Origin of the sequence: Labrenzia sp. OB1, assembly GCF_001624695.1 — a bacterium.
Classification (GTDB): domain Bacteria; phylum Pseudomonadota; class Alphaproteobacteria; order Rhizobiales; family Stappiaceae; genus Roseibium.
Window position 1 is genome coordinate 170,321 of sequence record NZ_JSEP01000009.1, and the last position, 45,667, is coordinate 215,987.

44 protein-coding genes and 1 pseudogene are annotated in these 45,667 nt (G+C 59.6%); 16 read left to right on the forward strand and 29 right to left on the reverse strand.

Features of this window, described 5'->3' with window-relative positions:
- The first annotated feature begins 229 nt into the window (after window positions 1-229).
- The 4 genes from OA90_RS14325 (at window position 230) to OA90_RS14340 (ending at window position 3,136) form a co-directional block, all read left to right on the forward strand.
- Complete coding sequence (locus tag OA90_RS14325; protein WP_068412856.1) at window positions 230-730, forward strand: YbjN domain-containing protein; 501 nt, start codon at window positions 230-232, stop codon at window positions 728-730.
- Window positions 727-1,545 carry a pyrroline-5-carboxylate reductase gene (gene proC / locus OA90_RS14330; protein WP_068412858.1) on the forward strand — a complete coding sequence of 273 codons (819 nt, stop codon included), beginning with the start codon at window positions 727-729 and terminating at the stop codon, window positions 1,543-1,545. The genes OA90_RS14325 and proC overlap by 4 nt, the downstream gene beginning before the upstream one ends.
- 338 nt (window positions 1,546-1,883) lie before the next feature.
- The gene (locus tag OA90_RS14335) at window positions 1,884-2,582 is read left to right on the forward strand and encodes a TetR/AcrR family transcriptional regulator (protein ID WP_068412867.1); all 699 of its coding nucleotides are present in this window, start codon (window positions 1,884-1,886) and stop codon (window positions 2,580-2,582) included.
- A gap of 194 nt (window positions 2,583-2,776) precedes the next feature.
- Entirely contained in the window at window positions 2,777-3,136 is a 360-nt protein-coding gene (locus OA90_RS14340) for a tRNA-binding protein (RefSeq protein ID WP_156510500.1), read from the forward strand.
- A 128-nt stretch (window positions 3,137-3,264) separates the two neighbouring features.
- Here the strand turns inward: OA90_RS14340 and OA90_RS14345 are convergent, their stop codons facing one another.
- The 3 genes from OA90_RS14345 to OA90_RS14355 form a co-directional block, all read right to left on the reverse strand.
- Window positions 3,265-4,680 carry an ATP-binding protein gene (locus OA90_RS14345; protein WP_068412870.1) on the reverse strand — a complete coding sequence of 472 codons (1,416 nt, stop codon included), beginning with the start codon at window positions 4,678-4,680 and terminating at the stop codon, window positions 3,265-3,267.
- Between the two features lie 4 nt (window positions 4,681-4,684).
- On the reverse strand, window positions 4,685-5,383 hold the full coding sequence (locus OA90_RS14350; protein WP_068412873.1) for a response regulator transcription factor: 699 nt from the start codon (window positions 5,381-5,383) through the stop codon (window positions 4,685-4,687).
- A 71-nt stretch (window positions 5,384-5,454) separates the two neighbouring features.
- Window positions 5,455-6,015, reverse strand: a complete 561-nt coding sequence (locus OA90_RS14355) for a MarR family winged helix-turn-helix transcriptional regulator (RefSeq protein WP_082837050.1) — start codon at window positions 6,013-6,015, stop codon at window positions 5,455-5,457.
- A 243-nt stretch (window positions 6,016-6,258) separates the two neighbouring features.
- Between OA90_RS14355 and OA90_RS14360 the strand changes: the two genes are divergently transcribed.
- Window positions 6,259-7,161: a branched-chain amino acid aminotransferase gene (locus OA90_RS14360; RefSeq protein WP_068412876.1), complete on the forward strand. Its 903-nt coding sequence runs from the start codon at window positions 6,259-6,261 to the stop codon at window positions 7,159-7,161.
- A gap of 67 nt (window positions 7,162-7,228) precedes the next feature.
- On the opposite strand, the gene OA90_RS14365 is transcribed toward OA90_RS14360, so the two are convergent.
- The 6 genes from OA90_RS14365 to mscL all read right to left on the reverse strand — a co-directional run bounded on the left by OA90_RS14365 (window position 7,229) and on the right by mscL (window position 11,108).
- Window positions 7,229-8,560 (reverse strand): multidrug effflux MFS transporter, encoded by a 1,332-nt coding sequence (locus tag OA90_RS14365; protein ID WP_082837051.1) that lies wholly within the window; start codon window positions 8,558-8,560, stop codon window positions 7,229-7,231.
- A gap of 98 nt (window positions 8,561-8,658) precedes the next feature.
- On the reverse strand, window positions 8,659-9,126 hold the full coding sequence (locus OA90_RS28545) for a molybdenum cofactor biosynthesis protein MoaE (RefSeq protein WP_068412881.1): 468 nt from the start codon (window positions 9,124-9,126) through the stop codon (window positions 8,659-8,661).
- Window positions 9,127-9,129: 3 nt separating this feature from the next.
- Window positions 9,130-9,381 carry a molybdopterin converting factor subunit 1 gene (gene moaD / locus OA90_RS28550; protein ID WP_068412884.1) on the reverse strand — a complete coding sequence of 84 codons (252 nt, stop codon included), beginning with the start codon at window positions 9,379-9,381 and terminating at the stop codon, window positions 9,130-9,132.
- 160 nt (window positions 9,382-9,541) lie between these two features.
- Window positions 9,542-10,114 (reverse strand): CDP-diacylglycerol--glycerol-3-phosphate 3-phosphatidyltransferase, encoded by a 573-nt coding sequence (pgsA, locus tag OA90_RS14380; RefSeq protein WP_068412886.1) that lies wholly within the window; start codon window positions 10,112-10,114, stop codon window positions 9,542-9,544.
- A gap of 113 nt (window positions 10,115-10,227) precedes the next feature.
- Window positions 10,228-10,530 carry an HlyU family transcriptional regulator gene (locus OA90_RS14385; RefSeq protein WP_208986136.1) on the reverse strand — a complete coding sequence of 101 codons (303 nt, stop codon included), beginning with the start codon at window positions 10,528-10,530 and terminating at the stop codon, window positions 10,228-10,230.
- A gap of 131 nt (window positions 10,531-10,661) precedes the next feature.
- On the reverse strand, window positions 10,662-11,108 hold the full coding sequence (gene mscL, locus OA90_RS14390; RefSeq protein WP_068412889.1) for a large conductance mechanosensitive channel protein MscL: 447 nt from the start codon (window positions 11,106-11,108) through the stop codon (window positions 10,662-10,664).
- Window positions 11,109-11,416: 308 nt separating this feature from the next.
- Between mscL and hisC the strand changes: the two genes are divergently transcribed.
- Entirely contained in the window at window positions 11,417-12,478 is a 1,062-nt protein-coding gene (gene hisC, locus OA90_RS14395) for a histidinol-phosphate transaminase (RefSeq protein WP_068413063.1), read from the forward strand.
- A 65-nt stretch (window positions 12,479-12,543) separates the two neighbouring features.
- Here the strand turns inward: hisC and OA90_RS14400 are convergent, their stop codons facing one another.
- The 4 genes from OA90_RS14400 to OA90_RS14415 all read right to left on the reverse strand — a co-directional run bounded on the left by OA90_RS14400 (window position 12,544) and on the right by OA90_RS14415 (window position 17,451).
- Entirely contained in the window at window positions 12,544-13,122 is a 579-nt protein-coding gene (locus OA90_RS14400) for a thymidine kinase (protein WP_068412892.1), read from the reverse strand.
- A gap of 93 nt (window positions 13,123-13,215) precedes the next feature.
- Window positions 13,216-14,322 (reverse strand): endonuclease/exonuclease/phosphatase family protein, encoded by a 1,107-nt coding sequence (locus OA90_RS14405; RefSeq protein ID WP_068412896.1) that lies wholly within the window; start codon window positions 14,320-14,322, stop codon window positions 13,216-13,218.
- Between the two features lie 82 nt (window positions 14,323-14,404).
- The gene (gene uvrC, locus OA90_RS14410; RefSeq protein ID WP_082837059.1) at window positions 14,405-16,378 is read right to left on the reverse strand and encodes an excinuclease ABC subunit UvrC; all 1,974 of its coding nucleotides are present in this window, start codon (window positions 16,376-16,378) and stop codon (window positions 14,405-14,407) included.
- Between the two features lie 59 nt (window positions 16,379-16,437).
- Window positions 16,438-17,451 carry a calcium/sodium antiporter gene (locus OA90_RS14415; protein WP_068412900.1) on the reverse strand — a complete coding sequence of 338 codons (1,014 nt, stop codon included), beginning with the start codon at window positions 17,449-17,451 and terminating at the stop codon, window positions 16,438-16,440.
- A 367-nt stretch (window positions 17,452-17,818) separates the two neighbouring features.
- Here OA90_RS14415 and OA90_RS14420 point away from each other — a divergent pair, with 367 nt between their 5' ends.
- The 3 genes from OA90_RS14420 (at window position 17,819) to OA90_RS14430 (ending at window position 23,387) form a co-directional block, all read left to right on the forward strand.
- A complete protein-coding gene (locus OA90_RS14420) occupies window positions 17,819-18,481 on the forward strand; it encodes an outer membrane protein (protein WP_068412902.1) in 663 nt (220 codons plus the stop codon).
- A gap of 174 nt (window positions 18,482-18,655) precedes the next feature.
- Window positions 18,656-20,167, forward strand: coding sequence for an HlyD family efflux transporter periplasmic adaptor subunit (locus OA90_RS14425; RefSeq protein WP_068412905.1), 1,512 nt, complete (start codon window positions 18,656-18,658; stop codon window positions 20,165-20,167).
- Between the two features lie 40 nt (window positions 20,168-20,207).
- Window positions 20,208-23,387, forward strand: coding sequence for an efflux RND transporter permease subunit (locus OA90_RS14430; protein ID WP_068412907.1), 3,180 nt, complete (start codon window positions 20,208-20,210; stop codon window positions 23,385-23,387).
- Window positions 23,388-23,488: 101 nt separating this feature from the next.
- On the opposite strand, the gene OA90_RS14435 is transcribed toward OA90_RS14430, so the two are convergent.
- From OA90_RS14435 to OA90_RS14445, 3 genes are all read right to left on the reverse strand, one after another.
- Window positions 23,489-25,081 (reverse strand): TRAP transporter large permease subunit, encoded by a 1,593-nt coding sequence (locus tag OA90_RS14435; protein ID WP_068412911.1) that lies wholly within the window; start codon window positions 25,079-25,081, stop codon window positions 23,489-23,491.
- A gap of 4 nt (window positions 25,082-25,085) precedes the next feature.
- Complete coding sequence (locus OA90_RS14440) at window positions 25,086-25,898, reverse strand: TRAP transporter small permease (RefSeq protein ID WP_244274626.1); 813 nt, start codon at window positions 25,896-25,898, stop codon at window positions 25,086-25,088.
- Between the two features lie 93 nt (window positions 25,899-25,991).
- Window positions 25,992-27,005, reverse strand: coding sequence for a TRAP transporter substrate-binding protein (locus tag OA90_RS14445; RefSeq protein ID WP_068412914.1), 1,014 nt, complete (start codon window positions 27,003-27,005; stop codon window positions 25,992-25,994).
- A gap of 263 nt (window positions 27,006-27,268) precedes the next feature.
- Between OA90_RS14445 and OA90_RS14450 the strand changes: the two genes are divergently transcribed.
- The 3 genes from OA90_RS14450 to OA90_RS14460 are packed head-to-tail and all read left to right on the forward strand — an operon-like array spanning window position 27,269 to window position 30,633.
- Window positions 27,269-27,967: a GntR family transcriptional regulator gene (locus OA90_RS14450; protein ID WP_068412917.1), complete on the forward strand. Its 699-nt coding sequence runs from the start codon at window positions 27,269-27,271 to the stop codon at window positions 27,965-27,967.
- A gap of 14 nt (window positions 27,968-27,981) precedes the next feature.
- Window positions 27,982-29,775, forward strand: a complete 1,794-nt coding sequence (locus OA90_RS14455; RefSeq protein WP_068412920.1) for an IlvD/Edd family dehydratase — start codon at window positions 27,982-27,984, stop codon at window positions 29,773-29,775.
- A gap of 48 nt (window positions 29,776-29,823) precedes the next feature.
- Window positions 29,824-30,633: a glucose 1-dehydrogenase gene (locus OA90_RS14460; RefSeq protein WP_068412924.1), complete on the forward strand. Its 810-nt coding sequence runs from the start codon at window positions 29,824-29,826 to the stop codon at window positions 30,631-30,633.
- 49 nt (window positions 30,634-30,682) lie between these two features.
- Here the strand turns inward: OA90_RS14460 and OA90_RS14465 are convergent, their stop codons facing one another.
- The 7 genes from OA90_RS14465 to OA90_RS14495 all read right to left on the reverse strand — a co-directional run bounded on the left by OA90_RS14465 (window position 30,683) and on the right by OA90_RS14495 (window position 36,446).
- Window positions 30,683-31,333, reverse strand: coding sequence for a glutathione S-transferase family protein (locus tag OA90_RS14465; RefSeq protein ID WP_068412927.1), 651 nt, complete (start codon window positions 31,331-31,333; stop codon window positions 30,683-30,685).
- Between the two features lie 49 nt (window positions 31,334-31,382).
- A complete protein-coding gene (locus OA90_RS14470) occupies window positions 31,383-32,042 on the reverse strand; it encodes a ribonuclease T (RefSeq protein WP_068412930.1) in 660 nt (219 codons plus the stop codon).
- A gap of 16 nt (window positions 32,043-32,058) precedes the next feature.
- Window positions 32,059-32,511: a hypothetical protein gene (locus tag OA90_RS14475; RefSeq protein ID WP_208986137.1), complete on the reverse strand. Its 453-nt coding sequence runs from the start codon at window positions 32,509-32,511 to the stop codon at window positions 32,059-32,061.
- Between the two features lie 98 nt (window positions 32,512-32,609).
- Window positions 32,610-33,458, reverse strand: coding sequence for a 23S rRNA (adenine(2030)-N(6))-methyltransferase RlmJ (rlmJ, locus tag OA90_RS14480; RefSeq protein WP_068412933.1), 849 nt, complete (start codon window positions 33,456-33,458; stop codon window positions 32,610-32,612).
- Complete coding sequence (locus tag OA90_RS14485; RefSeq protein WP_068413070.1) at window positions 33,455-33,982, reverse strand: GNAT family N-acetyltransferase; 528 nt, start codon at window positions 33,980-33,982, stop codon at window positions 33,455-33,457. Before OA90_RS14485 ends, rlmJ begins: the two co-directional genes overlap by 4 nt.
- 330 nt (window positions 33,983-34,312) lie before the next feature.
- On the reverse strand, window positions 34,313-35,134 hold the full coding sequence (locus tag OA90_RS29790) for a cold-shock protein (protein ID WP_068412936.1): 822 nt from the start codon (window positions 35,132-35,134) through the stop codon (window positions 34,313-34,315).
- Between the two features lie 214 nt (window positions 35,135-35,348).
- Complete coding sequence (locus OA90_RS14495) at window positions 35,349-36,446, reverse strand: DUF1176 domain-containing protein (RefSeq protein ID WP_068412939.1); 1,098 nt, start codon at window positions 36,444-36,446, stop codon at window positions 35,349-35,351.
- A 226-nt stretch (window positions 36,447-36,672) separates the two neighbouring features.
- Here OA90_RS14495 and OA90_RS14500 point away from each other — a divergent pair, with 226 nt between their 5' ends.
- Window positions 36,673-37,311 (forward strand): MBL fold metallo-hydrolase, encoded by a 639-nt coding sequence (locus tag OA90_RS14500; RefSeq protein ID WP_068412942.1) that lies wholly within the window; start codon window positions 36,673-36,675, stop codon window positions 37,309-37,311.
- A 28-nt stretch (window positions 37,312-37,339) separates the two neighbouring features.
- Here the strand turns inward: OA90_RS14500 and OA90_RS14505 are convergent, their stop codons facing one another.
- From OA90_RS14505 to OA90_RS14520, 4 genes are all read right to left on the reverse strand, one after another.
- Window positions 37,340-38,227, reverse strand: a complete 888-nt coding sequence (locus OA90_RS14505) for a DUF1402 family protein (protein WP_156510507.1) — start codon at window positions 38,225-38,227, stop codon at window positions 37,340-37,342.
- Between the two features lie 346 nt (window positions 38,228-38,573).
- Window positions 38,574-38,924, reverse strand: a complete 351-nt coding sequence (locus OA90_RS14510; protein ID WP_068412948.1) for a DUF6665 family protein — start codon at window positions 38,922-38,924, stop codon at window positions 38,574-38,576.
- A gap of 45 nt (window positions 38,925-38,969) precedes the next feature.
- Window positions 38,970-40,319 carry an MFS transporter gene (locus OA90_RS14515; RefSeq protein WP_208986138.1) on the reverse strand — a complete coding sequence of 450 codons (1,350 nt, stop codon included), beginning with the start codon at window positions 40,317-40,319 and terminating at the stop codon, window positions 38,970-38,972.
- A complete protein-coding gene (locus OA90_RS14520; protein ID WP_208986139.1) occupies window positions 40,316-40,879 on the reverse strand; it encodes a chalcone isomerase family protein in 564 nt (187 codons plus the stop codon). The genes OA90_RS14515 and OA90_RS14520 overlap by 4 nt, the downstream gene beginning before the upstream one ends.
- Before the next feature lie 527 nt (window positions 40,880-41,406).
- Between OA90_RS14520 and clpS the strand changes: the two genes are divergently transcribed.
- Window positions 41,407-41,709 (forward strand): ATP-dependent Clp protease adapter ClpS, encoded by a 303-nt coding sequence (clpS, locus tag OA90_RS14530; protein WP_068412956.1) that lies wholly within the window; start codon window positions 41,407-41,409, stop codon window positions 41,707-41,709.
- Window positions 41,710-41,911: 202 nt separating this feature from the next.
- Here clpS and OA90_RS14535 read toward each other — a convergent pair whose 3' ends face one another.
- Entirely contained in the window at window positions 41,912-43,396 is a 1,485-nt protein-coding gene (locus tag OA90_RS14535) for a hypothetical protein (protein ID WP_068412959.1), read from the reverse strand.
- Window positions 43,397-43,614: 218 nt separating this feature from the next.
- Window positions 43,615-44,814 (reverse strand): DUF1176 domain-containing protein, encoded by a 1,200-nt coding sequence (locus tag OA90_RS14540; RefSeq protein ID WP_068412962.1) that lies wholly within the window; start codon window positions 44,812-44,814, stop codon window positions 43,615-43,617.
- Between the two features lie 366 nt (window positions 44,815-45,180).
- Here OA90_RS14540 and OA90_RS28560 point away from each other — a divergent pair, with 366 nt between their 5' ends.
- Both OA90_RS28560 and OA90_RS28565 read left to right on the forward strand, forming a co-directional pair.
- On the forward strand, window positions 45,181-45,354 hold the full coding sequence (locus OA90_RS28560) for a hypothetical protein (RefSeq protein ID WP_156510501.1): 174 nt from the start codon (window positions 45,181-45,183) through the stop codon (window positions 45,352-45,354).
- Window positions 45,355-45,457: 103 nt separating this feature from the next.
- Window positions 45,458-45,667 (forward strand): annotated as a pseudogene (locus OA90_RS28565) (IS630 family transposase); the annotation flags it as partial.

Consider the following 45,667-nt stretch of genomic DNA (forward strand, 5'->3'; position numbering starts at 1 on the left):
TGGGTCGTCCACAAGATTCGGCTTTCGACGCAGAAATGGTATGTATCCCTTAAATCAATCTTGCTCCTATACTCATTGGTAACAGGGATTCGTCGGAGCAAGACGGAACCGGTTCGCTCCAAGGACCACAATGGGACGCGTTTTGCTCTTCCGGCATGGGACATTTCCCGGCGGTCCGCCCGGTTTTCCTGATCGGGTATTCGGCCCCGGCTCGAAAGGGAGTAGGCACATGAGCCTCATCGAAATCGACTTCGAGCGACCTGGCAATCCCGTTGACACAATAGAAACCTTCGCCGCTCTGAACGACTGGACATTCGAACGGTCGGACGACGACGAGATCACCATCTCCCTTGGCGGCAGCTGGTGCGACTATCATGTCTCTTTTTCGTGGATGGAAGATGTGGAGGCGCTGCATCTCGCCTGCGCTTTCGACCTCAAGGTCACGGAACCGCGCAAGACGGAAATCGTCCGTTTGCTGGCTCTTGTGAACGAACAGCTCTGGATGGGGCACTTCGATCTCTGGCACAAGGAGAACGTCGTCATGTTCCGCCAGTCGCTCATTCTGGCCGGAGGCGCGGAAGCCTCTTCGGCACAGATCGAGGCCATGCTGACGAATGCGCTTGAAAACTGCGAGCGTTTCTATCAGGCCTTCCAGTTCGTCGTCTGGGCCGGTCATTCAGCTTCCCAGGCGATGGATACGGCCTTGTTTGAAACCGCGGGAGAAGCATGAGTTTTTCAAAAGAAAGGCCCTTCCTTCTTGTCGGAGCCGGCAAGATGGGAGGGGCAATGCTGTCGGGCTGGGTGGCGGAAGGGATAGACACGTCCGCCCTCATTGTATGCGATCCGAATGTGTCCGGACAAATGTCAGAGCTGCTTAAACAGTACGGCATCCGGCATGTCAGCGTCATTCCCGATGACTTGCGCGCGGGCATTGTGCTTGTTGCCGTCAAACCGCAGATGATGGACGATGTCCTGCCTGCTCTTAAATCGGCGGTGACGCCGGATACACTCGTGCTTTCCATCGCCGCAGGGACCCCGGTCGCAAAATTCGAATCCGTGTTCGGGGCCGTACCGGTCTGCCGCTGCATGCCGAATACGCCGGCGATGGTCAAACGCGGTATTACCGCGGTTTTTCCGACGGCGTCTGTTTCCGAAGAGAGCAAGAAAGACGTTGACCGGCTTCTGGGGGCTATCGGGAAAGTGGTCTGGCTGGACAGCGAGAACCAGATCGACCTGGTCACCGGTGTCAGCGGTTCGGGCCCCGCCTATGTGTTTTATCTCGCGGAAACGCTGAGCGAAGCAGGCAGGCAGGCCGGGCTTCCCGGTGATCTCGCCGACGAGCTCGCCATTGCCACGGTCTACGGCGCGGGCGAATTGATGCGCCTGTCCGGTGAGCATCCTTCTGTTCTGCGCAAGAATGTCACCAGCCCAAACGGAACGACGGCTGCGGCGCTGGAAGTTCTGATGGGACCTGGCGGCCTGCAGCCGATCATGACCGAGGCTGTTTCGGAGGCGGTCCGACGGGCGGAAGAACTCGCAGGCTGATCCCGCTTGCGTGTCCGGTTTCCAACGGCAGCCGGTTCATGACTTGTGGCGCGGGGCCCGGCCGCATCTTGCAGGAAAGCAGTGCAGCGGCTGGCATTCTGGTTCCAGTCTTCTGCGAAGAATGATTGCGCCAGGAATTTACCGGACCCGTGGCATGGTGACGCCCTTTCCTCCGGTGAGCAGGTTTCCTATCTTAGAAGTCGTCGCGTCAAATTGACTTCAGGAAATTGCCCCAAGGCATATGCAATTTAACTGCTGCCTCGAGCGTCTTCCTGAACCCATGAATCCGCTTAAACGCGACAGGCTCCAGCGGGGGCAGACAAACCGGAGACCGCTTCATGGCAACCGCAAAGACCAGGCAGAAAATCCTTCAGACGTTTTTGGAACTGTTGTCCGAGCATCCTTACGAGGATGTCTCGCTGCCGATGATTGCCGAGACGGCAAAGGTGAAGCTGTCGGAGATGCGCAGCGCCTATGCCTCGAAACTGCAGCTTGTCGCCGCCTTCGCGGAAAAGATCGACACCACGGTTCTCGACGGGCTGGACGGGGACATGGGCGAACAGCCGCCGCGCGACCGGCTGTTCGATGTCCTGATGACACGAATTGACGCCCTTGCCTCGCACAGGGAAGCCGTGCGGGCCCTGCATGCGGCGGCGCGGCACGATCCAGGTCTTGCTCTCGATTTCAACCGGCTGGAAGTGCGTTCCCAGAAATGGATGCTGATTGCTGCCGGTATCGATGTTTCCGGTGTGAAAGCGACCATTGTCGGGCAGGCCCTGGCTGTCGCATTCGCCCGTGTGGTTGATGTCTGGCTTGATGAAGCCGATGAAGGCATGCCGCGCACGATGGCACGGCTCGACAAGGAGCTGGACAAGGGCTCCTCCTTCATGAAGCGTTTGAACGGTGTGGAGAGCCTCGCCCGGGGACTGCGTTCATTCCTCAGAAATGCGTCTTCGGGCAGGAAACGGCACGAGAGCCGGGATGACGAAGCGGATCCGGATTCAGGCGTTGAAGAAGAAGCTCCCGCGCGTGCCTGACAGCCGTTGAACCGGTCAAAGGCCTTTAAAAGGGAATGCCGCGCTTGCGCGGTCCACCCTGACCGGTCATGTTTCGCTTCGCAGCATGTCGCGCTGAATTGACTTCAGGAAATCGCCCGTATGCATTTGCCAGGCAAAGGCTGCATCGCGAGTCTGCCTGAACCGATGAATCCGCTTGAACGCGACACGCTCCAATGCAAAAGGATGTTTTCGTGAGCGACCAGATCAGTTTTGATGATTTTCTGAAAGTGGATGTACGCGTCGGGCGCATTGTCGAAGCCGAGGATTTTCCCGAGGCGCGCAAGCCCGCCTACAAGATGCGGATCGACTTTGGCCCGGATATCGGCGTCAAGAAAACCTCCGCGCAGATCACGAAGCACTACACGCCGGAAGAACTGGTCGGCAAGCTGGTGATGGCGGTGGTCAATTTTCCGCCGCGCCAGATCGGTCCCGTCATGTCCGAGGTTCTCACCCTCGGCGTTCCGGACGCGGACGGCGAAGTGGTCCTGCTGACCCCGGACAAGGACGTGCCGATCGGCGGTCGGCTTTATTAGCGCCTGTCGCGTTTAATTGAATTCAGGAAACCACCCGAACGCATTTGCAATGCAAACGCTGCCTCGGGCGTTTTCCAGAATAGGTGAATCCGTCTAAACGCGACACGCTTTAGGGCGCGGGAACGGCTCTACGCCGGCACCCTCAGTCTTGTCCTCAACCCTCCGAGCGGGCTGTCTTCCAGGTAGAGCTCGCCGCCGTGGCCGCGGGCGATGTCGCGGGCGATCGCAAGGCCGAGGCCACTGCCGGTCTGGTCCTGGTTGCGGGCCAGGTCCAGCCGGTGAAACGCCCGGAAGGCCATATCGCGCTGATCTTCGGGAATGCCGGGGCCGTCATCGTCAATGGTGATGACAAGCCAGTTTCCCTCGATCCCGGCAGAAATCTCGACCTGGCTGCCGTATTTACAGGCGTTGGTGACGAGGTTGGCGAGACAGCGTTTCATCGAAATGCGTTTCACTTCGACGTCCAGAGGCCCTTCGGTGCGGGTCGTCACGGAATATCCGGAGATTTCGGCTTCCTCTTCCAGTTCCTCAAGAAGAAGTGCGATGTCGGTCTTCTGGACCTCTTCGTCGCCGTCGCCGCTGGCAAAGGCGAGATAATCCTCCAGCATGTGGCTCATCTCGTCGACGTCCTTGCGCATGGCATCGCTTTCAGGGGTTTCGTCCAGAAAGGCAAGCTGCAATCGCAGGCGCGTCAGGATGGTCCTCAGATCATGGCTCACACCGGCCAGCATCGTCGTGCGCTGCTCGATCTGACGTTCGATGCGGCGGCGCATGTCGATGAAAGCCAGGCTGGCGCGGCGGACCTCGCGGGCGCCGCTGGCCCGGAAATCCGCAGCCGGGCGGCCCCTGCCGAAAGCCTCAGCGGCATTGGCCAGACGGATGATCGGGCGGATCTGGTTGCGCAGGAAGAGCAGGGCGATAATCACCAGAACAAGCGAGGTGGAGAACATCCAGACCAGGAAGATATGCGAATTGGAGGCATAGGTCTGGCTGCGCCGTGTGAAAATCCTCAGGATGGAATCGGAGAGCTGAATGCGGATTTCCACAAAACGGGAGCGGCCGACCGTATCGATCCAGAAGGGTTTGCCGATCCTTTGGCTGATGGCAAGGCTCAGTTCCTGGTCGATGACATCGAAGAACGGTTTGGGCGTGGGAGGCGGCAGCGGTTCCAGCGGCATGACGGTCATTGACATGCCGAGCGCACGTGAGGCGAGCTCCTCGACCTTGCGGTTGTCGTCATCCTGCGGATAATTTTCCAGCACGAAAACAACGGCTGCGATCTCCCGGACCACCGCTTCCGACATCCGGCGCGAAACCAGCTGATAGTGACGCTCCATGAAGACGAAAACCAGGACCGACTGGAGGATCACGATGGGGGCAAGGATGATCAGAAACGTCCGGGTGAAAAGACCCTTCGGCATGATCCGGTACATCAACCGGGAAAATACCCGGTAAGCGCCGACAAACGGCTTCAGGAGAAAGGTGAGGGACTTCAGGTGACGGCTTTCCTGAAAACGCCTGAGCAAGGTTTCTTTTTCCGCCATGGGGTCAGTCGCAGGCCAGCCGGTAGCCTATGCCCCGGACTGTCTGCAGATAAACCGGATTGCCCGGATCGGTTTCAATCTTGCGCCGCAGACGATTGATCTGCACGTCCACGGTGCGTTCGCCGAGACCGCTGTCGTCGCCGACAATCTTGTGCCGGGGCACCGTTGCGCCGGGCTGTTCGGCAAATATCGACAGAATCTGTTTTTCCCGATCCGTCAGACGCACTGGGTTGTCGCCGTTTTTCAGTTCCCCCCGGCCGGCATTGTAGGAAAACGGGCCGAAGTGGATTTCCTCCCTGGCGACAACCGGCTGCTGGTTTCCGCGCCGCAGGATGGCCGCGATCCGCAACATCAGTTCGCGAGGTTCGAAGGGCTTGGCGAGATAATCGTCCACGCCGGCCTCCAGACCGGCTATTCTGTCGGGAGCATCGGATCTGGCTGTCAGCATCAGGATCGGAACCTGGGAGTCCTTTCGCAGCGAACCTGCAAGCTCCAGCCCGCTTTCGCCCGGCATCATCACGTCCAGGATGATCAGGTCGAACTCCAGGCCTGACAGACACTTGCGCGCTTCGGCGGAATTGGCTGCTGTGGATACACGGAAGCCATTGTCCTTGAGCAGCCTGGAAAGCAGATCCCTGATCCGTTTGTCGTCGTCTACCAGGAGAATGTGGTTGGCGTTGTCGTCGGGCACCTGAACGTTCATTTCGGTCGTCTCGTCCCCATGGGTGGTGTCAGGATTGCGTTTGCCGGCTCAACGAACGGACATTGACCCTTTTATCTGTCTCTCAGATCGAAGGAACTGCGGATAAGCTTCAGGATGTCTGGCCGGGCATCGGGATCGATCATCTGCAAGAGAAACCTGCGGATGGTTTCCTCACTGCCATCAGGCAGGCCAATTAGGGCGCGTTCAAGGCGCTTTTGCTGCAAACGCGTGAGATCGACCGCAAGCCCATGACCTGTTTCAGTGGTGTAGAGAAGCCGCTGGCGACGGTCGTGGCTGCCCTCGCGCTGCTCGATGATTCCGGCATCCACCAGTTGTTTCAGCACTCTTCCGAGGCTTTGCTTGGTGATCCCCAGAATACCGAGAAGATCCGTGACCATGATGCCGGGGTTCCGCTCCACGAAATGGAGAACCCTGTGATGGGCCCGGCCGAATTCGAATTTGGCCAGCACTTCGTCCGGGTCGCCGGTGAAATCGCGATAGGCAAAGAACAAAAGTTCAACAAGGTCATAGGGCAATGCGTCATCGCCGGTTGCCTCGCCGCTGTCCGGCAGATCTGGGCCATTTTCCCGCAGAGGGGAGGAGGGCGTGTTTTTGAAATTTACGTCAGCCATATTGACTTAATTCTGATCGATTGTTACTTGTTAGCATCCGTGAACGAAATGATCGGTCTTTCTGATGCATTTTTGCGCACCAGATGATAAACGAATCCGATCACGAACCCTGCGGATATCAGGATACCGATAGTTGGCGTGCTGTGCAAAAGATACAGCGGTGAAGCAGGCGCAAGTGTTTGGCGCTATTTGCCTCTGCAGTGGAAAACAATAAACGCTCTCAGAGCGGGCGGGAGATGAAAGATGGCCGGAACGCCTTTTGATCAGCTCAGTGGAGACATCTGGTACGACGGCACCTTCGTGCCGTGGGCGGACGCGAAACTGCATGTGCTCAGCCACGGGCTGCATTATGGCAGCAGCGTGTTTGAAGGCGAGCGCGCCTACGGGGGGCGGATCTTCAAGTCTGAAGACCATACCGTGCGCCTGCTGGAATCCGGCCGCATGCTCGGCTTCGAGATCCCCTGGACCGCCGAGCAGATCAATGCGGCCAAGGAAGAGACCCTGGCGCGGATGAACCTCGCGGATGCCTATATCCGTCCGGTCGCCTGGCGCGGCAGCGAGATGATGGGCATTTCCGCGCAGAAGAACACCATTCACCTGGCTATCGCGGCATGGGAGTGGCCGAGCTATTTCGCACCGGAGGAACGGTTGAAGGGGATCCGGCTGGACATGGCCGACTACCGCCGTCCCGATCCGAAAACAGCTCCCTACAAGGCCAAGGCTGCCGGTCTTTACATGATCTGCACCATCTCCAAACATGCAGCCGAGGCCAAGGGCTATACGGATGCGCTGATGCTGGACTGGCGCGGACAGGTCGCGGAAGCGACCGGCGCCAATGTGTTCTTCATCAAGGACGGCAAGATCCACACGCCGACGCCCGATTGCTTCCTGAACGGGATCACCCGCCAGACGGTCATCGGTCTTGCCAAGGATCGCGGCATCGACGTGATCGAACGGGTGATCATGCCTGAGGAGCTTCCGGATTTCGAACAGTGCTTCGTCACCGGCACCGCCGCGGAGGTCACGCCGGTCTCGGAGATCGCCGGAAACCGCTACGAAGTCGGCGAGATCATCAAAACGCTCATGGAAGACTACGATACCGCCGTTCGGCCGCAAGCTCCGGCGCTGCAGGCCGTCGCCGGCTGAACGGAAATCCTTGAAAATCTCGGACGAAAGGCGGGCATGAGCCCGCCTTTTTTGTTGTTGCCGTTACTTAGTCTTCATGTGCCTGGGCTGCCCCGTGTTCCGTTGCCCCACGTTCCGTTGCATGGAACATGCGTCCGCGTTCGGCGTAAAGAATGCAGCCGATGGCGCACAGGCCGTAGACCATATAGGACAGCCCCAGGGGCTCGGTCGTCCCGTCGAAGAGCTGCCCCATGACGTACCCCAGAAGCGCGCCCCCCAGGGTGCTGATGAAACCGATCACGGAAGAGGCGGTTCCGGCAATGGCCCCGAGCGGCTCCATGGCCATGGTGTTGAAATTCGCACCGATGAAACCGAACGTCGTCATGATGACGGTCACCAGCACCAGAAAGACCCAGAAGTTCTCGTAGCCGAGCAGGGCAAGCACATAAATCGCCAGTCCCACCAAGGTATAGGCCACCGTGGCGGTGTGCGAGAGACGGCGCATGCCGATGGCTTCCACGAGCTGGGAGTTCATGAAAGAGGCCACGGCCATGGTTACGGCGATGACGGCAAAAACGATCGGGAACAGCGTTCCCAGGCCGAAGATGTCGACAAAGATCTGCTGGGACATGGCCAGAAAGGAAAACAGACCTCCGAAAATGAATGCCGTGCCGACGGTGTATCCGAGACTGACGCGCGTCGTCAGCGCCAGCAGGTAAGCGCTGGTGATCGTGGAAACCACCAGAGGGCGCCGGTTTTCCGGTTCCAGGGTTTCCGGCAGGCGCAGGCCCGACCATACCAGCATCGCCACGCCGGAAATCAGCAGCAGGGCGAAGATCCAGTGCCAACCAGCCACAAGCAAGATGGCCTGGCCGATGGATGGCGCGATCACGGGTACGGACATGAAGACCATCATGACGAGGGACATGACCTTGCCCATGCGTCTTCCGGTATAACAATCGCGGACAATGGAGAGCGCGGTCACCCGCGCCGCGGCACAACCGATGCCCTGGGTGAGGCGGGCGATCAGCAACTGGTCGAGGTCCACTGCGAAGATGCAGACTATACTCGCGAGGCTGTAGAGCGCGAGGCCGCCAATCAAAACCTTTCGCCGGCCGACGGCGTCCGCGACCGGGCCGAAAAACAGCTGTCCGCCGCCAAAGCCGATCAGGTAGACGAGGAGAATAAGCTGCCGGTCATTGTCCTGGGCTATGTCCAGCGCACCGGCGATGGCCGGCAGGGCCGGAAGCATCACGTCGATCGCCATGGCGTTCAACGCCATGATCATTGCGATGATTGCCACGAATTCCGCAAATGGAATGCCGGGCTCGCGCAGGACTTCGCTGTAACCGCGAGCTTGCGATCGTGTAGCCGCCGAACGGGCAGGCGGGGTGCCGGAAATGTCTTCTTCGTGTTTCACGTAATTGGGACCAATTCGAAAGGGCAGAACGCTGCAAAGCGTCAGGGAGGGTATTGAAAGGCAATAATGTCAGGCGTTGAAAAGCAGGTGTGTCCGGTTCAGGAGGACGACCATCGCGCGGCGTCCTTCTCATCGCCTGCCCTGGTGTCCACCCAGGCGCCGCCGGCACCCGATACGAGATGTTCCTTTTTCCAGAACGGGGCTCTGGTCTTCAGGAAGTCCATGAGAAAGTCGGCTGCCTCGAAAGCCGCGCGCCGGTGCGCGGAAGCTGTGACGACCAGCACGATGTTTTCGCCCGGCGCGATTTTTCCGAAGCGGTGTATGACGCTCAATCCGGTGAGCGGCCAGCGGCCGGTGGCCTCTTCGGCAATGCGTGTCAGTTCCGCTTCCGCCATGCCGGGGTAATGTTCCAGCTCCAGCGCGTCCAGCGTTCCGGCCTCGTCGCGGCAGAGCCCCGTGAAGGTCACCAGGGCTCCGACATCCTTGCGGCCGGCGGTGAGGCGGAGCGTTTCCGCCGCGACGTCGAAATCTGCTGCCTGAATTCTCACAAGCGGTTGGACCTGCATGGCTCAGCCACCCGTCATCGGTGGGAAGAAGGCGACCTCTCTTGCGTCGCCGAGATCGGTGTCAGCTTCCACGTGCAACTGGTCGAGCGCCACCCGGATCGCGTCCTCCTCCTCAAAGGCGGCCGCGTGGTTATCGTCCAGCGTTTTCAGATGTGAAATCAGGTCCGCGACGGTTTTCACACCTCCGGGAACCTCAATCGTTTCTTCCTCGACGCCGACCCGTTCGCGGACCCAGGCGAAATAACGAATGTTCATGAGAGCCTCGATAATGTGCCGGCCTGCGTCGAAGTGCGCAAACCGGATCAGGGCGAGCTTAACTTGAGTTCCCCGTCAGGGGAAGTCCGGCGGACCGGCTCATCAAGGTGCCGGCCGGGAGGGTTTCTCCGGGCCGATCCGGCTCCTGCCGTCCGGATCTCTATTCCTTGATGAGGTGGCCGATACCGGCGCGGAAGTAGTCGTATCCCGTATATAGTGTGAGTATGGCGGCAAGCCAGAGGGCGGTGAGGCCGGCCAGGGTGGTGCCTGGCAGAATTGTGTCGCCCGCAGGTCCCGCCAACAGGAAAGCGACGGCGATCAACTGGACCGTCGTCTTCCATTTCGCAAGTTTGGTGACCGGCACGCTGACCTGGAGTTCTGCCAGAAACTCCCTTAGCCCGGAGACCAGGATTTCGCGGCACAGGATGATGATCGCGGCGATCATCGACCAGCCGCCGATGGTGCCGTCGCCGGCCAGCACAAGCAGGCAGACCGAGACCAGAAGTTTGTCGGCGATCGGGTCCAGCATGCGTCCCAGAGCGGATTGCTGCTGCCAGGCGCGGGCGAGATAGCCGTCGAAAAAGTCGGTGACGGCGGCAAGAATGAATATGCCGAGGGCGATCCAGCGCGGTGTGTTGCCTTCAAAATAGAAACAGGCGGTCACTGCCGGAACCGCCAGTATGCGCCCATAAGTCAGAAGATTGGGCAGGCTGAGTACGATATTGCGTTTCATGTCGGCTTTCGGATTTCAGGCAGGAGTGCCGGAGCCCGATTGGCCCGGGCTGCAGAACTTTGCCCTCAAAGACTTTCACGCAGCGGTATTACGCGCGCATCCAGGTGTACCGGTCAATCGAATATGCCATCGCCCAGCTGGTCGATCATCATCTTCGCCTTGCGGATCATCTCGTTTGTCGCGCCCTGTTCGTCCGGCAGGGTATCGGCACGGATGAATGTGTGGGTCTTCAGCGTATCACCGAATTGCTTTTCGATCCGTCCGGCCACCAGCCATTGACCGTTTGAAAGCTGCGGTTCCGCGATGATCTGGAATTCGTCATAGACGACCGTCGTGCTCTTCGAGGCGGCTTTTTTACCTTCGCCTGACGAGCCGAAGAGCGATTTGAACATCTTGCCGAGCATTCTGTCACCCATTGCTGATCCGTTTGCCCCTTTTACGGGGGCGGGCGCGGAGCTTCAAGCCAAGAGTTGCAAAGGCGGAGAGGGAATGTGGCCGATGGCAGCGGTGCGGCGCGGTATCGCCGCCGCACCGGACCCATGCCGCGTTACTGTGCGGGATCCGCACCGCCGCGAAGCTGATTGCGGATATCGATGAGGACATCCAGTTCGGACGGGCCGGATTCGGCTTCCGGCTCCACATCGTCCGGCTTTTCCGCCGCCGCCTTGATCTTGTTGACAGCTTTCACGAGCATGAACACAACATAGGCGATGATCAGGAAATTGATGCATGCCGTGAGAAATGCCCCATAGGCGAAGACCGCGGCACCGCTCTCCCGAGCGGCCTCAAGACCGGCACCGGCCGGCACGTCCCCGGCCAAAACAATATACATCGACGTGAAGTCGATCCCGCCGAGCACAAGCCCGATGAGCGGATTGATGAGATCTGTGACCAGGCTTGAGACAATTGCCGTGAAAGCCGCACCGATGATGATGCCGACGGCAAGGTCCATAACGTTGCCCTTGGCGATAAAGTCGCGAAATTCCTTGATCATGTGGTGTCCCCAACCTTCCCTATAAACCCGGTCACTCAATCGAGACATGAGTGACCGGGGTTTTTTGTGTGACATTTCGGCCGGAAATCTAACACATTCCGAAACTGTAAAAAGATTGCCTGTTTTTCCAATGTCTTGATGAGATACAGCCGTCATCAATCCGGTGTTTTCCCTATCTGCCGGTCGCCGGATCGCAGCCGGATTCCCACCGATGGAGCATAATTCGGGACGGGTGCGGAAAAAAGCGCGTGATCGGGACGGTGCGGGCCGGTATCAAGTGGCATTCCCCTCCCGCAAGGTCAGAAAACATGAGCAGATTCTGGAGTCCGATCGTCGAAAAACTTGTGCCCTACACGCCCGGTGAACAACCCGGGCAAAGGACTGTCATCAAGCTCAACACCAACGAGAATCCCTATGGTCCGTCTCCGCTGGCCCTGCAGGCCATTCAAGCCGCGACCGGAGAAGGTCTGAGGCTCTATCCGGATCCCGTTGCCTCGGAGCTGCGTGACGCGATCGCAGGTTCATTCTCTCTGGATGTCGATCACATTCATGCGGGTAACGGCTCAGACGAGGTTCTGGCTCAGGCGTTCAACGCCTTCTTCACCGGCAAGGATGCGGTTGTCTTTCCGGATATCACCTACAGCTTCTACAGGACGTACTGCGAGCTCTATTCGATACAGGCAGAGAAGATTCCGCTCGATTCAGCGTTTCGGTGCGACCCGAAGAACTATCGAGGCCCGTGCGGAGGGGTCGTGATCGCCAATCCGAATGCACCGACAGGTATCGCCATGCCGCTCGAGGGTATTGTCCAGATTCTGCAGCAGAACCCGGATGTCGTCGTGATCGTCGATGAAGCCTATGTGGATTTCGGGGCCGAGAGTGCGGCATCGCTGGTGCCGGATTTTGAAAACCTGCTGGTCGTGCAGACCTTTTCCAAGTCCCGAAGCCTCGCCGGCCTGCGTGTCGGTTTCGCCATCGGGCAGCCACATCTGATCGAGGCGCTGCAGCGGGTCAAGGACAGTTTCAATTCCTATCCGCTCGGACGCCTGTCGCTTGCCGGAGCCGTTGCCGCATGGATGGACCGCGAATGGTTCGACAGGACCCGGCATCTCGTCATGGCGGACAGGGAAAAGACTGTGACGGCTCTTGAGGAACAGGGCTTCGATGTTCTGCCGTCTTCCGCGAATTTCCTGTTCGCGTCGCATGAGAAGGTTTCCGCCGAAAAGCTGCTCAGGGATCTTCGCGCGCGCGGTATTCTGGTCCGGCATTTCGCCAGGGAGCGCATCGGTAACCACCTGAGAATTTCCATCGGAACGAGCGAAGAATGCGCAGCGCTGCTGGCAGCAACAGCGAGCATCATCCGGGAATAGACAGAAGCTTTCCGGGGAGGTGACTTTCGGACATCGCGCAGGCCGGTGGGCGAACAGTGTTCGTTCTAGCCGAGTTCCCGCCGGGTCCAGTGGTTGCGGCACAGCGAGACGTAGGTTTCGTTGCCGCCGATGACCACCTGGTCTCCTTCTTCGAGGATCTTGCAGTCGCTGCCCAGCCGGGCGGTCATGGTGGCCTTGCGGCCGCACCAGCAGATGGACTTGATTTCCTTCAGATTGTCGGCAAGCGCCAGCAGGGCGGCGCTGCCGGGAAAGAGCCTGCCCTGGAAATCGGTGCGCAGACCGAAACACATCACCGGAATGCGGAGCTTGTCGGCGACCTGCGCCAGTTGCCAGACCTGATCGGCAGTCAGGAACTGGGCTTCATCGACGAGCACGGCATCGACCGGACTGGATTCATGTGCCTTTGACACATGTTCGAGAACATCGTCCGCGGAGGAGAATATTTCAGCGTCGGCGGAAAGCCCGATCCGGGAAGCGATCCTGCCCTTGCCGGCCCGGTCGTCGAACGCCGCAATGAGCAGAAGCGCGTTCATGCCCCGCTCCTCGTAGTTATAGGCAGCCTGCAGAAGCGTCGTCGATTTGCCGGCATTCATCGAGGAGTAGTTGAAATAGAGCTTGGCCATGTGTTCTGAAAAGGAATCGGTTGAGGAGGCTGCAGTGTTCCCAATCGGGTCCCCTGCCTCAAACAGCCTCAGGTTGAAATCACAGGCAATCGATCATTTGGCGCCGGGATTTGCAAGGCCAAGCTCGACAATCAACGGCAGATGGTCAGATCCGATATCTGGGCCGGTCGACACGCTGATCACCTGCAGGTCATTGGTAACCGCGAACTGGTCGACAGGTGCGCCCAGAATCCAGTGCAGGCGGTAGTCGAAGAAGAACCGTGTCGTTTGCGGCCAGCGGCCCGGATAGGCGGTTTTCAGATCGTTTTCGCTCAGGACCTGTTGAAACCGGGCGGACCAGGGGGAACTGTTCCAGTCGCCGATGGCCAGGACCGGGCCGTCCTTTTCAGCTTTCAGCCCGGCGATGATCCCGTCGGCGGCGTCGAAATAGCGGCGTTTGTTCCGCCAGCGGGGTTCCGTGCGGGGACTGTCCGGATGAAGGGCCAGCAGATGCAGCGGCCCGGCATCTGTCTCCAGAGTCAGCGACAGCAGTTCCCGATCGGCGTTGTAGTAGACATCGGCGCCGGGAGGCAGATCGCCCTCAACGACTGTCGACATTTTCCGCCGGACGGGAAAGCGGGAATAGGCGACAAGGCCGCCCAGTTCACCGACCGTCAGATATTGCGGGAAGCCATGTTCGCCCGCGCTGCCGACGGGCAGGCCGAGACGCTGCCAGCGCCGTTCCTGGAGCCCCCAAAGGGTCTCCTGCAGAACAACAACGTCGGGCATTTCCTTCTCGAGAAAGGCCTGCAAAGTCCTGTCACCCAGAAACAGGTGCTCGATATTGATCGAGATAACCTTCACGGGAAGGCCTCCGGCCCGAAGCGGAGCGGGTTCGACCGTATTGTCCAATGTGCGGGCGCCTGTAAGCCCCGCAAGGCCGATGAGCGCTACGACGGCCAGAAACCAGACCGTTCTATAAAACAGGGCGAACCGGTGCCGCACGAAGAACCCCAGCGCGCCTCCCGCACACCCCAGCAGCCCGGCCGCGAGAAACTGTCTCAGAAAGAAGCTCATGTTGTCCGCGAGCCAGACATCGGGCGCTGCGAAGTTGGCGAGTCCTAGCGCGCAGACCGCAAGAGCGCCGAGGCAACCGCACCAGCCAATCAGCGAGAGCAGCGACCTGATCAATGATCTCGACTTCGAATTGTTTTTGAGCATCTTGAACCGATCGTGTCCGGTTGGTGTGGGCTTGCGCTATCGGGCTTCCGCCGCACGTGGCCATTGGAGCAGGTTGAAACACCTACTCGTGGAAATGGTCATAGACCAGTTTGGCGATGGCTTCGGAAATGCCCGGTACGGCGGCCAGATCGTCGACACCTGCCTTGGAGACGGCTTTGGCGGTACCGAAATGGCGCAGAAGGGCCTTTTTGCGTGTCGGGCCGACGCCGGCAATCTCATCCAGCGGGTTTCTGGTGATGTCCTTCTTGCGGCGAGCGCGGTGGCTGCCGATGGCGAAACGGTGGGCCTCGTCGCGCAGGCGCTGGACGAAATAGAGCACAGGATCGCGCGCCGGAAGCATGAAGGACTGGCGTCCGGGCATGAAGAACTTTTCCCGGCCCGCATCGCGGTCAGGTCCCTTGGCGATGCCGACAAGGGGCACATCGGTGATGCCGAGGCTTTCCAGCGTCTCTCGCGCGGCGGTCAATTGTCCCTGTCCGCCGTCGATCAGAAGCAGGTCCGGCCAGGCCGGCATATCACTTGCCGCGGAAGTCGTCTCCGTATCGTCCTGATTTTCCTGATGGGCGGCGTCTTCGGCGACAGGCGATGTCTCCCGGGCGTGTTCCTTGAGCAGGCGGGAAAAGCGGCGGCTCAGAACCTCGCGCATCATGCCGTAGTCGTCGCCGGGGACAAGGTCCTCGGACTTGATGTTGAACTTGCGGTACTGGCCCTTGGTGAAGCCTTCCATGCCCGCGACGATCATGCCCCCGACAGCGTTGGTTCCCATGATGTGGGAATTGTCATAGACCTCGATGCGCCGTGGCACGATCTCAAGACCGAACGCTTCCGCAACGCCCTTCAGGAGACGCGCCTGGCTGGAGGTTTCTGCAAGACGCCGCCCGAGCGCCTCGCGCGCATTGGTCAGGGCGTGGTCGACAAGCTCTTTCTTTTCGCCCCGCTTGGGCTTCGCGATCTCGATTTTCCTGCCCGAGCGTTCGCTCAGGGCTTCGGCGAGCAACTCCTGCTCGGCAAGCTCGTGGGACAGGAGGATCTGTTTCGGGGCGGGCTTGTCGTCATAGAACTGGGCGAGAAAACTCTCCAGAATGTCGGCTTCCTCAAAGGATTTGTCGGCTTTGGGGAAATAGGCCCGGTTGCCCCAGTTCTGGCCGGTGCGGAAGAAGAACACCTGAACACACGTCTGTCCGCCGTCCTGATGGATGGCAAAGACGTCCGCTTCCTCCACCGTCTGCGGATTGATGCCCTGATGAGCCTGAACGTGCGAAAGCGCGGAGAGGCGGTCGCGGTAAATCGCGGCGCGCTCGAACTCCAGATCCGCGGAGGCGGCTTCCATCTGTTTGGCGAGCTGGGTCTTGATCAACTGGCTGCGTCCGGACAGGAAGGCCTTGGCTTCCGAGACCAGGCCCACATAGTCCTGCGGATCGATTTCCCTTGTGCAGGGGGCTGCGCAACGCTTGATCTGATACTGCAGACAGGGACGGGTCCGGTTCTCGTAGTAGCTGTCCGAGCAGGTGCGGATCAGAAAGGCTTTCTGCAGGGCGTTGATCGTGCGGTCGACCGCTCCGGCGGAGGCGAACGGGCCGAAATACTCGCCCTTGCGTTTGCGTGCGCCCCGGTGTTTGACGATGGCGGGCGCTTCATGATCGCCGGTCACCAGGATATAGGGAAAGGACTTGTCGTCCCGCAGCAGAACGTTGAAGCGCGGGCGCAGGCGCTTGATCAGATTGGCTTCCAGAAGCAGGGCTTCCGGTTCCGTTCTTGTGACGACGAATTCCATCGCAGCCGTCGCCATGATCATGCGCATGATCCGGTTCGACTGGCCCTGCAGCCGCGTATAGCTGATGACCCGCTTCTTCAGGCTGCGTGCCTTGCCGACGTAAAGGACTTCGCCCTTGTCATCCAGCATCCGGTAGACACCCGGACCATTGGGCAGGCGTTTCACCTCGTCGGCGATTACCTCGACGCCCTTTTTCACGGGGGCGGCGTCTTCGCTGGCCGGGCTTTCTGCCGGATTTTGAGAATCAGACGTTTCCTGCATGCCTGACATTTAAGCGCGGAATGCCATTTGGGAAAGAGGCGGCCGCGGGCGAAGCCAGATCAGCTGACATGTCCAAGAAAATAAACGGCAGCCAGGTAGAGGCAGTAGGCCACTGTCATCGCCAGGCCGGAGAGCTTGTTGAGGCATATCCGGAATCCTGCAAAGGCGGTCAACAGCAGCGCGCAGGCGAGCATCACCCAGACGTCGAAATTCAGCACTTCGGCGGGAACGTCTATCGGGACGACGACGGCCGTGATGCCGATGATCGCCAGCAGATTGAAGATATTGGAGCCGATGACGTTGCCGATCGCCACCGCGCCGTGCTGGCGGATGGCGGCCATGACGGTTGTTGCCAGTTCCGGCAGCGAGGTGCCGAGGGCGATGACGGTCAGGCCGATCACGGCTTCGCTCACGCCCCACGCCGTCGCGATCGACGTTGCGCCCGTAATAGTGAAATGCGCGCCAAGGGGCAGGCCGACAAGGCCAAGGAGAACATAGGCAAGTGCGATCCAGATTGAATCCGGAACATCCTCGACATCTTCCAGGACATCGGACGCGTCAGGCTGTGCGTCCGCTACGGCGGCGCCCGCGGCGGCAGCGGCAATGGCCTTCTGTTCCTTGCGGTGTTTGCGGGCGGTCATGGTTGAGGCGGTCAGAAAGACGCCGAGCAGCGCCAGCAGAACCAGACCCGCCGGCAGTCCGATGGGCGTGAAGAAACACAGGGCGATGAACACCATCGTCACCGCGACCATGAACACCGCGTTGCGGGTCGCGCCGTTCTCGCCACACGGTGTTGCCGCGATCAGGGCGGGAAGGCCGAGGACCAGAAGGACATTGGCGATATTTGAACCGACGACATTGCCGATGGAGATACCACCGGCGCCTTCGAGAGCTGCTTTCAGGGAAATCACCAGTTCCGGAGCCGATGTGCCGAAGGCGACGATGGTCAGGCCAATGACCAGATTCGGAATTCCCAGCCTCTGCGCGATCCCGACAGACCCCCTGACCAAGACATCGCCGGCGATAATCAGAACAACCAATCCGCCTGCGAGGCTTACATAGTCAAAAAGCATTTAGGAATTCCGGTACGGGTTTGGTGTGAGGCTGCTGCGGGAGGGAGCGCCAAACGGGTTGAGCGCCTTATACGCAATAGATTGGTATGGGGAAAGCCGGGGGCAAGGATCTTTATGTGCATCGATGTGGCAATTTTTTCCGGCCGGTTTCGCGATTTGCAATCACCTTAAGCTATTTTTCATCGTGCCAGAATGTCGCCGTCATTTGTCATCAAAACTCCCAAATCTCAATCCTGATCCGCCACAAAGGCTCCCCATATCTGCAACGTGGGGAGTGTGAGGACGCGGCAGTGCCGCCCTCCTGCTCGTTATTGGCCGGCGTATTTCGGTCAACTCAGTTTGGTAAAGTGGATCTGGAGTATCTGTGATGAAACGTCTTGCACTTGCAAGTTTGGCACTGACGGCGGGGATCGCGCCTGTTTGGGCGGCAGACCTGGCGCAATCGCCGGCACCGGTCTATGAGGCGGTACCATCCCCACAACAGTCCATCGATTGGACCGGCCTTTATGTCGGTGGCAATCTCGGCTGGTCCTTTGGACAGTTCGACAACCGCGCGGGCGGCAACGACGGTCTGGATACCGATGCGAACGGCGTCGCGGGCGGTCTTTATACCGGCTACAATTTCCAGGTAACGCCGAATGTGGTGGTCGGTGCGGAAGCCGATTTCAGCCTCACCGACCTGGAAGAGAACAAGACCAGCAATGGTCTGACCGTTCAGTCCAAGTCTGACTGGAACTCCAACATCAGGGCGCGGCTGGGATACAGCTTCGACCGTTATCTGGTCTATGGTGCCGGCGGTCTGGCTCTTGCCGATCTCGAAGTTTCCGGAAACGGCGACAGCGACAGCAAGACCGCTCTCGGCTGGACGCTGGGTGCCGGTGGCGAGGCTGCCATCACCAACAACCTCAGCGCAAAGCTCGAATACGTGTATCAGGATTTCGGCGAACAGGATTTCAATCTGAACGGCACGGCTGTCAGCTCGGACCTGAGCACCTCCCAGGTACGCCTCGGTCTCGGCTACAAATTCTGACTGTCGAGACTGTCTGAAGAAATCGGCCCGGCACCGCAAGGTGCCGGGTTTTTTGTTACAAGTGGTTACATGCTTTTCAGAATTTCGCCCGGGAAGCATGATAAACATGTCGCCACAACGTGACGCGATGTTGTAGCGCTCTATATTTCGTAGCGGTTTCGGTTGGAGAGGTGAATGCGGTTTTTGATGCGTGGACTGTTGGGTCTGGCATTGATGGCGATAATGATCGGTTTTGCCGGCATTGGCGTCTACCATGTGTACACGGCCACGACGGCGGAGGAAAAAGTCCGCCAACGGCCTGCGCGCGAACGCAGCTATTCGGTGAATGTCGCTGAACTTGCTCCCGATACGATTTCGCCTGTCACCACCGCCTATGGAGAAATCGTGAGTTGGCGGTCGCTGGAGTTGCGCGCCAGCACCGAGGGCGTTCTGGTCGATGTGGCGCGAAAATTCCGTGACGGTGCAGCCGTTGCAGAAGGGGAATTGCTGCTCAGGATCGATCCGGCGAATGCAGAGTTTCTGGTCCTGGATGCGGAGGCCGCGCTGGCGGATGCGGAGGCTCAAAAGACCGAAGCCGAGGAAGCGATTGTCGGCGCGGAGCAGGAACTGGAGGCGGCCCGCCGCCAGCTGGTCCTCCGCCGGCAGTCTCTGGAGCGTCAGCAGCAGCTCAAGGACAAGGGCTATTCGACCGCCGTTCAGGTCGAGACCGAAGAACTTGGCGTCGCCTCGCTGGAACAGTCGCTCAGCAATCGGCTGCAATCGGTGATCACGGCCCGCAAGCGGGTCGAGCGCATGGACCTGACTGTCAAGCGGGCGCAATTCGCGCTGGGGGAAGCGCGTCGCGTGCTGAACGAAACAGCCCTGACGGCTCCTTTCAGCGGCAATTTATCCGAAGTCAACGCCACACTCGGCCGGCGGGTCAATCAGTCCGAAACCCTTGCCCTGCTGATAGACCCGGCCGCCCTGGAAGTGAAGTTTTCCCTGTCGACCAGCGAATTTTCCCGGCTTCTGGACGACAGCGGCAATCTCGTGAAGGCACCTGTGATCGTGACGTTGCAGCTTGGCGTCCGGTCGCTTGAAGTCGTTGGTCATATCGACCGGGCGGCCGCCGTGGTTTCGCAGGGAGAGGCGGGGCGGACCCTGTTCGCGACCCTCGAACTGGAACCTGGAACGGCGCTGCGCCCGGGCGATTTTGTCAAGGTGGACGTGCAGGAACCGGAACTCAGCGGTGTTGCGGTCGTTCCTTCGGCCGCAGTGACTGAGGACGGTCGCCTTATGATTGTCGGTGACGGCGACCGGATCCGGGAAATTCGCACGACCGTATTGCGCCGAATGGGGAATGAGGTTGTTCTGTCGGATGTGCCTTTCGGCGCGGATTATGTACGCGAACGGCTGCCGCAGCTCGGCACGGGTCTCAAGGTTACGCCGCGCCGCAGCGGTGAAGAGGAAGGCACACCGGCTGCTGACGCTCCCGAAACGGCCCGGGTCTCCGAGGCAGGGGAAAACGGCGCGCGCGGCGACCTGATCGCGCTTGAACCGGAGCGGCGGGCGGCGCTGATCGAACAGATCAACAGTTCCGACATTCCGGAAAACCGCAAGGCCAGACTGCTCGCCACGCTGAACCAGCCGATGGTGCCGAAAGATCTGATTGACCGGCTGGAACAGCGGCTTGGAAACAGGAGCTGATGGCCGATGTTTGCTGATGCCATGATGGGAGTGTCCTGACATGCGTTCTCCTGGCGGGTCGCAATTCGCGTCATTGCTGGATTACATGGTGCGCCACCGGACGGCGGCCAACCTGCTGCTTGCCATCATGCTGCTCAGCGGTATTGCCGCCGGCACGCAGATCAGGACCCAGTTCTTTCCCGATTTCGTGCGCGAAGAGGTGGATGTCGAGGTCAGCTGGCCGGGAGCGGGGCCGGAGGACATGGATCGGGCCATCGTCGAAATTCTCGGGCCGCCGCTTCTGGCGATCAACGGTGTTGACGAAGCCACGTCCGTCGCCCGTGAAGGCAAGGCGAGCATCGAACTTGAATTCGAAGACGGCTGGGACATGGGGCAGGCAACCGACGAGGTGAAAGCCGCCGTCGACCTTGCGCGTTCCAGTCTGCCGGACGGTATAGAAGAACCTGTCGTCAGCCGTAGCGTCTACAGCGACCGGGTGACCGATGTGGTCGTTTACGGGCCCGTGGACATCGATCAACTGGCCCGCTTCGCCGAAGACCTGCAGACAGTGCTGTTCCGTCAGGGTGTGACCCGGGTGGAGATCAGGGGGCTCGCCGACCCGATCATTCGGGTGAATGTTGGCGAAAGCATGCTCGTGCGGCACGGGCTGACCCTAGAGGAAATCGCGGACACCGTCTCGGCGGAAATGGAGACCACACCCGCGGGCGATGTGAGCGGCAGCGGCGCGCGGCTGCGTACGGGGCAGACCCGGCGATCCGAGCAGGACCTCGGTGAAATCGTGCTGAAGGCGCCCTCCCAGGGAGAAAAACTTCGACTGCGCGCTGTCGCCGGCATCCTGACGGAGGGCGTGGAAAGCGGGCGGGCCTATTATCACAAGGGCATGCCCGCCGTGCTGCTGAGGGTCAGCCGCAGCGCCCAGGGAGACACGATCGAGATCCAGAGAGCGGTGGAGACGATCACTGCCGATTTCCAGCGCACGTTGCCTGAAGGCGTGATTGTCCAGATGACCAATACAAGGTCGCAGGCGATTATCGACCGGTTGGACATTCTCGTCGAAAACGGGCTATTCGGACTCGCTCTGGTACTGCTTTTCCTTTTCCTCTTCCTGTCCGCACGCACGGCATTCTGGGTCGCGGCCGGCATTCCGGTGGCGATGGCTGCCACGATCGGCCTGATGTATGCCTTCGGGCTGACGCTGAACATGATTTCGGTCTTCGCGCTGATCATCTGTCTCGGCATTGTCGTCGATGACGCCATCGTTGTCGGGGAACATGCGGATTTTCTGCACAGGCGCGGATATTCGCCCGAGGAGGCTGCCAGCCTTGCCGCGCGGAGGATGACGGCGCCGGTGTTCAGCGCCTCGATCACCACTCTCATTGCCTTCGTCGGGCTGATGACCATAACGGGCCGGTTCGGCAGTCTGGTGGCCGATATACCCTTCACTGTCGCTGTGGTGCTGATCGCAAGTCTGGTCGAATCCTTTTTGATTCTGCCCGCGCACATGAACCACGCCCTCTCGGCGAGTAAAAAGCCACGCTGGTACGACATGCCGAACAGGCTCTTCAATCGCGGCTTTGTCTGGTTCCGGGAAACCCTGTTCCGCCGCTTCATCGGCTGGATCGTCACGGTGAGATATCCGGTGATCGGATTCGCGGTGATGATCCTGGGCCTGTCCGTTTCGCTCTTCTTCGACGGTACGGTGCGCTGGCGTTTCTTCAATGCGCCGGAGCGGGCTGTTGTCTCCGCGAGCATCGCCATGATGCCGGGAGCAAAACGCGACGATACCAAGGCGATGATCGCGGAGATGGAGCGGGCGCTGGATGTGGTCAACACGCGCTATGCCGTGGAACACGGAAGCGAACCGGTCATCTTCGCCCTGTCCACGGTCGGGGCAACCGCCGGGCGTGGGCTCAGCGGGGCCGATACCAAGGACATCGACCAGCTTGGCGGGATATCCATCGAACTTCTCGACCCGGACCTGAGGCCCTATTCCGCGTTCAAGTTCATCGGGGACTGGCGCGCTGAAATCCGCAAGCCGCCGCTGCTGGAAACACTTGCCTTGCGTGGTGAACGCTCGGGTCCGGGCGGGGATGCGATAGATGTCAGGCTGTACGGGACGTCCACTGAAGGTCTGAAGGCGGCGGCGGAAAGCCTCAAACAGGCGCTTGAACCGCTGGAAGGTGTCAGCGCGCTCGAGGATACGCTCGCCTATGACAAACCGGAGCTGAGCCTGACGCTTACACCGCGCGGCGAAGCGCTCGGTTTCACAACCGATGATGTCGCCCGCATCCTGCGCAACCGGCTGGAGGGTATCGAGGTCGCGGAATTTCCGGTCGGCCGGCGCACGGCGACAGTCAAAGTGCTGATACCGGATGAGGAGGCGGATTCATCCTTCCTCTATACGACCCGGGTGCGGACGGAGGCCGGGACGTATGTTTCCCTGAGCGAAGTCGTTCAGGTGGACAGCTCCTACGGGTTTGCATCCGTACGGCGCAACGATGGACTGCGCACGTTGCAGGTGACCGGTGATGTGTCGGAGGACGATCCGGCAGCGGCGGCACGGGTAACGGAGCTGCTGCAGAACGAGCTTCTGCCGCAACTCGCCGCGGAGTTCGATGTCGAAAGCGAGATGGCCGGCCTCGCGGAACAGGAAAAGTCGTTCCTGTCCGATGCGATGATCGGTTTCGCGCTCTGTCTGGCCGGTATTTACCTGACGCTCTGCTGGATCTTCGAATCCTGGACAAGGCCGCTGATGATCATGATCGTCATTCCCTTCGGCTGCGTCGGCATGATCTGGGGCCATTATCTGCATGGCATACCGTTGTCGATGTTCTCGGTGGTCGGGTTTATCGGCATGGCGGGGATCATCATCAACGACAGCATCGTTCTGGTCACGACCATCGACGAATACGCAAAGGATCACCCGTTCCGCGAAGCACTGGTCAACGGTGTCTGCGACCGCCTGCGGGCGGTTGTCCTGACGACCGCGACGACGGTATTCGGACTTGCTCCGCTGTTGTTCGAAACCAGCCGGCAGGCACAATTCCTCCTGCCGACGGTGGTCACGCTTGCCTATGGACTGGGAGTCGGGCTGCTGCTGGTGGTCCTGCTGACGCCGGCGCTTCTTGCCGTACAGAGCGATTTCGGCAGGTCGATAACCAGCGGCCGGCGGCTGCTGAAGGTCCGGGGACGCAAGTCTCTCCCGCGTGGCGGGGTATGACAATTCCACAATCGAAAAGCATCCGGCCCGCGTTCGGCTGAACGCGGGCCGGATGTGGTTGTTTTCGTTGCGGATCTGTCTTCAGGCCCCCTGCATTGCTCTTACAGGAACACCGAAACCAGGTTCGGCCATGTGAGAAGAATGAGCAGAGCCAGAAGCTGAATACCGATGAAGGGCAGGAAACCCTTGAAGATATCGGTCAGAGAGATGTGTGAGGGTGCCACGGATTTCAGATAGAACGCTGCCGGACCGAAAGGCGGTGACAGGAAGCTGACCTGCATGTTCATCGTGAACACCACCCCGAACCAGATCGCGACATGGCTGGGCTGGACATTGCCGAAGAAGCCAAGTTCGTCGACGGGCATCGCCATGACGATGGGCAGGAAGACCGGCATGATCAGCAAGACGATACCGACCCAGTCCATGAACATGCCCATGATCAGAAACACCACCATCATCACGAGTATGATGCCCATCGTGGGAAGTTCGGTTCCAACGATCAGATTGGCGACATAAGTCGGGCCGCCAACGAGCGTATAGGCGGAGGCCAGAGCTGCCGCGCCCACTGTTACCCAGATTATGGTTCCAGTGGATTTCATGGTGCGGATCAGTGAGTCGAGGAGCACTTCAGTGCTCATTTCGCGGCGCAGAACAGAGATCACGAAGACCGCGACCACACCCATTGCCGCCGCCTCTGTTATGCCGGTGATGCCACCGTATATGGACCCGAGCACAACGCCGATGACGACCAGCGGCGCGACAAGGCCCTTGCCCATATTCCACCCCTGCCGGATGCCGTCGCGGCCGAAAACGAACACGACAAGCAGGAAACCGACAAACAGTATGCCGAGCTGATATGGGATATCCGAGACCATGCCCCAGGTGATCGGATCGACACCCTCGGTCACATCGTTTGCCCCGGTCAGGGTGAAGAACAATGTGCGCACCAGGATCAAGGTGGTTGCCGCCAGAACGATGACGGTCATGAAACCGGCGAAGAGCTTGGCTTTTTCCCTGCCTTGCGGATCATCGGGATCCGGTTCGGGCAAGGGTGCCTGTTCCGGGTTCAACCGGGTTCTGACGATGATGTAGATCAGGAAGAAGGACGCCAGCATGAAGCCTGGAAGGAACGATGCGGTGAACAGAGCCTTGATGGAGGTTTCCGTGACAAGGCCATAAAAGATCAGAACAATCGACGGCGGAATCATGGTGCCAAGCGAACCGCTTGCACAGATCGTTCCGATGGCGAGGTTCTGGTTGTAACCGAGCCGGAGCATCTGGGGCAGGGCGATCAGACCAAGCAGAACAACTTCTCCGCCGATGATCCCGGACATGGCCGCCATGATTACGGCCATGATCGACGTGACGATCGCGATGCCGCCCCGCGTCCGGCTGAGCCAGACATTGAGCGAGGAATACATGTCTTTGGCTATGCCGCTTCGCTCCAGCAACGCGGCCATGAATATGAACAGCGGCACGGATATGAGGACGTAGTTCGTCATCTGCCGGTAGATCGCCTGGCCTATGACAGCCAGTGGGCCTCGGCCGAAATCCCGGAACAGCAGATCCGGCCCGAACTTCATTATCAGAATTGCGCCGGCCAGAGTTGCCGAGGCAAATCCCAGCGGCATTCCCAGGGCGAGAAGCAGGAACAGGCCCAGCAGCAGTAGAAGTGAAATCGTTCCAACGTCCATCCCGCTAGCCCTCGATATTCTTGCGTATGAGTTCGATTTCCTGCTCGTCGAGTTCATCGACCGGCAAGTGAGCTTCCGGCGCCTTGTTCCAGTCGGCGATCAAGTTGGACAAGGCCTGGATCGCCACCAGAAGCACAACGATCAAAATCGCGGGCTTGATGGTAGCGGGAATGGGGGGATCCCAAGCGGTCCCGAATGTTTCCCAGCGGAAAAACTTGGCGACCGCCTCGTTGTATCCACCCCAGATCAGCAGAAAGGCGAAGGTCCAGATCAGGAGCACCGAGATGACATCCGATAGCTTCTGGAGCCAACGGGGAAGCAGGTCATAGATGATATAGATACGGATATGGCTGCGCTGCTGCATCGCGTAGAGTCCGGAGAGCAGGAATACGAAGCCGGCTATCCAAAGGGAAAGCTCATTCGCCCAGAGTGTCGGTTTTTCGAAAACGTAGCGTGACACAACTTCAAAAAACATCACGAAGACAATGCCGGCGGTTGCGATCATGGACAGGCGCGCGCAAACCAGACTGACAATATCGAAGAAACCGGAAGGCGCAGGTTCGATTGCACCTCGGCTGTCGGAGAGGTAGACGCTCGAGGAAAGCAGAACGATGCTCAGCAGGATCAGCGTCAGGAACACGATCGGCGTTTCTCTTGGCGAGAGGAACTGCTTCATGCCGACATCGGAACCGAAAAACAGAACGCCCAGGATAAGCCAAAGCACGAGTGCGCCAGCGCCGAATATACTGGCCCACATGAGCAATCTGACCGGTTCTCTTGCGGAACCCAGCCACACACTTTCAGCTTGAACAGTCACAACGGCCTCCCTTGCGCGTTGACAATCCGGACAGAAGAGAAAAACGAGCCCCGGAGGGCTCGTTAACTCTACACATAGGCAAGGAGTTGGAGTCTAGTCGATTTTGCCAATGCGGCGGAGGAAAGCACGGTGTGCTTCCACCAGAGCCTTGGCTTCCGGTGTCTTGTCGGCCCAGCCGTCCCAGGCACGCTGTGCGCCGGCGCGGAACTCGGCACGGTCTTCCGCCGACCAGTCGTAGAGTATCACGCCCTTTTCCTTCAGCATTGTGGCCGCTTCTTCGTTGGCGATATGAATCGTCATCGAAGTCTTGAAAGCCAATGCCTGTGTCGCCGTTTCGATGATCGCCTTGATGTCGTCCGGAAAACTGTTCCAGACGTCGAGGTTAAACGTCACGTGGTCAACCGGCATCGAGTGGAAGCCGGGATAGGTGGCATGTCCGACGATGTCGTAGAGGCCGAGACCGACGTTGTTGGCGAGGCTGGATGCGTCCGCACCGTCAATGATGCCGGTTTCAAGCGACGTGAACACTTCCGTGAAGTCGATGACGATCGGAGAAGCGCCCAGTTCGGCGAAGATTTCGGTTTCAAGGCCCGGAGGAGACCGGAATTTCCAGTCCTTCAGGTCTTCGGGGCCGGCGATCGGCCGGGAAGAGGACATGGCTTCCTGACCGCCGGTCCACCAACCGACGAGATGCATGTTGTGCGCCTCGTAGAGCTCGTTGGCAGCCTCTTTACCGCCGCCGAAGTAGTAGAAGCTGTAAAGCTCCCAGGGCGTGTCATAGCCGCCCATGGGGTCGCCCACGAACTGGAATGCCGGATTTTTGCCGGTCTGGTAAGCGCCGCCATGCATTTCACCGTCGAGAATGCCGGTTGCAGCGGCGTCAAAACCCTCGACCGTGGCGACAACGGCCGACGACCAGAACATTTCGATTTCAACACGTCCACCGGACATGCGCTCGACATTGTCGATGAACTCCTGCGCCAGCTGACCCGACACGGACTCGGCCGAATACTGTGTTTGCAGGCGCAAATTGAAGTCGGCCGCGGCTGCTCCTGTCGCAAGACCAGCGGACAAGGCGGCAACAGCCGCCAGGCTAATGAATTTCATATCGTTCCTCCCAATTGCACATCTTTCCTCCCGGGAAAGACTGGCGACTACAGCGGTTTGGATTTTTCAGCGCGACAGCCACACCTTAAACTCGTAGTCACATCCGCTGATGCTGTCAACTTGTATTGATATTATACCACTAAACTAACATTTGTTATATATCTCGACCTTTAGTTGGTATACCAAATATGGGTCGGTTCGTCCGGAAAAAGTTCCAAAGACCGAAAACCTGAAACATGTGCTGAGAAACAACCGTGTCACTGATGAAAAACGCTACCATCGATCTCCCCTCCTTGCCACGTCAGCGGCTCGGCGATCAAATCGCCGATGTTCTTCGCCAACAAATCCTGTTGGGGCAGTTGCCTCCTGGCAAGAATATTCCGGAACGGGAAACCGCAGCTGCCCTCGGAGTGAGCCGCACGCCTTTGCGAGAAGGGCTTCTTGTTCTTGAAGCAGAGGGCCTTGTCGAAATGTCGCCCTCGAAAAGCCCGGTCGTGGCAAATCCCACATTTGTCGAGGTAAGCAACCTGCTTCTGGTGCAGTCGGCCCTGGAAGGGCTTGCGGGAGAATGTGCCTGCGACGAGGCCTCCGAGGGTGAAATCGACAAGATCGAGGACATGCACAAGATGATGCTCGCAAATGTGCAGGAGCCCGACCAAATAAAATTTTTCCAGATCGACATGGCCTTTCACGAGGCGATCGTCGCTTCTACGAAGAACGCTTCTCTGATCAAGACACACAAACAGTACCACTCGCGCCTGTGGCGGGTCCGGTTCCTGTCCGCGCGTCACCGGGCCGCCCGGGACAAGGCGATGATCGATCACGGCCGGATCGTCGAAGGGCTTCGGCTGCGTGACAAGGAGCAGGTTTCCTCCGAAATGAGAGAACACCTGAGGCGTGCAATCGACAACATCAGAATTGTGTTCGCCGAGGAGGAAACCTCCACGGCTGGCAATGGTTGAGGGGCAGACAGGGAATGGACAAGTATCGTTCGAAGTATTTGGCCAAGTCCAGATTGAGGTCGCAGGAATGGTTCAACAATCCGAACAATCCGGCGATGACGGCCCTCTATCTGGAGCGCTATCAGAATAACGGCTTCACGCCGGAAGAACTCCAGTCCGGCCGGCCTGTTGTCGGTATCGCCCAGTCCGGTTCCGAACTGACACCCTGCAACAAGATCCATCTTCTGCTTTCCGAGCGGATCAAGGCAGGCATTCGTGACGGCGGCGGGATACCGATCGAGTTTCCGATCCATCCGCTGCACGAGAACGGCAAGAGACCGACAGCGGCTCTGGACCGCAACCTCGCCTATCTGGGTCTGGTGGAGGTGCTGCACGGGTATCCGCTGGACGGTGTTGTTCTGACAACCGGATGTGACAAGACCACACCGGCGATGCTGATGGGAGCCGCCACCGTGGATCTGCCGGCAATCGTTCTGTCGGGGGGGCCGATGCTGGACGGCTGGTGGAAAGGCGAACTGGCGGGTTCAGGCACGATCATCTGGGAAAGCAGGCGGCTGCTCGCTGAAGGGGTCATCGATTACGACGAGTTCATCAGCCGCGTTTGCGCTTCCGCGCCGTCGCTGGGCCATTGCAACACGATGGGCACAGCAAGCACGATGAATGCCCTGGCTGAAGCGCTGGGAATGAGCCTGCCGGGCTGCGCCGCCATTCCGGCGCCGTTCCGCGAGCGCATGGGGATGGCCTATGAGACGGGCAAGCGCATCGTCGCGATGGTGGAAGAGGATCTGACCCCGTCGAAAGTGCTGACACGCGAGGCGTTCGAAAACGCCATCCGGGTTGCAACCGCAATAGGAGGGTCCACCAACGCGCCCCCGCATCTGCAGGCGATCGCGCGGCATATCGGCGTCGATCTCGATATTCATGACTGGCAGAAGCAAGGGTATGATCTGCCGCTTCTCGTCAACATGCAGCCGGCGGGCAAATATCTGGGCGAACGTTTCTTCCGGGCAGGGGGCATTCCCGCGGTCATGGGGGAATTGCTTCAGGAAGGGCTGTTGCATGACGATGTTCTGACGGTTTCCGGCAAGACACTGGCGGAAAATCTTGTCGATACCAGAAGCAGTGACCACGAGGTGATCGCGAGCGTGGCCAATCCGTTGCGCAAGAAGGCCGGGTTCATGGTTCTGAGCGGGAATCTGTTCGATTCCGCACTGATGAAGACCAGTGTGATCTCGGAGACGTTCCGGGCACGCTTTCTGAGCAAACCGGGGGCGGAAAACGTGTTCGATGCGCGGGCTGTCGTGTTCGAGGGGCCTGAACACTACCATGCGACACTGAACGATCCGGAGCTGGGTATCGACGAGGGCTGCATCCTGTTTATCCGGGGCACCGGCTGCGTCGGTTTTCCCGGGTCTGCAGAGGTCGTGAACATGCAGCCGCCGGACGCGCTTTTGAAAGAGGGGGTCATGCATCTGCCGACCGTTGGCGACGGCAGACAGTCGGGCACATCGGAAAGCCCCTCCATTCTCAATGCGTCGCCGGAGTCGGTTGTCGGCGGTGGTCTTGCCTTGCTCAAGAATGGTGACAAGGTTCGGCTGGACCTCAACAACCGCACACTCAATGCGCTGGTGGATGAAGCGGAGTGGAGCGACAGGCGCAAGAGCTGGTCTCCGCCCGATCTGGAGAACCAGACGCCCTGGCAAGAGTTGTACCGCGCGAATGTCGGCCAACTGGCGGAAGGTGGGTGTCTGGAAATGGCGACGTCCTATCAGAAGGTTCGCCATCAGATGCCGCGCGACAGCCACTGACTGAGTTTTTCATCCGATGCAGAGGAGCGTCGGCCGGGAGTTGATGAATTGACGGATACACTATTCGATGTATCGGGAAAAACCGTTCTGATTTCAGGCGGCAGCAGGGGTATTGGGCTGGCGATGGCGGAGGCGTTCGCGACGCGTGGCGCGCGGATCGTGATCACCGGCCGCAATGAACAAACACTGCGGAATGCCTGCGAGACTGCTCCGGCTTCGCCGATCCCGATGACCTATGAAGTTTGCGATGTCAGCGATACGGACACGATCACGGCCTGCATCGACGCGGTCGTTGCGCAATACGGCCAGATCGATGCCTTGATCAACTGCGCGGGGGTGAATGTCCGCAAGCCGGCCGTCGATTATACCCCTGAAGAATTCGACATGATCATGGACATCAATCTGCGCGGCGCGTTCTTCATGGCGCAGGCCGTCGGCAGGCAGATGATCCTTCAGAGCAATGGCTGCGTGATCAACGTGGACAGCCTGTCCTCTTTCAATTCCCTTGCCCAGGTCGGGCCCTATGGAATGTCGAAAGCCGGTCTGTCCAGCATGACCCGCGTCATGGCTCTGGAATGGGGAAAGCATGGCGTCCGGGTGAACGGCCTGGCACCTGGCTTCATTCTGACAGATCTTACCGAAAAGCTTTGGTCTGATCCGAATCTGCAAGCCTGGAACAGGACTGTCACGCCGCTTGGGCGCATGGGCTCCGTAGACGACCTGATCGGCACCGCAATCTTTTTGGCTTCACCCGCCGCGGCTTTCCTGACAGGACAGACAATCAGGGTGGACGGCGGCACATCGAGCGGCATCAACTGGCCGATAAACGGGGAATTCGGCATCACGCCGCACGCATGATGCTGCCCGCTTTCAAGGGGACGTGAAAGCGGGCTTACTTCACCTCGGGTTACCGCAGAGGCGCAGCGGCGTTATCTGACATGGGGGCCGGCGGCTGCCTGGTGTCTGTGAATGCGGGCACCGCGGCTTCGAACGCATCCAGCCAGGCAACCAACCCGGGATAATCTCGGCGCCATTCTCCGCCATAGCGCATGTCGAGATATCCAAGAGAGCAGGCCAGCGTCAATGTGCCTGCCGTGACATCGGCCGCGGACGCCGGCGCGGGAGGCGTATTTTCCTCGAAATACGCCAAGCCTCGCTCCATCTTTGCTCCCTGGTAGGCGTCCCATGCGGGATCGCGATACTGCTTTTCCTTGAAGCGCTTTTCGTAAATCCGAAGGATCGCAGCGTCCATGATGCCGTCTGCGAGAGCCTGCTCGCGCAGCACCGCGAAGCGGGCCTCGCCTTCCGGAAATAGGTTGCCGCCACCAGCCAGAAAATCAAGATATTCGATGATGACGGGGCTGTCATACAGCACGTCGCCGTTCTCCAGCACGAGCGCCGGAATTTTTCCGAGGGGGTTCTGGTTCCGAATGCTGTCGGACGGATCCGCGGTGTTGGTGTCTTCCACCGTGATCTTGTCTTTCAGGCCGAGGATCGCCGCGGCAATTTTCACCTTGCGGCCGAAAGGGGAAGGGGGAGACGAACGTAATTTCATCATGGTTCAGGCTCCTGAACAGAGAGGTTTGAAAAATGCGGCCGGTGAGGTCTTACCGGGCGCCGGGTGGGGGAACTTCGAAGCTGTCGGACCGGCATCCGGCACGGTCAACGGCGGTGCAGGAGCGGAACGCCAGATCCTTCGTCAGGCAGATGCGGACTTCCTCCAGCTCTCCCCGGTCGCAGGTGACGGCCATGCCATCTTCCTGTAACCCCGGATTTGCAAGGCGGAAGGCCTTTTCAACTGTTGCCGGTGCGGCTTTGCCGCGCTTGTCCAGTTTCTTGAAGACGCCTGGAATGGCAATCTTCTCATAAGCCCGGCGGGTCAGGCCGAAATAATCCTCCGGATCGAGACCGGAGCAAGTGCCATGTTTGCGCCACTGGTGGAAGACAAGGGAATGACTGGGCATGATGTCTTCCATATCCACGGCGATCCGTCGATCTATCCGCTCCGGCATGCCCGGACAGGATTGCGGGTATCCCCGCTCATATTGCGGCCAGAGGCCGTGCACCACGAAGCGATAAGGATCGGCGACATCGCACTGGTAAGGATTGACAGCCTTGCCTTCCTGCTTGCAGTAAGTCGGCGACCAGGAAAGAGACAGGACGTAAAAACCGAACTCCCCTGGCTGGTCCGCCAGGGTGGCTGTAGATATCAGGCCGCTTGCCAGGAGGCAGAAGATCTTCAGCCACGCTCGGCTCGGGAGCGCCATGGAAAGGCCTTTTCGTTCAGCGCGGGCGCATGGTGCTGCAATGGTCGCCGTAGACGTGCCATTTGTCGAGAGGCGCCATACAGGCCTCCACGTTCCAGCCAATGCCGAGAAAACCGCCGTGTTCCTCGACGAGATAGTGGACGGACTGGAAGCTGCCGTCCGAGAGGCTGGCCTTGCCGTGGCAGTACCGGCGCGCGACCGGGCTGATGTCCGCCTGGTAACCGGTTTCGCGTATGTCATCGATGCCGGTGATGGTGCGGCCGTCGTAATAGTCCCTTCTGGCGCTCGCGACAGAACCCGCAACGGCACTTTGAACGGAGGCTGCGGTGCAGGCGGGCAGACGGTTCTCATCGCCGAAGGAGAAATAGACGCGGTTGTCTTCCGCGGTGGCCGGGACCGCAAGGCCCGCGCAGAGAGTGAGGACAGTTAGGAGGGGCAGGAAAAAGCGGGTGAAACGAGCAATATGCACGGCAGAAACTCCAGTATGCGAACTGAGAGGACGACGATGGGGGAGGGCAGGCCCGAGGTCAAGCATTGATCCAGGCAAAAGTGACCGGTTCCGGCTGTTTATTCGCCGATCAGCTGGGTGACGTTCCAACCTGCTCCGGGCCCCAGATGCAGGACATCACTAAGCCATGGCAAGACCACGCGCATCTCGCCGTCCAGCGTGAATGGCGCGTTGATGAGGGTCATGCCGGAGCCGAGCATACGCATATCCGGGCCGCTCTTGCCGGTATTGAGTTCCAGTGTCAGGACATCGCGCAGACCGGATTCCCTGAACGTTTCGTGCATTCGCCGAACCGCCCTGGCGTCCTTCAGCGGATACCAGATGGCATAAGTGCCTCCGGGCCATTTCTTCCAGCCACCGACAACCGCCTCGGTCATCCGCTCGAATTCGCCGGTTTCCTCGAAGGCGGGATCGATCAGCACGAGCCCGCGTTTTTCCTTGGGGGGGAGAAAGCCGCCCAGCGCGAGCCAGCCGTCCAGATGAATGGTCTTGACCTGATGGTCACCGGTGAAGAGATCCGACAGGGTTTTGAAGTCCGCCGGATGCAGTTCCGTCAGCGTGAGCCGGTCGTTGGAGCGCATCAGGCTGCGCGCGAGCACTGGCGAGCCCGGATAGAGCTTCAGCCCGCCGTCCGGATTGAGCGCACGAACGACGTCAAGCCAGGGTGCCAGAAGTTCGCCAACCGGAGCCGGTATATCGGCGGCCAGTATTCTGCCGATCCCCTGTTGCCACTCCCCAGTCTTCTGCGTTTCCACCGAGGTGAGATCATAGCGGCCGATGCCTGCATGGGTATCGAAGACGCGAAAGGCCTTGTCCTTGCGCTTGAAATAGACAATGAGCCGCGACAACACGGTGTGCTTCAACACATCGCCGATATTTCCCGCATGGTAGGCGTGCCGGTAGTTCATGGTTGCCGGTCCGGATCTGCCGGTTGAGGCGGCCGTTGGAGGTACACAACGGCCTTTTCTCCGTGATCGGCTTTGCCGACCTCTTCAAATCCCAGCCTTTTGTGAAACCTGAGCGATCCCGGATTGGGCGGCCGCTCGTTGACTTCACAGACGAAGCTGCGTCCTGAGCCGGCGAGATGCCGGAAGAGACTGTCATAAAGCGCCTCACCGATTTTCTGGCCACGCTGCTCTGCGTCAACGGCAATGCGGTCGGTATAGGCAAAATTGGAGAAACGTTCGCTCAGCCAGCGATAGTTCCGGCTTTCGTAGTTGGTGCCGTCGCCGATGCACAGCAGGAAACCTGCGGGCATATCGTTGATGTCCGCCACCAGGCAGACCAGTGCGGAATTGACGAGGTCGAGCAAATCCTCGGCTGTCAGTTCGTTGACGGCCGGTACGGATGCGTTGTTCAACGGCAGAAGCTTGCTCAGATCGCCTGGCCTGAATGGCCGCACGATTGCGGTGGGAGACGGCCTGGATTTCATGAAACCACCTGGATAGGTCCGCTTGCAGGGGACCTGCATGAAAGCGGAGCATTTGAATTGTTCGATAGCGCCGCGTCAGGGCGTCCGCGGTCCAAGCTGCCTTATAGAGGTTTTTCAGATGAGATTGAAGCGCTGGTGGGATGTTCACAAAGAGCATCGCAGCTGCGTGGCGAAAGGCAGGTACCCTTGTGTTTTCAGGCCGTGTGCCGACGGAACCGACCGGTCCCGTGCAGAGGCGGATGGGCAGTGTAGATGGTCCCGGCAGTTGTAAATGAATTTGGGCGCGGTTGACCCACGCCCAAATCGCTCACCCGACGGGTGAGGGAGTTTTTAGTCCTCGGCCGGCCGGCTGTCTTGCTCGACAGGATTGCCGTTTTCATCGAGAGCCTGCAGGTCTACAGCCTTCGGGCCCTTGCCACGGCGATCCGGCTCGGTTTCGAAGGAAACCCGTTGGCCGCTGTCCAGGGTGGTAAAGCCAGAGCGTTCGACGGCGGAGATGTGCACGAACACATCCGCGTCGCCTTCATCGGGTGTGATGAAGCCGAAGCCCTTGTCCGTCTTGAAGAACTTTACCGTTCCGGGTTGCCGCGGGCCGCGCTCCGCAGGAGGCATGTCCCGGTTCGGGCGCTGCTGACCGAAGCCGCCGCCTTCTCCACCCTCGCGGTTGCCGTAACCTCCACGGCCGCCAGCGTAACCACCGCCTTCGCGATTGCCGCCACCGTAACCGCCGCCGCCATAACCACCGCCTTCACGGTTGCCGCCGCCATAGCCGCCACCGCCGTAGCCACCTTCGCGGTTGCCACCGCCATAGCCGCCGCGGTTGCCGCCACCGTAACCGCCTTCGCGATTACCGCCGCCGCCACCGGCATAGCCACCACCTTCGCGATTTCCGCCGCCATAGCCACCGCGGCCACCACCGCCGTAGCCACCATCCCGGCCGCCGCCATAACCGCTGTTTCTGTCGTCGCGGCCGTGGCCGCCACCGTAGTCATTGTCTCGTCCACCGCGGTAGCCGCCATCCCGGCCGCCGCCAAAGTCACCGCCACCGAAATCGCTTCCGCCGAAGTCACTGCCGAAGTCTTGCGGACCACCAAACTCACGTTTGCCGCCGCGCCGACCACGCGTCCGCCGGTCCGAATCGCCATCGTGCATTACCAGATCACCTTACCTGCTGCGCCCTTTCGGCACATACCGACCAATCTCACCCGCCTTCACAGTCGAGTCACCTCAACCAGACGCACCCGGTACGCCTGCTCAACATTCTGGGATCGGGTTGAAACACTCCTGCCGCATCCCTATCCAGCCGCTGCGCTTTCATCATAAGGGCGGGAGGGATAAAACCGCAAGAGAATCCTTGGTCCGCGCGCTAATTCGGGGCGTTTTTCGGAGGCCATGTATTTGACCAAATGGACAAGTCAGGGACGGTTCCGTCGCATGTTTTCCGGGTGGCTTCTTCCAGCAGGACCAGTCCGGTGCCGTTCCAGATCCACCTGTTCCAGAGGCCGCATTCGCCGACGCCGGAGCCCTTGAAGTAGCTGACGAGCTGCTCATCCGCAGGTGACCACTTTGCATTGTAGATCAGGTCGGTTGCTACCGGTCCCTTCTCCGACATGCGGGCGACATGGACCTGCCGGGCTGCGCCGTCCTTGCCGGAAAGGACGGCGACATAGGGGCTGTTATAGGCAGTCGGAGCGCCGCAGGGGATGATATACAGCGAGCCGTTTTCGTCCAGGGGGACGCGCACCGCGTTCAGGCCGGCGAAGATCGCCGGATCGATTTCGGAACACAGGCGATTGGCGGACCAGACCGCCGCGACTTCCGGCGGCAGCTGATCCGCGCTGACCAGCGGAATGGCATGGGGAGCGTTCTTGGCGGGGTCGGTGCCGGGTGAAACGATGGCGGCAACGGTTCCCGTGCGATCCTGCTGGTTGTCGAGCCACAGAAGGCCGGCCTTCAGTCCCTGAAGCGAGACAGGAACCGCCACGGGATCAGCATCCTTTGCGACGGGAAGATGGATTGTCAGCTCTTTGCCGGACTGCATGGCTTGAAGCAAATTCGCAGTCACAGGCCCTGTCGGATACCAGAAACCCTCGCCGCCGAGAGGGCGGAAACCGGCGGGAGCGGCCACCGTGGGCTGCATTTCGCGAAGCTGCTCGATCGGCAGTGCCTCGATTTCCACCCCGTCGACGTCAAAGCGCAGACTTCCCTCTTGCGGCAATTCGGTATTGGTGGTCAGGCGCACCAGGGGCTGGGCTTCGGCCTGCCAGTCCCGCACGATGCGCAGGTCCACCCACACCGATTGCGCTCGGGTAAAGGACGATGCGAAACACACTCCCGTATTGCCGCAATCGACTGTCCAGCTTTCGAAGCTGGGCGGTGTGCGGCCTGGCTGCGCCGATGCGCCGGACGCGAAGCCGAGCACCGTTGCGGCGGATATCAGAAATGTTAATAGTCTCAGCGTCATTAGCCGGTTACCCGATTATGGTTGCCATCTTTTCAGCGGCCAATACATCTTGTACGAAATGCACGCGGCAAGGTGAAGCCGCTAGTGACCAGAAACACGACGGCGGTCGCCTTTGTCCCGTATTTCCTATAGGGGCGGACCGGCGTCGCTGCCAGAGGAGGCGGTAGTGACTCAAGGAACTTCAAGTGCCGGCGGAGAAGACGCGTCAGGCGGCCATGAAGACGACATGCCGCCGATCCAGGTCATGGTCATCGTCGTCACGCCGTTTCAGCAGAACTGCTCACTTATCTGGGATCCGGCCACCATGCGCGGCACGGTGATCGACCCGGGCGGTGATGTGGACCGGATCCGGACGGCCATCGACGCTCAGGGGGTCAAGGTTGAAAAAATCGTTCTGACTCATGGACATATAGATCATGTGGGCGGAGCTGCCGATCTGGCCGAAGCCCTCGGTGTTCCTGTCGAAGGACCGCATGAAGCCGACCGGCAACTGATCGACAGAGTGGCCGATCAGGCCGCGCAATTCGGTGTCGACGGGGTCAGGCCGGTCACCCCGGACCGCTGGATGGACGAAGGCGATCAGGTCGAGATTGCCGGCCGGATGTTCGACGTTCTTCACTGTCCCGGCCACTCTCCGGGGCATCTTGTTTTCCATGACAAGGATCTGCGGTTCGCCATTTCCGGCGATGTTCTTTTTGCCGGCTCGATCGGCCGGACGGACCTGCCGGGAGGCGACCACGCGACCCTGATCAGGTCAATCCGGGAGAAACTGCTTCCGCTCGGAGACGATGTCTCCTTCATTCCGGGTCACGGACAAGCTTCGACCATCGGTCGCGAACGGGAGAACAATCCGTTTCTGACCTGATGGTCCGGTGCTGTGAAGTTGACCGGTTTCAGAGAAGCGCTCTGAGGTCGTCGATGCGGTCGTTGACCAGCCAGCCGTAGTAATTCTCGCGCGGCCAGGCCTGGCCGGTGCGGCGGAACCTTGCGGCCCGGCTCCACGGGTCCCCAAGATTATAGAGCGTAGCGGTGAGGCCAGGGTTGTTGGAGATATCGACCTTGCCGACGGATTTATAGGCGGCGATGGCGTCCTGAATGATGGCGGCCATATAGTGGAGCGAAATGTTCGGATCCATCGTGGCCTTGTAAACGCTTTCCGCATTGGAGGCCTGAAGCTTGCGGAAATTGCTTTGCCGGGCCACGCGGTCGGTCATTTTCAGAACGGTCAGCGGGCTGAGCTGCCCCAGCCCGAAACTCTGGCCGGCAAAAAGCGGCTGGAAGAAAGCTTCGTTGAAATTCTTCTTCGGATAGCGCACGCCTTCCACGGACCGGCCGCGGAACTTGCTGTTCCAGACACTCTCGTAGCAGGACCAGCGGCGGTCGCTGCTCTCCTGAATGTGATCCTTGCGGCAGCGGTCGAACTGCGGACGCTCGACGAAAGTCTCGACATGTTCGCCGTTGATTTCGAAACTTATCCGCACACCGGCGTAGGCGAGCGCCTTGACGTAGTATGATTGCGCGCTGTCGAGGGTGTCGTAATTATAGGTGTGCTCGCCGACGATGGCGCCGATGAGGTGGATCGGATCGATGCCATAGCGCGAGGCCACCCGCTTGATGGACGAAATCAGCCGGCGGTCGCGCTTCAGAACGCCCAGCACCTTTTCGAACTTGGCGTCATAGGAGGACCTGGATGCCGAAGTCCGGCGGGACGAGGCATAGGGTATTTTCGGCTGAGACCTGTAGCGGTTGCCCTCCGGGACCGTGCGCACCGACTGGGCCATCGCCGGCTGGCTGGCCGGGAAGAGCGGAACGGCAGGGTTCAGGAGCAGCGCGGTAGCCAGGCACCCTGCGCGAAGTAGGGTGCTTAGTCTGAACGAACCTGTCTTCCTGCACATAGTGATCATTCTGCGCCTGGTATTGTTGTTAAATATGCGCGCGCAAGCGGAGGCTGCGCCGTCCGGCCGTAGCGGTTTTACATAGCTCGCTGAATGCGACAGTAAATAACTCATTCTGCAAAAAGCCCCCAGAAAGAAACACTACGGCATCCCAGATGCAACAGCTTCCTTCCCTTAAGCGCTCACCATCAACAAAGAAGTGATCGCCGTCACAGAGGTTTGTTTCTCGAGGTTATTGTGAATTCTTTCCGGCAAGGCGGGCCGGACCCATCCGCAAACGGACCTCGCTGGGCACTGCAAGAAAGTCATTGAAGGCCTTGTGCTGGCGCAGGCCGCAGAGTTCCCGCTGGATGACGACGTGCCAAAGCGCCTCGCCGGCCGCCGCCACAAGGCGGTCCCGTTCCTCTTGAGACAGTTCGGCCGTGCTTTCTGCAGTCTTCAGGTCTGAAAGGGCTTGTTCCAGTTTCACGGTCAACCGGGAAAGCGTCGAGGCCTTCTCGTTCAATATCTCCTGTTCCAGGGCCGCAGTAAGCGGGTCCCGGTCATCCTTGTTGCCGATGTTCCGGGGAGGTCGTACCGTCATCGGGGCGGCGCATCCTGTCGTTTCGGTGTTGGAAGATCGCTTTGCCTATCTGTTCCTTGCAAGGTCCTTGTGGAACAGAAGCAATCCCGCAAGGGCGATCAGCTTCAACACACATGGCAAACCGGCATAGGTCAGGCTCAGCAGAAGGCCGAGATCCGGTGTCATGGCATTTCCCGGATGGTAACCGAAAAAGCCAAGGAGAGGTAGAGTCAGGCCGGTGGCTGCCGCGAGCGACAGCTTCGACATAAAGGCCATGACGGAAAACAGCCGCGAGGCTTCCCATTCCCGGTCATCGGCTTCGATATGGTCCGCCAGGATGGCAGGCGGTAAAGCCAGATCCGCTCCAAGGGCGAAACCGGACAGCGCGCAGACCAGCGCGTAGGCAATGATATCTCCTTCTGCCAGCAAGCTGGCCCAGCAGAAGGTGACGACTGCGGTGATCAGCGCCATCTGCCACGCCCGCAGTTTGCCGTATTTGCGCGCAACCCTCGTCCAGAGGGGAAGCGAGGCCGCGCCTGAAAGAAAATAGATCAGCAGAAACAACCCGGTATAACTTTCGGCACCCAGCCGGTCGCGGACGAAAAACAGCACCAGAACCGCTGGAATGGCGCTCGCGAAAGTGTTCAGCAAAACCAGCGAGAAGAAGGTTGCGCGCCAGCGGTCGGTCATCAGCTTGATCCACCCGGCCGATCTTCGCGAAGGTGTCGGAACGATAAGCGGTGCGGTGCGCATCCAGCGGAACAACAGCCAGCATGCGGCGGCCAGAAGTGGCAGATATCCCAGCGAAAGCCAATGAAAGGCAGCCTCGGTACCGACGAAACCGGTCAATACCGGCGGGATGACAGAGGCGACCAGGAGGCCGACCAATCCATAGGCCTCGCGGCTCGCCGTGATCCTGGTGCGGCTTGCGCTGCTTGCCCGCCAAAGGCCTCCAAGCGTCTGGAAATTGATCGCGACGATGGAATATCCCGTCGTGCAGATCAGGACCGACAGTGTGAACCAGAGCATGGGAGACCGTTCCAGCGGATGAAACAGCATCCAGAAGCCGGCGCCGAGCAGAAAAGCGCCGAGCAGAAGTATGAGATGTCTCCAGCGATGAAAGCGGTCGCTCAGGCTGCCGATAAGCGGATCCTGAATGGCATCGAACAACCGCAGGGCCAGCAGGGCTGTTCCCAGCGCCGTCAAGGGCAGTTGCAGCGTGAGCGCATAGAAATCGGGAGCATGCAGGTAGATCGGCAATCCGGCGAAGGCGAGGGGAAAAGCCATCACGCCATAGGCTGACAATGACCTCGGCGTCAGCTCGGGAGCCGTTGCGCCGTCAGGCCGTCCGTCCGATGTGTCATGGTCGCGGGGCGATACTTCTGCAGTCGTCTGACGGTCGGCCCGCAGCTTCAAGAGCCGGACCCGACCAGTTTCGCGCGCAGTTTCGGATTGCGTGTCTGGCCTCCCAGCCAGATGTCGAAGAATCTGCGGGTGAAGTCAGCGTCGGCAATTGTTCCGAGTTTCCTCTGGCCTTGATAAAAGTCGGTACTGCCCTGCGCTGTTCTGACACCTGTAATCGACTGTCCGGCGGAGACATTCGGGAAGATCGCCGCCATCTGGCGGGCCCAGGACGACAGTTTGTCTGGGGGCGTCCCACCCTGCTTGCGGATTTCTTCGATGGAGCGGTCTGCGATTGCCTTGCCCTTGAAATTACGCAGGTAGGTCAGCTTCAACGCGTACGGTCCGCCGCGGCTGTAGCTCCCCCGGGGAGCGTAAAGCTCCGCGTCGAAAACCTTGAAGCCCAGGAACGTCAGTCGTCCCTTGCCCACCAGTTGCGCGGAGGGAAGGGCACGTGATGCGATGCCCGTGTCGGCAAGTCCCGGAGTTGAGACGACAGGTGCAAAGCAGAATGTCATCATGAGGGCGATTATTGCGGCTTTGCCGAAAGCAAGAGGATGTGCGCGGGTTTTCAAGATATCGCTCCCGAATATACGTCGAACCTGATACCTGTCTTGTACGCGCCCAAACATCTTCCGGATCGGTCAAGGGTAATTTCTGACGGAAGAGCGATAAAAATGACGCGAAAACATTGGCTTGACGTGTGTCCGATTGCCGATTTTTCCGGAATTGGGGCACCTCCGCCAACTGATCCGAAACTTGGTGGATGTGTATTGGTCGCAGCGCGTTCTTCCGGGGGGCTGTTTTCTGACAAATTTCGAAGTGTCATGTTTTCTTCGATTTCAGCTTGCTTTATATTGGCCTTGAACGTGGTGCAGACGGTCAGACACGTCGTATCGCATTCAGGATCTTCCCTGCGTCAGGCGCAGGTGTTCCGGCAGATGGCTGGTTGCCTGCCGGCAGTGCCGTACTTCCGGGTTCGTTGCCTGGAACGATGTGCGTCCGTTTGAACGCAAACAGGATTTTCAAGGAATGTAGATCGGTCGACTCTTCCGCCGCGCTGCCGGTTCGCAAGACGTCGTGACGATCCAGGGTCAATGCCATGAGCGATATCGACTTCAAACCAAAACTGCAGCAGAAGACCAAGCTTCAGAAACCGAAGCTCTACAAGGTCATTCTGCTGAACGACGACTACACGCCGCGAGAGTTCGTGGTGCTCATTCTGAAAGCCGAGTTCCGTCTGGACATGGCTCAGGCGGAGGTCGTCATGCTGACCGCACACCAGAAGGGTGCCTGCGTCATTTCCGTCTATCCGAGGGATGTCGCGGAGACCAAGGCCACAAGGGCGATTGATGCGGCCAGCGAACTGGGTTATCCGCTGCAATTGGCCGTCGAGCCGGAATAGGCTGGGGGACTCGTCTGCCTTGCTTTGCTGCTCTTGCGGCATGTCGCGTTGAATTGAAGCCAGGAAATCGTCCGAACGCATTTGCAATGCAAACGCTGTCTCGGGCGTCTTCCTGAACCCATCGATCCTCTTGAACACGACACGCTTCAAAACAAAGCCCCGGCTCAAGACCGGGGCTTTTCGTATTCAGGTACGATGAAAATCAGTCGCGCAGTTTGACGATCTTCTTGTCGTCGCCACCGGAGGGAGTGTCGTCATCCGGTCCTTCGTCGCCGGAGGAGCCGTCATCAAGGTCGATCGGATCCTGTTCCGCCGGTAGGGGCTCGGTGATGCCGAGTTCCGCGATCGGGTCGTAGCTCTCGGTCAGGCCCAGCTCTTCGGCCGGTCCCTTGCCTTCCATGGCCATCTGGTAGTTGGTGATGACCGACTTGAGCTGAACGATCTGCTCGTTGGCGGTGTCCACCTGGATCTTGTAACGCTGCAGACGTTTGTTTTCCTCGATCAGATCTTCCAGATTGTCGGCGAATTTCTGGTTCTGATTGCGCTGGTGGTTGAGATCCGTCAGAGCCGAATTGTAGCGCAGGTTCAGTTCACGCAGCTTGGCGGAGGTCGCCATCAGCTCATTGCGGTCGCTCTCGTGGTTCTTCTGGGCGCTGTCGAGAAGGTGCTCGATTTCCTGCATGCGCTTGAGGAGATCGCGGTTGCGCTCCTTGAGCGTGGAGTTCTCGCGGGCCATTTCCTGCAGCGACTGAGCGCCGATGCGGCGCTGAGAGGAAAGGTTCTCTATTTCCGCATTCAGCGCATAGACCTCGTTGTCATGCTTGCGCTGTTCTTCCTCCAGCCTCGTCTTGGCGTAAACCAGCTCCTGGCTCGCGACGTCGAGATGGGATTTCAGGTCGATATTGTCGTTGCGGAATTCACCCAGCTCGCGCTTGGAAGCTTCCAGCTCGCTGGTGACCAGATTGTTTTTGCGGATCTCGTCTTCCAGCAGCTTTGCGCTTTCGGACAGATTCTGCTGCAGTTCCTTTTCCCGGTGCCTGACCGCTTCCAGATCCGAACCGATGTTCTCGGCATGCTTTTCCAGCGTCTCGAATTTGGCTTTCAGGTCGTTGAGTTCGCCGCTGAGGTCGGCGATCTGCGCATTGGCCTCTACCAGTCTGGCGCTTTGCTGCCGGTATTCGTCGTTGATCTTCTTGTTGTTGTCACGGATCGAGACGATGTCGTTACGGGCGGTTTCCAGCGCCGTGCGGGTCTCGGTGGTGCGTTTGCGAAGCGAATGGACCTCCGCCTGGGCATCTTCCAGCTGGGTGGTGAGTGTCCTCACCTTGTGGTCAGCGTCCAGAAGATCGGTCGAGATCTTGGCATTTTGAGACTTCAACCGGACTTCGGTTTCGACGCCGGCGCGCGACGCTTCCAGAAACTCTGACATCATGCGAATCGATGTCTGGCTTTCCGCGGCAAAGGCGGCCATCTGGTCGAATGTCTGATTGAGCCCGCCGACCCGGGATTTCAACCCGTCCAGCTGGTTCATCTTTTCCTGCATTTTCAGAGCGAAAGGCGAAAGATGCTCGACATTGTTCTTGTCCGGAAGCTGCGCGCCTTCCTGGATTTCGGCGCTTGATGCCCCGCTCTCAACCTGCTGCTCCTGCTCATCGCCCGGGCGCGAGGATTTCGAGAAAATGCCCATTCCTGTCTCCTGACCTTCCCCGCCGGCGCACGTCCGGCGGCAGATACGCAATACCTTAACTCTTTCTTAACCCAAAAGTCCCCGGCGTTTCAACGACTCACGCAGACTACACTGCAGGATAGCGCGGTAAGTGTTACCTCAGAAAGACAGAAGTCTCTGCATTTTTAACGGTTTTTGAGCCTATGGTTAACCGCCCGGTGGAAACATGAGCCTGTGGGTCAGTCGCCCATTTCGTCAATTGTCCAGCTGAGTGGCCAGCCCTCCGGCGGTCCGGTGACCCCGTCGCAGGCGGATTTCTCCAGATATTCGATGAGGATGTATTCGCCGGATTCGGCTTCCGTCTCGTGGCGCTCGAAGGTGCCGCAGTCATAACCGGGGCCGTAATAAGTGGTGCCGGTGACCTGTCCGGTGGACGGGTCGTAGAAGAGATTGTTGACCAGCGCGTGATTGGGCTGGTTGAAGCCGGGCGGCGTTTCGAATTCCCGCCACTCGTCGAGCGAGGGGTTGAAGGGAATGTGGGTGGCCAGGAAATAGGGCACGTTGACATCCGCCATCTGGCAGGGAACGGCCCAGGTCTCCACATCGCCTTCAGCGAAATATTGCGCGCCAAAGGCGGGGACCGTTTCGTCGAGATGACAGTCGAGCGTGCGTATGCCCATCATCTGTATTTCATCCGGGATCTCGGACACCGCATAAACGAGACCCTGGGCGCCGCGATCGATGCCGCTATTGTTCCTCTCCTGAGACGGCATCACAGGCGGTGGCAGATCCGTTTGCGGTGCCTGTGGTGCCGGGGCTGCGGATGCGGAAGAGGATTTCGGGGCCTCCGGCTGCGCGGCCGGGGCCGCGGCGATGTCCGCGTCCGTATCGGAGGGGAGCCCACCCCAGGCGACGATTGCATCCGTCCTGCCGATGCGCCCCTGCTCCTCGTCGATCCGCAGCAGCGCATGGGTGAGGCCGGTGAGCGGCACGCGGTAGGTGAGCGTTTCCGCCGGGCCGCCATACTGGATCTGGATAACGGCGTTCATGCCAAGGCGGAGATTTTCCATCAGATCCCGGTCGGCGTCCCCGCCGAAGGTCATCTCGTTGCCGGTATAGATCTTCTCCGCCAGGCCGAAGAAGCCGTAATTCTCCTCTTCGCCCTCCACCTCGATCCGGGCGCGCATGCCGACCTCAAGCGTTGTCGCCGGCCGCAACGTGACGAAAACCTGCGACTCCGGTTTGGCACCGCGCTCCACCTTCAGCCTGAAGGCTTCGCCGTTGGACCCTGTGCCCCGGGTTTCGGCGATACAGTAGGTCTTGTCGTTGCAGCGCACTGACCAGTCGCCGTATGTGGTTTCAGTCAGCTCCGCCGAAGCGGTGCCTGTGAAAAGAACCGTGAACAAGGCCACAAAAAGAACTGAAAAACCAAGTCTCATGCGCAGATCATCCCCCGAGAACGCCGGAGTACCTCCGGCTTTGCCATTCCCCCGCACCGCGCGAGTCCCTGTCCGGAGACTTTCACGGCGCATGCAGGGCAACAATGACGCAGGGGCAGAAGATGTCAATCGTGAGAAAAGCCGGTGCGAACGGCTTCGCAACAGATTGTGCGGCAACACCTGCCGCTGAGCGCGGGGAGACAAAGGGTGCGCCCGGAAAACAACTTCGGCGTCCCGCATTGACAATCCGAACAGGGTCGGGCCATGTGGCCGCGCCGTTCCGGCACCCAGGATTTTGCACCGGGCCGGGCAGAAAGCCCGCCGCGGTCATCCGCTTTCAATCCGGTTCAATTGCAAGAGGTTCCCATGAGACTGACTGCCCCTTCCTTCATCGTTTTCCTGATTTCCTTTGTGCTTTTCATCATCGCCGTCCTGCCGCTGGCCGGCATCGCCATTCCGAGCATCGGCGTCTCGGCACTGTGGCTCCTGATCGCGGCCTATGTGATCCTGGCGGCCGGGGTGCTGTTCAAGGGGATCTGATACCAGCCGCAATAAATAATACCAAGCGACGAATTTGACGACTCTTTTGGATTCCCAAAGTTTCGCGAATATGATTCCTGATGGGGAACATGAGGAGTTTGCCATGTCCGCCCCTATCCGTCTTCGAGATGACTTTGATGCTCCAACCCTTCGTCATCTAGCCCGTGGCTCGGTGAATGCCGATCAAACACGGCGCCTTTTGGCGCTTGCAGTGATCTATGACGGCGGCTTGCGCAGCGATGCGGGTGCGGTCGGCGGCGTGACGGTCCAGGTGATCCGCGACTGGGTCTTGCGTTTCAATGCAAAAGGCCCC

Bases quoted from the DNA above. Each gene is read 5' to 3' on its own strand.
- OA90_RS14505 (WP_156510507.1), bottom strand. From the start codon at position 38,227: ATGGCCCAGTCGGTGCGCACGGTCCCGGAGGGCAACCGCTACAGGTCT.
- proC (WP_068412858.1), top strand. From the start codon at position 727: ATGAGTTTTTCAAAAGAAAGGCCCTTCCTTCTTGTCGGAGCCGGCAAG.
- pgsA (WP_068412886.1), bottom strand. From the start codon at position 10,114: ATGAAACGCAATATCGTACTCAGCCTGCCCAATCTTCTGACTTATGGG.
- OA90_RS14450 (WP_068412917.1), top strand. From the start codon at position 27,269: ATGAAAAACGCTACCATCGATCTCCCCTCCTTGCCACGTCAGCGGCTC.
- OA90_RS14420 (WP_068412902.1), top strand. From the start codon at position 17,819: ATGAAACGTCTTGCACTTGCAAGTTTGGCACTGACGGCGGGGATCGCG.
- OA90_RS14355 (WP_082837050.1), bottom strand. From the start codon at position 6,015: ATGGCTGACGTAAATTTCAAAAACACGCCCTCCTCCCCTCTGCGGGAA.
- OA90_RS14510 (WP_068412948.1), bottom strand. From the start codon at position 38,924: ATGACGGTACGACCTCCCCGGAACATCGGCAACAAGGATGACCGGGAC.
- OA90_RS14535 (WP_068412959.1), bottom strand. From the start codon at position 43,396: ATGGGCATTTTCTCGAAATCCTCGCGCCCGGGCGATGAGCAGGAGCAG.
- OA90_RS14485 (WP_068413070.1), bottom strand. From the start codon at position 33,982: ATGAAATCCAGGCCGTCTCCCACCGCAATCGTGCGGCCATTCAGGCCA.
- OA90_RS14350 (WP_068412873.1), bottom strand. From the start codon at position 5,383: ATGAACGTTCAGGTGCCCGACGACAACGCCAACCACATTCTCCTGGTA.
- OA90_RS14465 (WP_068412927.1), bottom strand. From the start codon at position 31,333: ATGATGAAATTACGTTCGTCTCCCCCTTCCCCTTTCGGCCGCAAGGTG.
- OA90_RS14470 (WP_068412930.1), bottom strand. From the start codon at position 32,042: ATGGCGCTCCCGAGCCGAGCGTGGCTGAAGATCTTCTGCCTCCTGGCA.
- hisC (WP_068413063.1), top strand. From the start codon at position 11,417: ATGAGCAGATTCTGGAGTCCGATCGTCGAAAAACTTGTGCCCTACACG.
- OA90_RS14435 (WP_068412911.1), bottom strand. From the start codon at position 25,081: ATGGACGTTGGAACGATTTCACTTCTACTGCTGCTGGGCCTGTTCCTG.
- OA90_RS14345 (WP_068412870.1), bottom strand. From the start codon at position 4,680: ATGGCGGAAAAAGAAACCTTGCTCAGGCGTTTTCAGGAAAGCCGTCAC.
- OA90_RS14335 (WP_068412867.1), top strand. From the start codon at position 1,884: ATGGCAACCGCAAAGACCAGGCAGAAAATCCTTCAGACGTTTTTGGAA.
- OA90_RS14495 (WP_068412939.1), bottom strand. From the start codon at position 36,446: ATGACGCTGAGACTATTAACATTTCTGATATCCGCCGCAACGGTGCTC.
- uvrC (WP_082837059.1), bottom strand. From the start codon at position 16,378: ATGCAGGAAACGTCTGATTCTCAAAATCCGGCAGAAAGCCCGGCCAGC.
- OA90_RS14415 (WP_068412900.1), bottom strand. From the start codon at position 17,451: ATGCTTTTTGACTATGTAAGCCTCGCAGGCGGATTGGTTGTTCTGATT.
- OA90_RS14445 (WP_068412914.1), bottom strand. From the start codon at position 27,005: ATGAAATTCATTAGCCTGGCGGCTGTTGCCGCCTTGTCCGCTGGTCTT.
- OA90_RS14455 (WP_068412920.1), top strand. From the start codon at position 27,982: ATGGACAAGTATCGTTCGAAGTATTTGGCCAAGTCCAGATTGAGGTCG.
- OA90_RS14540 (WP_068412962.1), bottom strand. From the start codon at position 44,814: ATGAGACTTGGTTTTTCAGTTCTTTTTGTGGCCTTGTTCACGGTTCTT.
- OA90_RS14340 (WP_156510500.1), top strand. From the start codon at position 2,777: ATGCAAAAGGATGTTTTCGTGAGCGACCAGATCAGTTTTGATGATTTT.
- OA90_RS14360 (WP_068412876.1), top strand. From the start codon at position 6,259: ATGGCCGGAACGCCTTTTGATCAGCTCAGTGGAGACATCTGGTACGAC.
- OA90_RS29790 (WP_068412936.1), bottom strand. From the start codon at position 35,134: ATGCACGATGGCGATTCGGACCGGCGGACGCGTGGTCGGCGCGGCGGC.
- clpS (WP_068412956.1), top strand. From the start codon at position 41,407: ATGAGCGATATCGACTTCAAACCAAAACTGCAGCAGAAGACCAAGCTT.
- OA90_RS14385 (WP_208986136.1), bottom strand. From the start codon at position 10,530: ATGGGTGACAGAATGCTCGGCAAGATGTTCAAATCGCTCTTCGGCTCG.
- OA90_RS14425 (WP_068412905.1), top strand. From the start codon at position 18,656: ATGCGGTTTTTGATGCGTGGACTGTTGGGTCTGGCATTGATGGCGATA.
- moaD (WP_068412884.1), bottom strand. From the start codon at position 9,381: ATGAACATTCGTTATTTCGCCTGGGTCCGCGAACGGGTCGGCGTCGAG.
- OA90_RS28560 (WP_156510501.1), top strand. From the start codon at position 45,181: ATGAGACTGACTGCCCCTTCCTTCATCGTTTTCCTGATTTCCTTTGTG.
- OA90_RS14400 (WP_068412892.1), bottom strand. From the start codon at position 13,122: ATGGCCAAGCTCTATTTCAACTACTCCTCGATGAATGCCGGCAAATCG.
- OA90_RS14500 (WP_068412942.1), top strand. From the start codon at position 36,673: ATGCCGCCGATCCAGGTCATGGTCATCGTCGTCACGCCGTTTCAGCAG.
- OA90_RS14405 (WP_068412896.1), bottom strand. From the start codon at position 14,322: ATGCTCAAAAACAATTCGAAGTCGAGATCATTGATCAGGTCGCTGCTC.
- OA90_RS28545 (WP_068412881.1), bottom strand. From the start codon at position 9,126: ATGCAGGTCCAACCGCTTGTGAGAATTCAGGCAGCAGATTTCGACGTC.
- OA90_RS14325 (WP_068412856.1), top strand. From the start codon at position 230: ATGAGCCTCATCGAAATCGACTTCGAGCGACCTGGCAATCCCGTTGAC.
- rlmJ (WP_068412933.1), bottom strand. From the start codon at position 33,458: ATGAACTACCGGCACGCCTACCATGCGGGAAATATCGGCGATGTGTTG.
- mscL (WP_068412889.1), bottom strand. From the start codon at position 11,108: ATGATCAAGGAATTTCGCGACTTTATCGCCAAGGGCAACGTTATGGAC.
- OA90_RS14430 (WP_068412907.1), top strand. From the start codon at position 20,208: ATGCGTTCTCCTGGCGGGTCGCAATTCGCGTCATTGCTGGATTACATG.